This window comes from Thalassospira lucentensis (assembly GCF_050516545.1).
Classification (GTDB): Bacteria; Pseudomonadota; Alphaproteobacteria; order Rhodospirillales; family Thalassospiraceae; genus Thalassospira; species Thalassospira lucentensis_C.
In genome coordinates this window covers 2,345,001-2,402,671 of sequence record NZ_CP191544.1, presented here as the reverse complement: position 1 = coordinate 2,402,671, position 57,671 = coordinate 2,345,001, and the positions used below count along the sequence as shown (strand labels likewise).

Below are 57,671 nucleotides of genomic sequence, written 5' to 3'. Positions count from 1 at the left end.
TTGCAGTTTTCTGAGAATGCAAAGCGGGTAAATTACGGCGGGGCCAATGATGACACGCCGCTTGAATACAGTCTGAAACTTGAATTCGCCCAAGGCCGCTTTGCCAGCGGCACAAAAACGGTCAATGGCGCTGCAAGCACGCCGGATGAACATGAAATCAGCGGCGCACTATCGCAAAGCAAAGTCGCACTTAGCCGCATTGATGCAATGTTGGCACAGTTCAACACCAAGCCAACCCCGCTTGCGGGATCAAGAATATTTGTCTGTGACGATCAAAGCCGTTTTTCGGTGTCCTTTGATAAAGAGGCAGAACGCGCGATTGTCGAATTCCCCGGTCGCGAACCGCTTGCTCTTACTCGTATTTCCACCGGATCCGGATATGGATATGGCAATGAAATGTATGAATTGCGCGGCAAGGGCGAAGATGCCATCTGGCACACATCACTGGGCAAAACTCATTGCGCGGTTTCGGCAAGTCCGGTCAGTCTTGCCTTGGCCCCCGGTGACTTTCCGATTGTGACGGTAAATGACCTTAAGGCAGAAGGTAATGGCATCTGGACGCAGTATTTCGATGAAATGATGCCTGCCATCACGGCCTGTATTTCCCAGAATTCCGGTGACCTTGTGTCGGTGCTTAAAGCATGGCCGATGAACCACGGCATGGTTGGGGTTCGGACGATCAATGGCAATGGCGGGCGTTATGATTGCTTGGTGCCATCCGATGGCATGGGCACCGTCCATACAGAATTGGTTGAGGCAACCACCAATATCCTGCCGGGTGAAGAAGATGTGCGCTTTACCCCGGCAAGTGGTGCTTATCCGAACGGTAACTGTTTCAGCCATAAACGGATTGAACAGGATGGGGTGTTTGTTGGCTGGTTGTCTGAAAGCACCTGCTAATGTTGGACTGGTTAACTCCAGTCTGTCTTTAGCGTGATTCGGATCTTTTTCTCATAGCAGGCGTTAGGTGTTTGACCGCAGATTTTTTTCTGTGTCAAACCCCTTAGGGCTGAGCTCATGCTCCTTCTGTCCCTGAGTGGATCTTTGCCGGGAGGTATAAGCCGAACCTATTCTTTCTAGTCTCTTAAAATTATAGGTGATCTTACCAATCTATAACCTGAGGGTTGGTTTTCTAAATTTAACACGTTTCCCAATTGTGTGTCAGGAGGGGCGGCTAATGCCAAACAGTACGAACAGCGAAAAAGACATTCTGTTGGGAATAGTTATTGCTGTGACATTGGTTGGCCTAGGTGCCCAGATTTCCGGGTTCTCGGTTGCTGATAGCATTCTCACCGGGTGTATTATTGCGCTGGCAGTGCTGGCTTTCTATGCGGCATTTCGTATGAATTCACATCGTTCTGCGGACAGTAGCCAAGAGAAATCACATTTTTCCAATGGTGAGTTAGAAGAGTACGTTAATGGTATTCCGGCACCTGCTTTTGTTTTGGGTGGAAACCGAAAAATATTAGCCAGTAATGGACCCGCCCGGACAGTGTTTGGTTTGCCAATCGATGCTCTCGTCGGTTTGGAACTTGATTTTGTTGAGAATAGGAAAATTGGGCAGTTACCCAAAGCCGATGACAAAAAATTTGCCAGATCAGAAGGCATTTTATCCAAAGACCAGATAATATTGTTGAATGGCGAAGACAAAATCACGGGAAGTATTATGCTTGTTCCCATCGATAATGTGTCAACAGAAGCAAAACTTATTTTAGCGGTCATTACCCCCGAGCCCGTTGAAATTCCGGCATCTTTTGAGCCGCTTTCGGCGGATGTGCGTGAGAACGTTCTTTTACATGATGATGATAGAGTTCTTCTACGCGAATTGAATTATGATCTACGCACGCGGTTTCAGAATGCGTCAGGGATTATCGATATCTTGGATGTTCGCGGCAGTAATGCTGAAGGGAAGCCCTATATCACCAGTCTGCAAAAAGTCTGCCACGAGGCTGTCGACCGTCTGGACTCACTGGTTTCATTTTTGGATCTTGATGAGGTGGATCCAGCGAAAAAGATGAAAAGTTTTGGTCTGGATGAGCTTTTGAATGATGTCTCATTTTCGCTGGGCCGACGTTTGGACATCGAAGAGAACGAGATTCTTTTTGATACGGATCACAGTGTTGCCAAGTCAGTTCAGTGCAATAGAGAACTGATGACAAAAATTGTTTCTCACCTTGTTTTACATGTTCTGGCAGGCCAGGTCGGCAAGACGGTTTTGATTCGGGTTCGGTTGATAGAAAATGACGTCTCGCAACCGGAACTGAGCATTGAAGTAATGTCCAACGGGATGGTTGAGGTTGAAACAAATGGTGGGATCAATCTTGATCTGGAAATTGCGCGACGTATTGCGTCTCAGACGGGTGGGCAGTTGTTCCTGGGGCACCGACATCTTGATTTTTCTGGTGTGCTGTTTCGCGCGCCAGTAACTGAAGTTCATACTTTTAATTCTGGTTTGGTTGTTCCGTCTCATTTGAAGAACTTGCGGGCTTTGATTGTTGATGACAACGAAGCTTCTCGCGCTGTTTTTGAACAATTGACGTCTGTTTTGGGGTGGGATGTCGATGTTGCTGCATCTGGAGAGTCTGCGTTACATATGATCAAACTGAAGCAGGGATTCGGGGAAACATATGACGTTATCCTGATTGACTGGCGGATGCCCGGATTGGATGGATGGGAAACGAGCAAGCAAGTGCGCGAGCTACAACATAGCGGTAAGATTCCAATCATTGTTATGATTTCCTCCCACAATCGGTCGTTCCTTTCAAAAAACATCGAAGATCGTGGTCGTGTCTTGAACGGATTTTTGACCAAACCTGTGACACTGAGCATGTTGCTTGACGCGGTGGCTGATGCAACGGCACATATTCAAGTTCCGGCTGATCGTGTCGGCATACCCCATGATGGTGTGGAAACTTTGACGGGCAATACCGTTCTTGTTGTTGATGACAACCAGATGCACCGGGAAGTCGCCAAAGAATTCATGGTGCGCAACGGCGCAAAGGTTCTGACGGCATCGGGGGGCTATGAAGCAATCAGCAAAGTTCAAAACAACCGTGACAATATCGATGTTGTCTTGATGGATGTGCAGATGCCTGATCTTAACGGGTTTGACGCAGTCCGCCGTATTCGGGAGCTTGGATATGGGGATATCCCGATCTTGATGATGACGGCAAACAGTACTTCGGAACTACACCATCATAGTCTTCAGGCAGGGGCAAATGACGTCATCATAAAGCCATTCGTAATGCGCGAGATCGTTGGTGCATTGTCCGAGCATGTTAGTCGGGCAAAGCAGCGTAAACGTTCTCGGGGTGAACGTTCTGTGTCGGTTGAATTCGCAGAAGCGGCAGATGTTCTGGGCTTTGATACTGACGTTATAGATCAACACTTCAAAGGCAGAGTATCGACATATATCAAGTCTTTAGAGACGTTTGTCGATGACTCAAGCAGGTTGTTGCAACAATTGGAAAAGCAGCCAGATCAAGAAAACTGGAAAGACATCGTGCGCGAGGCACATGCGGTTGGCGGGATGTTATCGGTGATTGGTGCTGCAGCGGATGCGCATAGGTTCAAACATTATGAGGGTAACTTGCAGGCTATCCTCGACGGTAGCGCAGACAATTCTGTCGACGCGGCAAAAGCGATTAAAGACCTTGACCTTCAGCTGTCGGAGCTTATCAGTGCGCGTCTTGCAGCTTCAGAAAAATTGTTGCTTCGTCTTGAAAAACTGAACACAGAAACATCGCAATAGCCGAGATGTCCGGCACCCGACAGGCAAACGCTTAACCATCATTCGTGGACGCCAAGATGTTCTCCAGACGTTCAAGGGTTTCAGTCAGGATGTTGTTAAATTCAGGGATTGTTGCTTCCACCATATCAAGCTGGCCGCTGAGAGCAAGCTGTTCGAGATTTGCAGACATTTCGGCAATACGCATTGCCGCAATCTGGGCGGATGAGCCTTTCATGATATGCAGTTGCTCGGCCAATGCTTTGCCGTCTCTTTCGTTCAAAGCAGACCGGATGTGTTTCTGACAATCTTGGGCTTGTGGCGTGAAAAGACCGCATAAACGACGGTAAAGTTCAACATTGCCTGCGGTAAGCGCTATGCCACGGCTTTCATCCACAATTGGCAAGTCGTCCTTGCTTTGAGAATTTGAAAGTTCCGTATCGGACACTTCGTCTGCTTGTGAGGGCTGAGGAGAACTTTTTTTCTGTGACGTATGTTTGAGAATTTTTGAAATAATCATTTCAAAATCAAACGGTTTACCGACAAAATCGTTCATTCCGGCTTCACGACATTTCTGTTGTTCATTTTCCAGAACACCAGCGGTTAGCGCGATGATTGGCAAATCCAAATCCGGGTACGATGCGCGGATATGCTGGGTGGCTTCGAGCCCGGTCATCTCAGGCATTTGAATATCCATCAGAACGATGTCGAAGTTGTGTTTTTCCACAGCGTCAATGGCTTCGATGCCATTTTCCGCAATATATACTTCCGCCCCCAGCGACGTCAAAAGGCCCATCGCAACCTGTTGGTTGACGGCATTATCCTCGGCGACCAAGACATGATATCCGTCTAGGGTATTCTCCGACATGTTGCTTTGTGAGGCACTGCCTGGGCGCATTGTGGCATCGGGGTTGCTGACTGCGATAATCGCGTTGAAGAAAGAAGACCCGGTAACAGGTTTGGTCAGAAGTTCATATTTTGCAGTGTTTTTGATTTGTGCCAGTAACTCGCGTTCATGTGCGGTGACCATGATCACGGCGGGCATTTTCTTCAATCGATCGCCGGGGATGCTGTCAATCGTTGCCAGGCCGTCCAGTCCGGGCATTTGCCAGTCAATCATCAGAATGTCATACGGTTTCGCCGAATTGACAAGCATATCAATTGCGGTTTTGCCATCCGCTGCTGTGTCGGCATCGACATACAATGACTGGGCGATGGTTTTAAGGGCATCACGAGTTTGTATTTGGTCATCGACAATCAGGACCCGAAGGTTTTCTTTCCTGTTAAACACAGGAGCAGGGGCAATGTCAGACGGCCCGATTTTCAAGGGTACTTTAAGGGTGAATGTCGAACCTTCACCCGGCTGACTGGTCAGCATGATGTGCCCGCCCATGCCTTTCGCAAGGCGGTGAGAAATGGCAAGCCCCAAGCCTGTACCACCAAATTTCCGTGTGGTCGATGCATCTGCTTGGGTAAAGGGGTCAAAAATATGTTTCTGGGTCTCTTCGGGAATGCCGATACCAGTATCAGAAATTACAAAGCATAGCTGCGCGGACGGGTCTGCGCTGTTTTCGGTGTGAACCTCTAATTTGACATGTCCTGCTTCTGTGAATTTGATGGCATTGCTGATCAGGTTAACCAAAACCTGTTGAAGTCTGTGGCTATCGCCGATAATTGACCTTGGCACGTCAGCCGCGACATCAATTACCGCTTCAATTGGTTTATCATTAACCGACATCGACATGATTGAACCGACATTATCAATGACATCTGGCAGGATAAACGGTTCATTATCGATAACAAGTTCGTTGGCCTGTATCTTGGAGAAAGTCAGGATTTCATCGATAACACCAAGAAGAAATTTCCCTGACAAACCGATCTGACGGACATATTCATGTTGTTGCTGTTGCAAAGATGTGCGTTTCAACAATTGTGTCAGGCCGAAAATCGCATTCATTGGCGTCCTTATTTCGTGGCTCATATTGGCCAAAAAATCTTCTTTGATATTGGCGAGCTTTTCGGCATTGGCCCGGGATGTTTCGAGTTCGTTATTCACCAGTTGCAGCTTTTCATTGTATCGCTGCGTTGCAATTGTACGCAGTTGAATGAACCACAAAATGGCAATCATAAAGACCAGCAGGACCGCAGAGGAGACCGAAATTCCGGTCGAGAATACTGTCCAGTTCTGCATGGCAGTTTCATAGGGTCTTGAGGTGGATATAACCAAAGAATTGTCAAACACACGCTGAGCTACGCCGAAGCGGACTTGATCCGTAAAGACATTGGCATAGATATCGGCAACAAATCCATCCGGGGCATTGGCGACATCTGTATAAATCTCTGCATTGGCCATTGACTTGCCAATCATGTCGTCTTTTGCAGGCTTTCGGGCGACAAGATCGAAATTCCGGTCAAGAAGCGTGATATAATCAACATCAATTGATGACTTGGCAATGCGGTCAATCATTGTACCGGGGTCAACAACGGTTGAAATAATCCCAACCAGTTCACCGGACGGTCCATTAATGGCCCGTGCAAGGGATATCTGCCATCTTCCGTCAACAAGGTTTTTGACAGGCCCGGACAGAAACCGCTGGTTTGTGCCACCGTCGAGGAAATATTGAACGTAATCGCGGTGTGAAAGATCGACGTCAGGTGCCGGGAATGTGCGAGATGAATGTACTATACGTCCATAGACGTCGGTAATGCCAAACACACGCACGATATCCAATGCGTCGGCCGCCTGTTTCAAAAGAAGGTGCTTTTCACGCGCAGAATAACGCTGGTCATTTGCAATGCTGCCCAAGGCCGTCAGGGTGGTTTCCACCCCGATCATTTGTTCTTCGACCTGGCTTGCATATCCGGCAAGCAGCGTCGACAGGGATCTTATTTCCCGTTGCTCGGCGTTTTGTGCCAACGGAAAATGAACATAATAATTAAAACCCAGAACCAGAAGCGCAACTGTCATAGCAGCCAAAGTGACGGGCATGCTGGTGCGACGAAAAACGGCTTGTTTCAGTTCATGCAGCATTCTGGTATCCAAAAAATCAAGGTTTACATACGGCTTCGGAAGATTGATTTAGGATCAATGTATTACAGGTTGTGCGTGGGGCATATACTTGCAATGCGACCTTAAGAATTCTTCGCACCAGCGCAGTTTTTATTGCGACTAAAGCGCGAAGATAACATTCACTACAATCTTACTTTGAGGTGTGGTTTGCAACACTGTCTTGAGAAAAACAGTCAATGAAGAGGGTGTGCGAATAGGCAGCACACCGGAGCTGTAAAGCAAAAATAACCGTATTGGCCGAGTGATGCGACTGCATGCAGACCGTGTGTATACGGCAATATAAAAATCCCGGCACAGGGTTAACCGTGCCGGGATTGGTCCGGGATTGATAAGGTGTGTTTGCTGTTGGCGTTCTTAGTGGGCCATCGTACCGGTTGCGCAAAGCAACCCTTGTGACCCGCTTAGAACGTCTTCATTGCCCAGATTGATCGCCTGGAACCGATGACGATCAAAATGGCCGGGCATCAAAAGCCCGTTTGCCGGTTGGGCATGGAAGCCAAAGCGGGCGTAATAGTCCGGATCGCCAACCAGAAGAACCGAACGGTGGCCGCTTGATTGCGCAGCGTTGAGGGCGGCATAGACCAGACCCGCCCCGACACCAGACCCGTTATAGGCCTTTTCAACCGCCAACGGTCCCAGCAACAGGGCAGGGCCACTGTTCCCGGCATTAACATTCCACAACCGAACGGTGCCGATCATGTGTTTGCCGTCAAAGGCAACAAACGCAAGACCGTCCGCCGGAAGCCGATTGCGGCGCAGGATTTCTGACGATTTCCCGAACCGCGCCTGACCCATCACGCGATCAAGCAGCTTTTCGCGTTCAATATGCGAATGCGTGCCTTCGCGATCAATAATGATCATTGGCCTGATCTTTCCCGAACGGGGTCAGATGATATAGGACGCCAGCGGCGAAAAGCCGTTGAACGCCACAGATGCATAAGTGGTGGTATAGGCACCGGTTGCTTCGATCAGAACCTCGTCCCCGATCGTCAATGCGAGCGGAAGGTCATAAGGTTTCTTTTCATACAGCACGTCTGCACTGTCACAGGTCGGGCCGGCCAGAACGCACGGGGCAACATCACCACCATCATGAAGGGTCGTGATCGGATAGCGAATGGCTTCGTCCATGGTTTCGGCAAGGCCACCGAATTTACCGATATCAAGGTAAACCCAACGCACCGGATCATCGGCATGTTTGCGCGAAATCAGAACCACTTCAGCTTTGATCACGCCCGCATCGCCAACCATGCCGCGGCCCGGTTCAATGATGGTTTCTGGCATATGATTGCCAAAATGGGTGTGAAGCGCGTCAACAATCGCGGTGCCATAGGCTTCGGTTTTCGGTACATCGCGGAGATAACGGGTCGGGAAGCCCCCACCCATATTGACCATGCGAAGATTGATGCCTTTATCGGCCAGGGTACGGAAGATCATGGATGCTTCGCCAAGGGCGGTATCCCACGCATCAAGATTGCACTGCTGCGATCCGACATGGAACGACACGCCATAGGCATCAAGGCCCATGTGGTGCGCATGCTCAAGAACTTCGAGCGCCATCGAAGGCGCGCACCCAAACTTGCGCGACAGCGGCCATTCAGCACCTTCGCCATCGGTCAGGATACGGCAAAATACGCGCGATGCCGGGGCAGCACGGGCAATTTTTTCGACTTCTTCGACGCAATCAACGGCGAACAGACGAACGCCAAGGGCATAAGCACGCGCAATGTCGCGTTCTTTTTTAATCGTATTCCCAAATGAAATGCGTTCGGACGTTGCACCAGCAGCCATCGCCATTTCAATTTCAGCGACAGAGGCAGTGTCAAAGTTGCTGCCAAGATCGGCAAGCAGGCTTAGAACTTCCGGTGCCGGGTTTGCTTTGACCGCATAGAAAATGCGCGAATCCGGCAGGGCACGGGTAAAGGTTTCGTAGTTACGCTGAACCACGTCAAGATCGACAACAAGGCACGGGCCTTCTGGTCGGTTCTGAGCAAGAAAATCAATAATACGCTGCGTTGCCATTGGGGCGTTCTCCCATTCCACGAATATGGCAGCTGCAGATACCTGATGCGTTTTGGCGCGGTGGAGGCGCGTGACGCGGACTACCTGCGAACTGAATAGTTCCGGCGCCTACCGGAACTTGCGAAGTCTGCCTCGCTATGGAAGGGAGTTCCCTGTCCGCACGTGGGCAATGATGGTGTGCCTCTTTAGTGTCGGTGGATTTGGACAACCACCTGAGACCAAAAAAGCCCTACACCGTCGTTGCTTTAAGTAAGTCCTACAGGGTTCCATAAGCAGGACCACCACAGGCACGTGCGACTTTGGGCAAGTCGGGATTTACGCCTGTTCGAATTTCGGCGCAAGTGAAATTTTCATGCGTTTTGTTATGATCTAATCGCAGGATCGTCGAAGAAGTCATGCTGCGGCGCAAAAAGTGGCTCAAAAGGCCGTTTTTTTGTTTTCGAGAAATACAACCCGGCGCATTTTGGTATGGGGCATTGCAATTTGTGCATGACCCAAGATGGTAAAAGATGGTGCCGCAAAGATAATTGACCCCCTTTAACGTCCGGTGTAGCCCTTGGTCAAAGCACGTTTTGACGATGCGAGTCACCGTGTGGATATGCGGATCGCGCCATCAATCAGGGAATAGATATGACCAAGATTAAAATCACCGCCGGACCTTTTACCTTTGACGGGGTTCTTGAAACCCAAAAGGCGCCTGAAACCTGCAAGGCATTCGTTGAACGCATGCCGTTTGAAAGCAAGGCTGTTCATGTGCGTTGGTCGGGCGAAGGTGTGTGGATGCCTTTGGGCGATTATCAGTTTGGCGTTGGCTATGAAAACCACACCAGCTATCCGGCACCGGGCCAGATCATCCTCTATCCCGGCGGGATCAGCGAAACCGAAATCCTGCTGGCCTATGGCGGGGTGCATTTTGCGTCCAAAATGGGCCAACTTGCCGGCAACCATTTCATCACCGTGACCAGCAATCTCGAAGACGTCGAGAAGCTTGGAAAGATGACCCTGTGGGAAGGCGCCCAGCCGATCCGGTTTGAGATTGCGTGAAGCTTGACCAGATAATCCCAGCGATCAGTCTGAAACAAGGTGTGATGTGACACACTGGTCAAATGAATGACCGTGCCTTAGAACGCGACACCCATTTTTCAAACAGGCGAGTATCGACGTGATAGAGACGATTAATCTGTGGATTCAGGACCATCAGGATCTGGTCTATACCCTGATCTTTACCTATTGCGTCAGTAAGGCGAGCATCCTGCCGATTTTTGTCGGCATCTTTGTGGTGTCCGAAAGTCTTCTGATCGGGCCATCGATGATCGCGATGCTGTCCGGTGCCTTTGTGGGCGACATGCTGCGCTTTTGGCTGGGGCGTAAATATGGCGATGCGATTGTCAGGAAACTTCCAGACTCGTTTTCAAAGTGGCTGGGCAAAACCATGCGCTTGTTTGAGCATTATGGTGTCGCCTATATCCTGTTGTGCCGCTATCCCAACACCATCCGCTCGATCAGTGTGTTTCCGGTGGGGATGAGTTCGATGTCATTCATGCGGTTTCTGCCACTGAGCATCGCATCAATCCTGATCTGGATCGGGTCGTTCTTTGCGATTGGATATGCCTTGGGCGAGGGGATGTCGGAATTGCTGGAACGCAATCTGACCTTGCTGAGCCCGATCTTGTTGATTGTGTTTCTGGGCCTTGGTTGGCTGGGCTTGCGCCGGATCGACAAGCTGGAGCAACAGGCCGAAAAGGCCATCAAGTAATCAAAAAAAAACGGCAGCCCCATCAGGAGGCTGCCGTTTTTAATTGGTGCGAGGGTCGGGAAGCTTATTCAGCGGCAATCGTCTTGCCGTCGCTTTCAAGCATCTCACCCTGTTTGCGTTTGGCAAGGATTTCTCGTGCCTTGGCATAGCTTGGGTCGTGCCAGAAGATCAAACACCCATTGCAACCGCGGCCACAGCACCCTTTGGTGCCAACACGCGGGGTTCTGAACGTGCGTTCTTTCTGACGATCATCAAGGGCGGTCTGAAGTGCTTCGCGTTTCGCGTCATAGCGTTCTTCATTGCCTTTGCCCATTTCGATCTTGTGGCCTTCCTGATCAAGTTTCAGGCGCTGCCATTCGTCTTCGGAAAGGGCTTTTTCCTTCCGAACGATGGTCATCGGCGGGAAGGCGGTGCGCAGATATTCCGGGTCTTCCTGTTCAAACAGGGAGAACGGAACACGGATGCGCGGATGGGTGTTGGCATGAACTGCTTCGCCGACTTTGCCGGTTTTGGCATCGATGAATTCATACATGCGGATGAAAACGGTTTGGCGCGAGCGTGGGGGCACGAATTCGATAACGTCGCCCGGCAACATGCGGTTTTTGACCGACATGATAAAGGCGTCGTCTTCGACTTCCAAAATCATCCCGGCAAATTCCCAATCAGACACATTGTTATTGGTGTCATAGCCATGGGCATAATTGGTCAGGCGGCCTTCGTGGAAGGCAAGGGTATAGCCCCGGTTCGGAATGGTCGAAAGTTCCTTCATATAGGTCTCAGCCGACCAGTTTTCCGGATCTTCGTACCAGTCATCAATCGCCATGCGATAGGCGCGTGCAACCAAGCCTGCGTAATACGGGCTTTTGCCGCGGCCTTCGACCTTAAGGCTATCAACGCCGATTTTCAGGTAATCTTCAAGTTTCGGCATGATGCAAAGATCGCGGGAATTGAGGATATAAGAGCCACGCTCGTCTTCCTGAATTTCCATCAATTCGCCCGGACGCATTTCTTCTTCAAGGAAGAAGTCAAACATCTCAAGGTTTTCTTCGGTCAGGTGAAGTTCCTTAACCGTGCCGTCCTTAAGCTTCATGTGGACTTTGTATTTCCAGCGGCATGAATTGGCACACGCACCCTGGTTTGCGCCACGTTCGGCCATGAAGTTCGACAAAAGGCAACGACCCGAATAGGTCATGCACATCGAACCATGAACAAACGCTTCGATCTTGATATCCATGCATTTCGCACGAATTTCGGTCAGTTCCTCGTAAGAAACTTCACGTCCAAGAACGACAAGTTTCGCACCGATGCTTTGCCAGAATTTTACGCTTTGCCAAGAACAGACGTTTGCTTGGGTCGAGACATGCAAATCAAGTTCCGGCGCATGTTCACGGACAAACATGAAGACGCCGGGATCAGCAACGATCAAGCCATCCGGGCGGACCTTGCGCACGGTATCGACATATTCCGGAAGTTTGTCGATGTCCTTGTTGTGGGAAAACAGGTTCAGCGTCAGATAAACGCGAACACCATGTTCATGGGCAAACTCAATACCCTCGACCACATCTTGCAGGGACATCTGGCTTTTAACCCGAAGCGATAAGTCCGGCGTGCCCATGTAAACGGCATCTGCGCCATACAGCACAGCGACTTTCAGTTTTTCGAGCGAGCCTGCGGGCATCAGCAATTCGGAACGGCGCGATTGATTACTCATCACTTGCGGGTCTTTTCTATTGGTCGTCTGCGGGAAATCTCTGTTGCCCAATTCATATGGGCTTGGCGCGCTTCATATCATGAGACGCCTTTATTGCCGATTAAAATCGCATATTTGACCCAAATTGCAAAGGGACCTGCACGATCAGCAGCCATGTCATCCACGCAAGGCACCGTGTGGACACGGATATCAAACGTAAAACACCCCCGCAGAATGTGCAGGGGTGTTTCAAATGGTGGATCAATTTCAGTTCGATCTATTTGACCTTTCTGATCTCGCCACTTTCGATTTTGGCCCAGTATTGTTTGACCTCACCACGTACGACCGGCATCAGGAAATACAGGCCGATAATGTTGGGGATCGCCATGGCAAAGATCATGGAATCCGAGAAATCAATGACCGGACCCAGGCTCATGGATGCCCCGACGATCACGCACAGGCAGAAGAACAGTTTGAAAATGATCTCCTTGCCTTTGCCTTCACCCACCAGATAGGTCCAGCCTTTAAGCCCGTAATAGGACCATGACAGCATGGTCGAAAAGGCAAACAGGACCACGGCCAATGCAAGGATCAAGGGGAACCACGTAAAGGCCGATGCGAAGGCAGCCGAGGTCAGCTCAACCCCGGTCAGACCGGAATTCAATTCACCACTGATGGTAATCACAAGGGCGGTCATGGTGCAGATCACCACCGTATCAATGAACGGTTCCAGAAGGGCGACATAGCCCTCGGTGATTGGTTCTTTGGTCCGGACAGCCGCATGGGCAATTGCGGCCGAACCAATACCGGCTTCGTTGGAAAACGCTGCACGTTTAAAGCCCTGGATCAGCGCACCAACCACACCACCGGCAACACCCGCACCGGTAAAGGCGCCGACAAAGATTTGAGCAAAGGCGTCGCCGACCATCGAGATGTTGCTGATGATAATGATCAGCCCGGCGGTGACATAAATAATCGCCATCAAAGGCACGATTTTTTCGGTCACTTTGGCGATGGATTTGATCCCGCCAATGATCACGACACCGACAATGATCGCCATGACAAGACCAAACAGCCAACCCGATCCGGCCAAAAAGCTGTTTTCACCACCGGTGACATTGACGACCTGCTGGAAGGCCTGATTGGCCTGGAACATATTGCCCCCACCAACGGCTCCGCCGATGCAGCATATCGAAAACAGAATGGCCAATCCCTTGCCCAATCCCGGTTTACCTTGTTCGGCCAGCCCCTTGGACAGGTAATACATCGGACCACCAGAGACCCGGCCATCTTCATATTCGTTACGGTATTTAACACCCAGCGTACATTCGGTGAATTTCGATGCCATGCCGAGCAAACCGGCAAGGATCATCCAGAATGTCGCGCCGGGCCCCCCGATGGAAACCGCCACGGCCACACCGGCAATATTGCCAAGCCCGACCGTGCCCGAAAGGGCGGTGGCAAGTGCCTGAAAGTGTGAGACTTCACCAGCGTCTTCAGGATGGGAATAATCCCCCTTAACCAGTGAAATGGCATGGCCGAATTTGCGGAACTGCACAAATCCGAAATACAGGGTGAAAATGGTGGCAGCCACCACCAGCCAGCCGACGATCAGCGGAAAGGCGGTGCCAGCCACCGGGATTGAATAGAATATGGTCCCGGCGATAACGTTGGAAACGGGGGCGATGGCTTGGTTGATTTTTTCATCTAGACTGACTTCCTGCGCGGCGGCGACATGTGGCAGAATAGTCGACATTACTGCAACGGCGCTGGCCATTGCTGTCTTTTTCCAGAACATGAAGTTTCTCCGGTTTATCAGTTTATGGTGATTACCTTACGGAACGACCGTGACAGGAACAGGCGATGCCTGAACCAGTGTCAGGGGCAAGCTGCCCAGCAACCGCGCACCCAAAGCGGAGCCGCCTTTGCGGCCAAGAACGATCTGTGATGCGTTTTTTTCTTTGGCAATCGAACAGATCAACTCGCCGGAATGGCCGTAACGGACCTCCGAAGTAACCGGAACTTTAAGTTTAGCGAGAGCCTCCAGCGCAGGCTTGAGGGTTTCCTCTGCCCGCGACAATTCTTCTGTGCGTCTTTGATGTCGTTCTTCCAGTTCCTTTGTTGAAAGGAAGCTGTAAGGGGACCATTCGAGAACGAATACCAGATGAACGGCACAGCCTACGGCTGCTGCGCGTTGACCGGCAAATTCAGCAGCACGCTGTGCTGCATCAGTTCCGTCATAGCCCACGAGTATCGGCTGATCGGTCATGTGCTTCTCCTGATCAGAGACTGGGTTGTCAGATGATTCTCCCACGGCACGTGATGCAATGATTTCACTTGCACCTGATCGCGATGGTCAATGACGGCGGTACGACGGTTTCCCCGATATGCATTCCCCGCCGCCAGTTGAGGCGACACAGATAAAGGATACATAAAAATGAAATATTTTCGCTAAAAAGTTGAATGTAGTAGGTTTTACTTATCTGTTTGATATGCGTTTTCCGCCGCAAAACAAAATAAATCCCGCTGAAAGGCATGTCTGTGTTGGGGGAAATTTTGTAATTACATCGAAAAAAAGTACATACAACCGGCTGTGTAGCCTTCTCGCTCTGTTGGATTGACCGGCATTTTATGAGGACTGGTTAATCAATGGGCACTGTTTGGTTAATGGCATCATTTGCCTATATTCAAATCAGGCTGGTTGATCAAAACAGATCATTCTTTTGCGAAAAATATCCTCGGCCGAGTAATTCTTGGACCGAAGACGATAAAGGTTCACCCTTTTCAAGGGCAGTTTTCTGCGGTTTATAAAACGAAACTCCAGGGAATGCGATTTTCAATTCAGTGGCGAATTTTTAATCTTGACCAAATGATCAGGATTGGACATGCTGTTTACGTCAGAGAGAGGCATCTGCACGTGTAATCAACCGGGGATAACCCCGAAACTATAAATGCACGGCAGATTAAATACTGGGAACCGGCATAAGCCGGACGGATACGCCAAGAATGTCGATACGAGAAGACCCATGGTTGGTCGGGCCCGCGCCCGTCCACGTAACGCCATAAATCCATTCTGATCCCGCCGTGGGGTCAAATGCAGGCCGTTGGTCGATCCGTATTTGCATTCTTGTTTTGTCTCTCGATGACGTCAGGAGAGGACGCCTTTTTGGCAGGGAGACAAAAGCAATGACCAACTTGCAGGCCAAGCAAGCTCAGAAGTCCGGTGCCGCCCATGGTGCTATCGGCCATAATGACGCAGATGACGGGTTTTCCGATCTGCATCCGGCTTATTCCACGCTACAGGCAATGGCAGAAAGCAATCGCTGCCTGTATTGCTATGATGCGCCGTGTGTCACCGCGTGCCCAACATCGATTGATATTCCAAGCTTCATCCGCAAGATCAGCACAAGTAACCCGGATGGCGCGGCAAAAACCATTTTGTCAGCCAACATCATGGGGGGCACCTGTGCGCGTGCATGCCCGACCGAAGTTTTGTGCGAACAGGCCTGTGTGCGCAATGTCGCCGAAGACACCGCCGTTGAAATTGGCAGCTTGCAGCGTTTCGCCGTCGATCATTTGATGGCCCGCGAAGATTTGCCCCATCCGTTCAAACGTGCTGCTGAAACCGGCAAAAACATTGCCGTGATTGGTGCCGGACCCGCCGGGCTATCATGCGCGCACCGTGCGGCGATGCTCGGTCACAATGTGACGGTGTTTGAAGCCAAGGCAAAGCCGGGCGGCTTAAACGAATATGGTTTGGCCGCGTATAAGATGACCAACGATTTCGCCCAGCGCGAAGTTGAATTCCTGTTGGGAATTGGCGGTATTCGCATCGAATATAACAAGGCCCTTGGCAAAGACATCTCCATTGCGGCATTGCAGGATTCCTATGATGCGGTGTTTGTCGGTGTTGGTCTTGGATCGACCAACAATCTTGGCCTTAAAGGCGAAGAATTCCCCGGTGTTGATGACGCAATCAAATTCATCGAACAACTGCGTCAGACAGAACCGAAATCCGATATGCCGGTTGGCAATAACGTGATCGTCATTGGCGGTGGCAATACCGCAATTGATGCCGCGGTTCAGGCCAAGCGTCTGGGGGCAGAAGAAGTCACCCTTGTCTATCGCCGTGGGGCTGAAAACATGTCCGCGACCGAGTTCGAACAGGATCTGGCCAAAACCAATGGTGTTGTTGTGCGTTACTGGGCCAAACCGGTTGCGATCAAGGCCAATGGCAAGCTGATCGGCATGGAGTTCGAAAAAACCGAACTTGATGCCAGCGGCAAACTGGTTGGAACCGGTGAGACCTTTGAAGTGCGTGCCGATCAGATTTTGAAGGCCATCGGACAAAAAATCAAAACCGATGACCTTGCCGGGATGGAGATCACCGGCGGCAAAATCGTTGTCGATAAAACCTATCAAACGACTGCGGCCGGTGTGTTTGCCGGTGGTGACTGCATCAAAAGTGGTGAAGATTTGACCGTGCAATCGGTTGAAGACGGCAAACAGGCCGCCATCGCCATTGATGCATTCCTTAAATCCACCAGCGCCTAAGCACCAGTCAGAGGGAGAGAGAAAATGGCTGATCTAAGCTGCAAAATTGCCGGGATCGATTCACTAAACCCGTTCTGGCTGGCATCCGCACCGCCGACGGACAAAAAATACAATGTCGTGCGTGCCTTCGAGGCAGGCTGGGGCGGGGTTGTCTGGAAAACCCTTGGCATTGATCCGCCCGTGATCAACGTGTCATCACGTTACGGCGCGCACCATGATCAGAATCGCCGTCTTTTGGGCATCAACAACATTGAACTGATTTCTGATCGGCCATTGGCGGTCAATCTTCAGGAAATCCGCGAATGCCGAAAAGAATATCCTGATCACGTCATCATCGGGTCTATGATGGCCCCGATCGAAGAAAAAATCTGGAAAGACCTTGCCCAGCAGATCGCCGAAAGCGGTGTGCACGGGATCGAGCTTAACCTTGGCTGCCCGCACGGCATGTGCGAACGCGGCATGGGATCGGCCATCGGGCAGGTCCCGGAAATGGTCGAACAGGTCACTCGCTGGGTCAAGGAAGCGGTCGATATTCCGGTCTTTACCAAACTGACGCCAAACATCACCAACATCCTGTGGTCGGCCGAGGCCGCCTATAAGGGCGGGGCGGATGCGGTGTCGTTGATTAACACTGTTAACTCGATCATTTCGGTCGATATCGACAACATGATCCCCGAACCTGTTGTTGATGGCAAAGGCACCCATGGCGGGTATTGCGGATCGGCGGTTAAACCGATTGCCCTGAACATGGTGGCCGAAATCGCCCGGACGCCAGAAACCCGTAACCTTGATATTTCCGGTATTGGTGGCATCACCACATGGAAAGACGCGGTCGAGTTCATGGCGCTGGGATCAAATGCGGTTCAGGTCTGTACTGCTGCGATGATTTATGGTTTCCGCGTGGTGGACGATCTGATTGATGGCATGAGCCAGTGGATGGATGACAAAGGCTATACCAGTGTCGATCAATTCACCCGTGCGGCGGTTCCACAGGTTGCTGACTGGAACGAGCTGAACATGAATTACGACACCAAGGCAGTGATCAACCCTGATAACTGCATTGAGTGCGGCCGGTGCCATATTGCTTGTGAAGATACATCCCATCAGGCCATCACCATGACCAACAAGCCCGAAGGCGGGCGTGTGTTTGAAGTGGTCGATGAGGAATGCGTTGGCTGTAACCTTTGCTATCACATTTGCCCGGTGCCTGATTGTATCACCATGGAGCCGGTCAAAACCGATAAGCCACCGATGACATGGCCGGAACATCCGCTCAACCCGATGAGTCAGGCTGCAGAATAAGCCATCAGCGCCACCAAGGAAGAAGGACGAATTTATGACTGTTCAACCCAGTGTACGTAATCTGTCGATTGACGGGGATCGCCTTTGGGATAGCCTGATGGAAATGGCCAAAATCGGTAAAACGCCAAAGGACGGCGTTTGCCGTTTGGCCCTGACCGATCTTGACCGTGAAAGCCGCGATCTGTTCATCAAATGGTGCGAGGCCGAAGGCTGTTCGATCCGTATTGACAAGATGGGCAATATCTTTGCCCGTCGCGAAGGCAAGAACCCCGACCTGCCGCCGATTGTTATCGGCAGCCACCTTGATAGCCAGCCGACCGGCGGTAAATATGATGGTGTGTATGGCGTGTTGTCCGGGCTTGAAGTGATCCGCACCCTGAATGAAGCCAAATACGACACCGAAGCCCCGATCGAGGTGGTGTCATGGACCAATGAAGAAGGATCGCGCTTTGCCCCGGCGATGGTGTCATCTGGCGTTTTTGCCAAGGTCTTTGATCTGGAATACGGTCATGGGCGCGCCGATATCGACGGCAAAACCATGGGCGAAGAACTGAAGCGCATTGGCTATATGGGGCCGGATGAACCAACCATCGATGCCCATCCGATGGGGGCCTATTTCGAAGCCCATATCGAACAGGGCCCGATCCTTGAAGACGAAGGCAAGGACGTTGGTATTGTCACCGATGCTCAAGGCCAGCGGTGGTATGAAATCAAATTCAGAGGGGTCGAAGCCCATGCCGGACCGACCCCGATGAAAACCCGCAAGGATGCGCTGCTGGGGGCTGCACGTGTTGTCGATCTGGTCAACAAGATTGGTCTGGATCGATCGCCTCTGGCCTGTGCCACGGTTGGTATGATGCAAATCCATCCCAATTCACGCAACGTGATCCCCGGCGAAGTGTTCTTTACGGTCGATTTCCGCCATCCTGATGATGCGGTGCTGGCCGATATGGACAAGGCATTGCGCGAAGGTGTCGAAAAAATTGCCAGCGATATCGGCCTTGAAACCGAGTTCGAACAGATTTTCTATTACGCCCCGGTCCCGTTTGATGCGTCTTGCGTGGATGCGGTGCGTAAGGGTGCCGAACTTGGCGGGTTCTCGTCACGTGAAATCGTATCGGGTGCCGGTCATGATGCCTGTTATCTGGCGCAAGTTTGCCCAACGGCCATGATCTTTATCCCGTGTGTCGATGGCATTTCGCACAATGAAATCGAAGAAGTTCACAAACACTGGTCCGATGCCGGTGGCCAGGTTCTTCTAAGTGCTGTTTTGGCCAAGGCCGATGAAACGGTCATGGCAAAGTCCGATTGATCGCAGCTAAATGGACCTCCCGTGGCTGACCATGCAGCCACCCGGGCGGGGCGGGTTTATCCCGCCCCGCTTTTCATTGTCCGGCTGGTGGGCGCGGGGGCGTGGGGCGTCGTCTGTCGTCAGGTCAACTGCCGCTGTCAGCATCACTCAGATGGCTTTGGGTCCATCTTTGCAGCGTGCCATCTTCATCAAGTGTTTCGATCAGAATATTGATGTTTTCGACATGGCGGGCACAGGGGCTGTTGCGCGAAAACAGAAAACGGACTTCGTTTCGGACAATCGGTGGTTCGACCGGCTTGATTTCATTTGCCAGTTTGTCGCGGGAAATATTGGCCATGCCGTCATATCGGCCCAGCATGACATAGTCGGCCCGCCCGCTAAGCAGCACATTGAAAATGCGGTCGCCGGTCGGTGAAAACATCATATCCAGACGGTGTTCGGCATATTTGTCGATGTAATCGCCATAGCTTCCACCTTGCGGACGGGCACCGCGATAGCCGATCAGGTCATGCATTCCGGTGACTTCAAACTGATTTTCGCGATGCTGGAAAATCATGACATCGTCGGAGATGTAGGGTTCGCTATAGGTGTAAATCCTGTCCCGCTCTGCGGTGAAATACGCACCTGAAATGACGTCAATTTCGCCCTTGTCCAGCATCTGGATCGACCGTGACCAGGGAATGTCCAAAAGCAGATCAAGCCGGATGCCGTGATCCATGCTGTATTGTTTCAGGATATCAATCGCAACGCCACCTTGCCGACCTTCCTGATCAATGTAGGAAATCGGCTCCCAACCACTGGCACCACCGACAGACATGGCACGACAGCCGGTGTTGGCCGTTGTGTTTTCAGTCAATTGGATAACAGGGGACTCTGCGCGTGCCGTGGGGGCAAGCGCGGCAATCAGGCCGCCAGAGATTAAAACAGCAAAACACATTCCGGCGGCGCACTTGGAAAAGGTCGGGCGCGCCATTCTGGACCTCGGACAATGGACGGTAAGGCTGCCATTAAAGATTTGTCCGTGCGCATGATTGCACAACTATCCGGAAGTGGTGGGTGTGCTATCTTTTAGAGAAGGCTTGGTTGGTTTTTCAGCTAAGCCCAACGCCTTTAAGGATAATTCTAACGACGTTTTCTTTTGCTTCGGCGAATTGTTCTTCGCTTAGTGGCTGGTCATCGTTGAAGATTTCAATCTGACGTCCGAAATCGGCGTAGTGCTGGGTGGTGGCAAAGATCATATACATCAATGAATAAGGTTCGATGTCATCCATCTTGCCTTCGGCAATCCAGCCCTTGATCACGACAACGCGGCTATCAAGCCAGTTCTTGACCGTGGTCGAAATGTAATCAGACGAGAATTTCGCCCCACGGATGATTTCATGGGCCCAAAGACGCGATCCATAGGGCCGGGCACGCGATAAATCCATTTTGGCTTCGATATATCCGCGCAGGATGACGGCCGGGTCGGCACTGTTATCAAACGTCATCGCAGCCTGGAGCCAGTGATCACAGACATCTTCCATGATCCGGCGATAGATCACTTCCTTGGTGCTGAAATAATAATGCACATTGGCCTTGGGAACTTTGGCCATTTCGGCGATGCGGGCAGTGGTCGCACCCTTGAAGCCATAATCGGCAAAAACCTGTTCGGCAGCGGCAAGAATTTGCTCTTCGTTTTCTTGACGAATTGCAGCCTTATGCGCGCCGTTTACTGCGGGTTTTCCGCCAGGTTGATGGTCCTGTTTAGCGCCGGTTTTAAATGAGGTCATCCATGCTCTCTGATTTGCGTCATTTATCTTGACCGTTTGGTCAGGTTAAAATAACCTCTACCGTAAATATGCAAAAGAAACTTTTTTATGCGCGTCGTTCTTGACCAAGGTCAAGAGTCGGTTTTGTCCAAAATATCGAACAGCACCGATGAAAGATAAACAGAAAATAGACGCCGTAAACAAAAAACAGGGTCGCTGAAATGGTGTTTGACGGTCGAATATTCGAAACAATTCTCCGGTCGTGTTAAAGCTCTAGTGCATGGGCGTGTCTCATGCTAACGATTTTTGCCTGCCTGCTTGGCAGGCCGTCTCAGACAGTGAATGTGCGACATATTGGTCACCACACCAAATCGAACATTCAGGATCGGGACAAAATATCAGATATCGGACGTCAGATGCCCGCATCCGATCCGGTATCAGGGAAGCAATAAAAAGGTACGGGAGACCTTTTATGACAGCCACCACGAAAATCAGCCGACCGAATGACCTTTCGGCATTCTGGATGCCGTTTACGGCCAACCGCCAGTTCAAGCAGACGCCGCGTATGCTGGTCGCTGCCGATGGCATGTATTACACGACCGACGATAACCGCCAGATTCTGGACGGGACCGCAGGCCTTTGGTGCTGTAATGCCGGTCACAAACGTCCAAAAATCGTCGAAGCCGTCAAAGCACAGATGGACGAGCTGGACTATGCGCCTGCTTTCCAGATGGGCCACCCCAAGGCGTTCGAACTGGCCAATCGTCTGGCACAGTTGATGCCGGGTGATCTCAACCATGTTTTCTATACCAACTCTGGTTCTGAATCGGTTGAGACGGCGCTTAAGATCGCACTGGCCTATCACCGCGCACGTGGTGATGGACAGCGGACCCGCCTGATCGGGCGTGAACGCGGCTATCACGGTGTGAACTTTGGCGGCATTTCGGTTGGCGGCATTTCGGGCAACCGCAAAACCTTTGGCCAGATGCTGGGCGGTGTTGACCATATCCGTCATACCTATCTGCCCGAAGAAAACGGTGTCACACGCGGAATGCCTGAACATGGCGCATTCCTTGCCGATGATCTTGAACGCATTTGCGCGCTGCATGATCCGTCAACGATTGCGGCGGTCATTGTTGAACCGGTTGCAGGGTCGACCGGCGTTCTGATCCCGCCAAAGGGCTATCTTGAACGCCTGCGCGAGATTTGCACCAAGCACGGCATCTTGTTGATCTTTGATGAAGTCATTACCGGTTTTGGTCGCCTTGGCGCGCCGTTTGCCGTGGATTATTTCGGTGTTCAGCCGGATCTGGTCACAACCGCAAAGGGTCTTACCAACGGGACGATCCCGATGGGGGCCGTGTTTGCCACGGATGCCATTCATGATGCCTTCATGACCGGTGCTGAAAACATGATCGAGCTGTTCCACGGTTACACCTATTCGGGCAATCCTGTTGCCTGTGCGGCTGCCATGGCAACGCTTGAGACCTATGAAGAAGAAGGTCTGTATAGCAAGGGCAAGGAACTTGGCCAGTATTGGGAAGATGCGGTGCATAGCCTGATCGACCTGCCATTGGTCAAAGATGTTCGTAACCTTGGCCTGATCGGTGCGATCGAGCTTGAAGGGATCGAAGGATTCCCGACCAAGCGTGCTTTCAATGCCTTCCTCAAGGCGTTTGAAAAAGGCATCCTGATCCGGACCACCGGCGACATCATTGCGCTGTCTCCGCCGCTGATCATTGAGAAATCACATATTGATGAGCTGTTTGGAACACTGCGCGAAGTGCTTAAAGAGATCGACTAGGATCAAAGACACCGAACCCTTTGCCCCTGGATGGGCAAAGGGTGCTTGCTTGCAGTTCCGATAAAAACCAAACGGTTCTGCAACGCTGCTGAGGAAACATCTGTTTCGCGATTTTCTGATCGCGTCCCATCTGGGAAATGACCCAAAAAAAACAAAGGGTCTTTGGGGCGCGTTCGGGCATAAGTCCGTCAGACCGCATAAGCGGCAAGGGCATAAAATATCAGATCAAGGAGGTATCTCGGATGTCAAAGCTGAGAGGGGGCCTGATTCAAATGAGCCTGAAAGGCTCAACAGATCAGACGCCCGAAGAAATCCGCAAGGCCATGATTGAAGCACACCTGCCTTATATCGAAGAGGCGGGTAAAAAAGGTGTGCAGGTCCTGTGTTTTCAGGAAGTTTTCACGCAACCGTATTTCTGTCCCAGTCAGGACAAGAAATGGTATGCCGCAGCCGAAAAAATCCCCGATGGCCCAACCACGCAACTGATGTGCGAACTGGCGGCCAAATACAAAATGGTCATTGTCGTTCCGATCTATGAGGAAGACATTACCGGGGTTTATTACAACACCGCTGCCGTGATTGACGCCGATGGGACTTATCTTGGGAAATACCGCAAAACCCATATCCCCCATGTTGCCGGTTTCTGGGAGAAGTTCTTCTTCAAACCCGGTGCATCGAACTGGCCGGTGTTTGAAACCCAGTATTGCAAGCTTGGTGTTTACATTTGCTATGACCGCCACTTCCCGGAAGGTTGGCGTGCGCTAGCACTCAATGGTGCGGAATATATCGTCAATCCGTCGGCGACCGTTGCCGGGGTTTCGGAATATATCTGGAAACTTGAACAGCCCGCATCGGCGGTGGCCAATGGGTGCTTTATCGGTGCGATCAACCGGGTCGGGCGCGAAGCCCCATGGGATATCGGCGAGTTTTATGGCCAAAGCTATTTCGTCAATCCACGCGGCGAGATCGAAGCACAGGCATCGCGTGATCAGGATGAATTGCTGGTCCATGACATGGATATGTCGATGGTGCGCGAAATTCGCAATAACTGGCAGTTCTTCCGCGACCGCAGGCCTTCGACCTATACGCGCCTGACGGACGGGGATTGATTTCAGAATGCCGGCAAGCGGGCAAATCCGCTTGCCGTTTTGCTTTGACCGACACGCGGGTTTATTCCGCAATTCCGGCAACGACCGGGTAAATGTCGGCAAGGTTCAGGGCAACGTCCCTGAGGGAAGCTTCCATTGAGTGCGCCAAAAGAGACACTTTTGGTTCCGAGAGAGACATACGATCAGGGGATACCCCATGACGCTAAAAGAAGTCGTCAATAATGTTGCTGCGATGCCCGCATCAAAGAAAGCAGTTGTTGATATTAAAAACCTGTCGCTGACCTTTCAGACGGCTGACGGACCTGTTTATGCGCTTTCCGAAGTTGATCTGACGATTGACGAAGGCGATTTTGTTTCCTTTATCGGCCCGTCGGGTTGTGGGAAAACCACGCTGTTGCGTGTGATTGCCGATCTGGAAAAGGCAACGGGTGGCGATATTTCGATCAATGGCGTTTCGCCCGAAGCCGCACGTGAAAACCGTGCTTATGGCTATGTGTTTCAGGCACCCGCCCTGTTGCCCTGGCGCTCCATTGAACGCAATGTGACCTTGCCGCTTGAAATCATGGAGCTTTCCAAGGAAGAGCGCATCAAACGTGCCCATGATGCCCTGAAGCTTGTTGAGCTGAACGGGTTTGAAAAGAAATTCCCATGGCAGCTGTCAGGCGGCATGCAGCAACGGGCCTCCATTGCGCGTGCGCTGTCATTCGATGCCGATTTGTTGTTGATGGATGAGCCGTTCGGCGCCCTTGATGAAATTGTCCGTGATCATTTGAATGAACAGCTGTTGAAGCTGTGGGCGCGGACCAACAAGACGGTTGCCTTTGTCACCCACTCGATCCCCGAGGCGGTGTATCTTTCGAGCAAAATCGTCGTGATGTCACCGCGTCCGGGCCGGATCATTGATGTGATCGAAACCAACTTCCCCAAGGACCGGACTCTCGATATCCGTGAAACCCCGGAATTCCTTGAAATTGCCCATCGTGTTCGTGAAGGGCTACGCGCGGGGCATGGCAATGACGAGTAACACAGCCAGCCTGACCGGATCGATTGCCGGACCGTCGCTTTGGAACCGTATGATGTCGGGCCAGACGGGGCCGGTGTGTGTCATTGTGATTACGCTTTTGGTCATGTGGTATGTCGGGGCGATTTTCATGAATGCCCCGACCCAGATTGACCGCTATAACCGGGCTGATCAAACCTGGACAACGACGCAGCTGATCGAAGATACACTGGCACAGGAACGCCCGATCCTGCCAGCACCGCATCAAGTCGTTCAGGAAATGTATAAGACCATCTTTGCCACCAAGATCACGTCAAAGCGGTCCTTGGTCTATCATAGCTGGGTGACGCTTTCCTCGACTTTGCTTGGCTTTGCCAGCGGGACGTTGTTGGGCATTCTTTTGGCGGTCGGCATTGTCCATGTCACGACGCTTGAAAAAAGCCTGATGCCGTGGGTGATTTCATCACAAACCATCCCGATCCTTGCGATTGCGCCGATGGTGATTGTTGTTCTGGGTGCGATCGGGATCAAGGGATTGATCCCAAAAGCGGTTATTTCGACCTATCTTTGTTTCTTCCCGATCACGATCAGCATGGTCAAGGGGCTCAGGTCCCCACAGGTCATCCAGCTTGATCTGATGCGGACCTATAATGCCTCGAAATGGCAGACCTTCTGGCAGCTTCGTTTGCCATCTGCGATGCCGTATTTGTTTGCCAGCCTGAAAGTCGCAATTGCGATCAGTCTGGTCGGCGCGATCATTGGTGAACTACCAACCGGCGCACAGGCAGGCCTTGGCGCGCGGCTTCTGGCCGGGTCCTATTATGGTCAAACCATTCAAATCTGGTCGGCCCTGTTTACCGCGGCCTTTGTCGCGGCAATGATGGTAATGATTGTCGGTTGGTGCGAACGGCGTGTTCTGGCCCGCATGGGGGGTGGCGCATGACACAGATAAAGCTTGATCGATTTTGTCTGGTCGCGGCAATTGCAGCCCTTCTGGCCCTGATCTTCCCGCTGGCGGGCGTTGATCTTGATACCGGCAAACAGGTTGCCTTTGTGGGTGATATTACCGGTCTTGCCAGTGCGATGGCACTTTGCGTGATCACCGGGGCGGCATTCACATGGATTGGTGTGCGCACGGTCTGGCATGCGGTAATCGTTCTGGCGGTTGCGGTCTTTGGATCATGGCAGGCGATTGACGCACTTTATGAATACGGTGTGGCTGGCTATGCCAGCACCGGGTTCTGGTTGTTTATCATCTCGCTTTGGGCCTTTGTCTGGCGCGGGATTGATGTGATTGCCAATTACCGCAGTCTTGAAACTGCCAAACAGCAATCAGCCAATATCTTTGTGCCCGTCGCATTCGGCGTCTGGTTGCTGTTTGTCTGGGAAGTCGTCGTTGCCGGATTTGGCGTGCCACAGGTTCTGTTGCCGCCACCCAGCATGATCGGCGTTCGGTTTGTGACATCGACCGACATCATGGCGGCTGATTTCTATCAGACCTTTGTGAAGGCGGTTCTCAGTGGCTATGTCATGGGCTGCGGATCGGCCTTTATCGTCGCGATTGCGGTTGACCGTGTGCCATTCCTGAAACGCGGTCTTTTGCCACTTGGCAATATGGTCTCGGCCTTGCCGATCATTGGCGTGGCCCCGATCATGGTGATGTGGTTTGGCTTTGACTGGCAATCAAAGGCCGCAGTTATCGTGATCATGACTTTCTTCCCGATGCTGGTGAATACCGTGACCGGTTTGAATGCAGCAGGGAAACTGGAAAAGGACCTGATGGCGACTTATGCGTCGGGCTATTGGTCGACGCTGTTTCGTTTGCGGTTGCCAGCGGCGATGCCATTTGTGTTCAACGCACTTAAAATCAATTCCACGCTTGCGCTGATTGGTGCAATCGTCGCCGAATTTTTCGGCACCCCGATTGTTGGTATGGGCTTCCGCATCTCGACCGAGGTGGGCAGGATGAATATCGACATGGTGTGGGCGGAAATCGCATTGGCAGCCCTTGCGGGGACTGCCTTCTACGGAGCCGTGGCTTATATCGAGAGAAAAGCAACGTCATGGCATCCGTCTTTTAGGGTACGTCGCCATTAAAGGCACAATCAAAGACGGCCCACCGGGAGGACTTGACTACAACCTGAGGAGACATCGACGAATGAATAAATTATTTGCGACTGCATTGGGGTTGGGTTTCGGGCTTTCATCGTTTTCGGCGATGGCAGCAGATGAAGTAACCTTGCAGCTTAAATGGGTCACACAGGCCCAGTTTGCGGGCTATTATGTGGCACTCGACAAAGGCTTCTACGAAGAAGCTGATCTTGACGTAACGATCAATCCGGGTGGCCCGGATGTTGCCCCGCCACAGGTTATTGCCGGTGGTGGTGCAGATGTGGTTGTTGACTGGATGCCGTCTGCTTTGGCATCGCGCGAAAAAGGCGTTCCGTTGGTCAATATCGCACAGCCATTTGCCAAATCCGGCATGATGCTGACCTGCTTGAAGGAAACCGGTGTTGAAAGCCCGGATGACTTCCCGGGCCGGACGCTTGGCGTCTGGTTCTTTGGCAACGAATATCCTTTCTTAAGCTGGATGTCGAAACTTGGCATTCCGACCGATGGCGGGGACAAAGGCGTTACCGTCCTGAAACAGGGCTTTAACGTTGATCCGTTGATCCAGAAACAGGCCGATTGCATTTCGACCATGACCTATAACGAATACTGGCAGGTGATTGATGCCGGTATTTTGGCCGACGATCTTAAGGTCTTCAAATATGAAGATCAGGGTGTCGCAACCCTTGAAGACGGCCTTTATGTTCTTGAAGACAAGCTGAAAGATCCGGCTTTCGTTGACAAGATGGCACGCTTTGTCGATGCCAGCATGAAGGGCTGGATGTGGGCAAAAGAAAACCCGGAAGACGCGGCAATGATCGTTCTTGATAACGATGCCACCGGTGCCCAGACCGAAAAGCATCAGGTTCGCATGATGCAGGAAATCGCCAAGCTGCTGGGTGACAGCGGCAAACTGGACGAAGCAGCCTATCAGCGTACCGTTGACAGCCTGCTGTCTGGTGGTTCCGATCCGGTGATCTCCAAGGAGCCGGAAGGTGCCTGGACCCATGCTGTAACCGACAAGAGCGCGATGTAATCCGATCTTGAACCGTCCGGCGGGCATCTGTTCGCCGGACGGATCTACCTTAAAGCCGACGTTTGAATTTAAGCCCTGACGATGTCGGGGAAATTGGCGGAATGCCGGGACTGCCCGCAACTTTTCGCCCCAAAGACAGACAAGGAGCCACCGATGTCCATGGTTATTCGTGGCGGAACCATTGTTACCGCCGATCTGACATATAAATCCGACATTTTGGTCGAAGACGGCAAGATTGCTGCGATCGGGGATAACCTGACCGGGGACAAGGTGATTGACGCCGACGGCTGCTATGTCATGCCCGGCGGGATTGATCCGCACACCCATATGGAAATGCCCTTTATGGGCACCTATTCCGAAGACGATTTTGAAAGCGGGACCAAGGCCGCGGTTGCCGGTGGCACGACCATGGTGGTTGATTTCTGCCTTCCGGCCCCGAACCAGTCGCTGCTTGAAGCATTACAGGCATGGGATAACAAATCGTCCAAGGCGGTTTGTGATTATTCCTTCCACATGGCCGTGACCTGGTGGAGCGAACAGGTCTTTGACGAAATGAAAATCGTCGTCGAAGAAAAAGGCATCAACACATTCAAGCACTTCATGGCCTATAAGGGCGCGCTTATGGTCGATGATGATGAAATGTTTGCATCCTTCTCGCGCTGTTCCGAACTCGGTGCGATGCCGCTTGTTCATGCCGAAAACGGCGATGTGGTTGCGACCTTGCAGCAGAAATTGCTTGCCGAAGGCAATAACGGGCCCGAAGCACATGCCTATTCACGGCCCGTGGATGTTGAAGGCGAGGCCTGTAACCGTGCGATCATGATTGCCGATATGGCCAATGTGCCGCTTTATATCGTCCATGTATCGTGTGAACCGGCCCACGAAGCCATCCGCCGCGCGCGTGCCAACGGTAAACGCGTATTCGGTGAACCGTTGATCCAGCATCTTGTGCTTGATGACAGCGAATATGCCAATGCGGATTGGGACCATGCCGCACGCCGGGTCATGTCTCCGCCATTCCGCAGCAAGCTGCATCAGGATGGCTTGTGGAACGGTCTGGCATCGGGCAGCCTTCAGGTTGTTGCCACCGACCATTGTGCGTTCACCACTGAACAAAAACGCATGGGTGTCGGCGATTTCACCAAAATCCCGAACGGCACCGGTGGTCTTGAAGACCGCATGCCGCTTTTGTGGACCTACGGGGTGAATACCGGCCGTCTAACGATGAATGAATTCGTCGCGGTGACCTCGACCAATATTGCCAAGATCCTGAATGTCTATCCGCGCAAAGGGGCAATCCTTGTCGGGGCAGATGCCGATCTTGTGGTCTGGGATCCGAAGGCGTCAAAAACCATCACCGCCAAACACCAGCAATCAGCAATTGATTACAACGTGTTTGAAGGCCACGAAGTCACCGGTCTTCCGCGCTATACCATCAGCCGTGGGCGCATTGCCGCGGAAGAAGGCGTTGTCATTGCCAAATGCGGTGACGGCGAATTCATCCGCCGCGAACCTTATCCAGCCGTGAACAAGGCGCTTTCCAAATGGAAGGAAATTACTTCGCCGCGTAAAGTTGAACGCAGCGGTATTCCGGCGGGCGTCTAACACGTTTGGCGGTCTGAAAATGAAAACGGGGCAGCCAGTCGCTGCCCCGTTTTGTATTTTGAAATATGTGGGTCGTTAGCCTAACTCGGACTAAACAGTTTCAACATCACGATGCCAGACAGGATCAGGCAGATCGCGACCAAGCGCCCGATATTGGCAGACTCACCCAGAACCATGATGCCGAAAATCACCGCGCCAACGGCACCAATCCCGGTCCATATGGCATAGGCCGTGCCCAACGGGATTGTGCGCATGGCAATGGCAAGCAGCCAGAAACTGCCGGCAATGGCCGTGACGGTAAAGATGCTCGGGATGGGCTTGGTGAAACCTTCGGAATATTTCAGGCCCACGGCCCAACAAATTTCGAGAAGTCCTGCAATCAGTAATGAAATCCAGGCCATATTGCGGCCTCCTTGGTAAAAGGGGCCGTCCCCGATGGTCTGATGACGAAATCCGGTCGTCCGGTTTCGGGCCAACGTTTTACGTGACGTTGCCATTGTGCTTATGAAATTTATAGGCGACAAATACCACACAGGCAATTGCCGTAAAGGCAACATGGCTGTGACTTTTCGTCATTAATCAGAACGTTTTGGATCGCAACGGCATGACGGTATCCTCCGACCTCACCCGAAAAAACAAGCGTCCGAAAACCGCCGCACTGATCCTTGCCGGTGGTGAAGGCAAGCGCATGGGCGGCAATAAACCGTTTCGCGAGGTTGGCGGCAAAACGTTACTGACGCGCGTGATCGAAGTTGCCCAAGCGCAATGCGAATATGTGATGATTTCCTCGAACGAGGATGAGGATGTTTTTAAAGCTTACGGCTTGCGGGTCGTTGCCGACAAACCACAAGCCGGGCAAGGACCGCTGGGCGGCATTTTGGGCGGGCTTGGTGCCTTGCCAGAAGATACCGACTGGCTTGTGACCTTCCCGGTTGATTGCCCGATTGTACCGGTTGATATGGTTGCGCAATTACTTAATGCTGCGCAGACTGACAACGCTAAAGCCGCCTTCGCCAGCCACGCGGATCGTGACCATTATCTGTCCAGCATCTGGCACCGGGATGCGGCCCATATGATTGGTGAAAAGCTTGCCGATGATGATCGGCGGGTGCGGGGACCGTTGCAGGCGCTTAACGCATCAAAGGTCGTATTTGACGATCTGGTTTCCGGGCTTGCGCCATTCACCAACATAAACACATCTGAAGAGCTTAAAACCGTTACCGCGGCACTTGCCAGCTTTGTAGGCGTGCCAACGCGAAAATAGCGATCACGCTAAGCTAGTTAACGCTACACGCCCGCCAAGGCGTCCAAGGCTGATAGCCTTCAAAGAACCGGGCAAGGAACTGATCAACCTTTTCGCGGTTTTCTGCACGGGCGGCGGGTTCCAGTTCCTTGTCATATGCACCGCAATTCTTTTCAACCGCATCGCCAATGGTTTTCCAGTCGACATCTTCGTTATGGCCGGGAAGTCCGGTGGCAATCGCGCACCACCCAACTGCCTCGGCCGTGTCCTTTACGGACCGGGCTTCTTCGGCGAGATAGGCCGCAGCACGCATTTCGCCGCGCTGGGCAGCAGCACGGAGATACTGATACCGTCCGGTATCGGATTTGGTGAAACGATTGGCCAGAAGGGTGGCAGCACGCGGGTCGCCAAGTTCCCATGCCTGTTCAAGCATGGATTTGGCGGCATCGTTGTTGCCCTGATCGACGGCATCAAGGGCCAACCAAAGCATGGCCTGGGTTTGGTTCTGATCGGCGGCCTGTTGATAAAGGCCGCGCACCAGATCGCGCGGGGCCTGTTCGGCTTCAAGCTTGCGGGCCATGACAACGCTGGCATCGGGGTTTTGATTGCCCGCCGCCTGTTTCATCATATCCCAACCGCCATCTTCATTGGCATCGATCCCCGCCCCATTGATCATTTGGCAGGACAGAAGATATTGCGCGGTGGCGTTGCCCTGATCGGCAAGCGAGGTAAAAACCTGTGCCGATTTTTCAAAGTCACCATGGCGATAGGCCGAAATGCCGTCATCAAGTACAGAAGAGGCATGGGCCTGACCGGTGAATGTGGCCAATGTCAGCGATGCAGCCAGCAGAAGGGCCGTAGGCTGCAAAGCCGACATTTCCGATTTGTGCAGAACAGTCTTGCACACGACGGACTTTGAAAAATGGGCGATTAAGGTTTTCATGGAATTCTGTCTAACATTTTTGCTGTGCTACGGGCGTAAAAAATGCGCCGGGGCCGATACGGCAAATGGGGGCCATTTACCGTATTTGCCCCGGCAAGTTCGCTCATGGCAGGGAGGAACTGGTTGGGCGCATGTCTCGGTTCTGGTCAGAAGCGTGATCTGCCGGTTGGTCGGAACGAATGGTGGCAAGGAAATCACGAACACGATTGCCCAGATCATCAGATTGCGTACGCAGGCGGTCCGTCGCATCGAGCAGGCCATCCACGGCATGCAGGTTATCATCTGCGGCCGTGCTAACCTGTGCGATAGTGCTGTTCATTTCACTGGCCGCGGTGGCGGACTGTTCGACATTACTGGCGATTTCGGCGACAAATTCCTGTTGCTCGCTGACAGCATCGGACATTTCGCTGACGGTTTCATTAATACCGGTGATGCTGTCACGAATACCCCCAATCGCCTTGACCGCGATGCCGGTGGTTGACTGAATTTCATTGATCCGTTCGGCAATACGATCTGTTGCAGACCCGGTCTGATTGGCAAGGTTTTTGACTTCTTGCGCAACCACGGCAAAGCCCTTTCCGGCTTCGCCCGCGCGGGCGGCTTCGATCGTTGCATTTAGTGCCAGAAGGTTGGTTTGGGCAGCGATGTCCTGAATAAGGTTAAGGATCTCGCCGATTTCCTGCGCACCGGTTTCAAGTTCATGCATCGTGGCATTGGTGCGCTGCGCGGCTTCAACTGCACTGGTCGCGGCCTCGACGGATTTCTGTGCCCGGTTGCCGGTATCCTGTACCCGTTCAGACAGTGAATGCGTGGCATCAGATACCGACGCCATATTGATCGAGATTTCCTCGGACGCGCCAGCAACACCGGTCGCATTTGAGGATGCGGCCTGTGCACGGTCCCGCACCTGATTTGAGGTTGCCTGAATGTTTTCCGCTTCGCGGGCAACCCCTTGGGCGACCTGCATGATGGAGGCCTCAAACGCATCTGCTAGATCGAGCATGGCGCGCGTGCGTTCGGTTTCGGCGTGTTCGCGTTCGCGGGCAACTTTTTCTTCAGCCTGCTGGGCGGCAAGGCTGGTTTCGCGAAACTGACCAAGGATTTCGGCCATGCGCCCGATTTCATCGCGCCCCTGATCTTTGACTTCGGTCGAAAGGTCGCCGTTGGCCACACGGCGCATGCCGTCAATCACCCGCAAAAGACGTTTGATCAGGTTGCCCCGTACATAGAAAATCAGGATCAAAAGTGAAATCACCAGAACAGCGCCACCGATAAACGCAATCACTTTTTGATCGCGCACCACCTGCGATAGCGCATCGGTCGCATTGGCATCGACCTCGACCCGTTTGCTATCGACCATCAAGGTGATGGAATGCGACAGGGCTTCGGCACTGGCGAGCGTTGCTTCAAGGGTTTGTTCGGTCTGGTAGTGATTGTCCCATTCGGTTTCGCGCAGATCAAACACACTCTTGCCACCCGCGCCATACGCCAAAAGGGCCCTGGCAAGGTCACGAATTTGAGTGCCGTCATCAGTGTCGGGCAATTCTTCGAGCGCATCGGAAATGCGCAATTCCGCCCAGCTCCATTGGTTGCGGACTTCATCCATCGCCTCCCCCTCGGGTACGGCAATAGCAGCGGTCAACATGCCAAAGGCAAGGTTCACATTGGCGCGTATTTCGGCAATCAATTGTGAAAAGGCGATGGTTTCTTCAAGTGTTGCGGCGGCATCAAGATTGCCATTCGAAACCCGGGAGATCCCACGTGATACATCGATATCAACCACCTCAACCAGCGGATTGAGGAATTCCGACAAGTCAGCATAGGCAAAAACCATATCAAGCGTCAGATCACCGCGCTTTTCCTCTATCTCAAGGCGCTGGGTGGTCAGATCATGCAGGGTTTCACGGCGGGTAACAATGTCATCAAGCTGTGCGGTCAGGGCCGGGATCGCATCGACCAGTTCGGGCTCTGAGGGCGGGGCATCTTCCGATGCTGGATCCTCGGCGGTTTCGTCACGTGGAGCGGAAACGTCTATCATCACCGGTTCGGGATTGGCCTCGGCAATTTCGGTCAGTCGCAGCCGGGCGTCAGCAATCAATGTATCAAGGCGTGCCTGTGTCGCGGCCAACTCGTCGGCATTGCGGGACGCTGCAAGAACGGGGGCCTGCGCGGCAAGGCCTACGCCATCCATAGCCAGTTCCATCTGGCGAATGATTGACGGCAGACTATCGGTAGTGATGTCGGCAACAAGGTCGCGACTGTTACCAAACGACACCCATGATACGACCGATGAAACCCCGGCCAATACCAGAATTAGGGCAAACGAAGCCATTAGCCGACCTTGAATGCCAAGGCCTGCGCGACGTTTTTGAATGGCGCTATTCACTTTTTCCTCCCTGTCTTGCCACAGTTCTTGTTGAGGCAGACATTCCCGTTTGGGACATTTCGCATCCGTTTTCGGACGTCTTGGGTTTTTGCTTTTAGGTCTTATGACTTAATGAAAAAGGTGTCTTTGAAATCGTTGATCGTGCAAATGGTGGTTTTGGGAAGGGACGGTCGGGGATGATAAATCACCCCCGACACCCCCAGTAGTGAAGCCCGAATTACTGGGCAGCACTCCATTCCGCGATCAGATCGTCATATTTAACGGTCTCACCCTGCGGTTTTTCATTGGCAAGAAGTGGTTTCGGAGCACCCGGCTGGTCGAACCAGTACTGAGCGTCACGTTCTTCGTTCAGCTTCGGTGCACATTCGCCACCGATGCCGGCACGTTCGAGACGCTGCATGACGCGGTCCATTTCGGTTGCAAGGTTATCCATTGCTTCCTGCGGGGTCCGCTCACCAGTTACAGCTTCGGCAACGTTCTGCCACCAGAGCTGAGCCAGTTTCGGGTAATCCGGAACGTTGGTACCGGTCGGCGACCACTGAACACGGGCTGGTGAGCGATAGAATTCAACCAGACCGCCCCAGTTTGGTGCGATATCGGTCATCGCCTGGGTATCAAGATCAGACTGACGGATTGGCGTCAGGCCGGTCAGGGTCTTTTTCAGCGAGATCGATTTCGAGGTCGTGAACTGCGCATAAAGCCATGCAGCTTTGCGGCGCTCAAGCGGGGTGGACTTCATCAGTGTCCAGGAACCCACATCCTGATAACCAAGCTTCATGCCTTCTTCCCAGTACGGGCCATGCGGTGACGGCGCCATACGCCATTTCGGCGTGCCATCGTCATTCACAACCGGCGTGCCTGCTTTGGCCATATCGGCGGTAAAGGCAGTGTACCAGAAGATCTGCTGCGCAATCTGGCCCTGTGCCGGAACCGGACCAGCTTCGCCAAAGGTCATGCCTGCTGCTTCTGCCGGAGCATAAGCTTTGAGCCAATCAATGTATTTGGTCAGCGCGTAAACAGCCGCCGGGCCGTTTGCTGCACCACCACGGGTGACACTTGAGCCAGCCGGGGAACACCCTTCTACACGGATACCCCATTCATCGACCGGAAGGCCGTTCGGAATGCCCTTGTCGCCAGCACCAGCCATCGACAGCCACGCATCGGTAAAGCGCCAACCAAGTGACGGGTCTTTTTTACCGTAATCCATGTGACCATAGACTTTTTTGCCGTCGATTTCCTTCACATCATTGGTGAAGAATTCAGCGATGTCTTCATAGGCAGACCAGTTAACCGGAACGCCAAGATCATAGCCGTATTTGTCCTTGAACTGCTTTTGCAGGTCTTCACGCTGGAACCAGTCATACCGGAACCAGTAAAGGTTCGCGAACTGCTGATCAGGAAGCTGATAAAGCTTGCCATCCGGACCGGTGGTGAAGGAAAGACCGATGAAATCATCGAGATCAAGGGTTGGAGAGGTAACGTCTTTACCTTCGCCAGCCATGAAGTCGGTCAGCGGCACAACCGCGTCATAACGCGAATGGGTGCCGATCAGATCCGAGTCATTGATATACGCGTCATAGATGTTGCGGTTTGACTGCATTTGAGTTTGCAGTTTTTCGATAACATCGCCTTCGCCAATCAGATCGTGGGTCAGGTTAATCCCGGTGATTTCCGAGAAAGCCTTTGCCAGAACTTTGGACTCATATTCATGCGTGGTGATGGTTTCGGACACCACATTGATGTCCATGCCCCGAAACGGTTCAGCAGCCTTGATGAACCATTCAAGTTCGGCCATCTGAGCATCTTTATCAATGCTTGATGGCTGGAACTCGCTGTCGATCCACTTCTTGGCGGCATCGGTATATTGGTCTGCCATGGCCGGGTTTGCCAGCACAGCAAGACCAAGAGCGACTGCAACGGCACTGCCTTTAACAATGCTAGAGGCGCCTTTGGCTTTAACGATCATGTCGTTTTCTCCCTGGTCGTCTTCCTTTTTTCGCATCCGGTCGATCCGGTCATGAGCAGTGGGGGAAGACGGGTACCCACTGCATATGAGTGAAGAAGGAACGGAACCGCTGTAGGACACGGCACCGTTCCTGATTTCTTAGCCCCAGCGCATGACAACAAGCAGCCATACAAGGGCAATGATGGAGCCAATCCAAAGCGCGGCATCGGTAAATGCCAGCCATCCCAGATGGATATAGGCCGCACCAAGCAAACTGATAAACAGGCGATCCCCGCGCGTTGTTTCGAGTGGCAAAAAGCCACGGCGCGGCACGGTTGGTGAAACCGCCTGCCAAATTCCCATTCCGATCAAGGTCAGGATGATGCAGCTAAAGAATGCTGCGGTAACCGGGGTCCAGGCCATCCAAGTCATGTTGATATTCCTCCTGTTTTCCGATTACACGCGACCCATCGCGAAACCTTTGGCGATGTAGTTACGAACGAACCAAATCACCAAGGCGCCGGGAACGATTGTCAAAATACCCGCTGCGGCAAGCACGCCCCAATCCAGTCCCGATGCGGAAACCGTACGGGTCATGGTGGCCACGATCGGTTTTGCATCGACCGAGGTCAGCGTTCTGGCCAAAAGAAGTTCCACCCAGCTGAACATAAAGCAGAAGAAGGCGGTAACCCCGATGCCCGAACGGATCAGCGGAATGAAGATCGTGGTAAAGAAGCGCGGGAACGAATAGCCGTCGATATAGGCGGTTTCATCGATTTCCTTTGGAATGCCCGACATAAAGCCTTCCAAAATCCAGACCGCGAGTGGCACGTTAAACAGGCAGTGTGCCAATGCCACAGCAATATGGGTGTCAAACAGCCCGACACTTGAATAGAGCTGGAAGAACGGCAGCAAGAACACAGCAGGCGGTGCCATACGGTTGGTCAGAAGCCAGAAGAACAGATGCTTGTCGCCGGTAAAGTTAAACCGCGAGAAGGCATAGGCTGCTGGAAGGGCGACAACCAATGAAATGACCACATTGATCCCGACATAAATCATCGAGTTGATATAGCCCGAATACCAGGCCGGATCGGTCAGGATCGTGGCATAGTTTGCCAATGTCGGATTGTCGGGGAACAAGGTCATTGTGCCCAGAATTTCTGTATTGGTTTTGATCGACATGTTGAACAGCCAGTAAATCGGCAGCAACAGGAACACGATATAAAGTAGAAGTCCGATATGACGTTTCTGGAACTGCATTTTATTGTTCCTCCCGCTTTCCGGCGTTCATCACGACGGTATAGAAAACCCAGCAAACCAGCAGAATGATCAGGAAGTAGATCAGCGAGAATGCAGCTGCAGGACCAAGGTCAAACTGACCAACGGCAATGGTGACCAAGAACTGGCTCAGGAATGTTGTGGCTGTTCCCGGCCCGCCGCCTGTCAGGACAAACGGTTCGGTATAGATCATGAAGCTGTCCATAAAGCGCAGCAGCACACCAATCACGAGAACCGATTGCATTTTCGGAAGCTGGATAAAGCGGAAAATGGCCCAGCGCGATGCACCGTCAATCTTGGCTGCCTGATAATAGGCGTCCGGGATGGAGCGCAAACCGGCATAGCACAGAAGAACAATCAAACTGGTCCAGTGCCAGACATCCATGATCAGAACCGTGACCCACGCATCCATCGGATTTTGGGAATAGTTGTAATCAATGCCCATCAGATTGATGATATAGCCACCAAGACCAATGTCGGCACGGCCGAAAATCTGCCAGATGGTGCCAACTACATTCCATGGGATAAGCAAGGGCAGGGCAAGCAAGACCATTGATGCCGAAACACCCCAGCCTTTGCGCGGCAAGGTCAACGCAACCGCAATGCCCAACGGAATTTCGATCAACAGCACGCTAAGTGTAAAGATGATCTGACGCAGCAGCGCATCATGCAGGCGGCTATCAGCCAGAACCTGTTCGAACCATTCGGTCCCGACAAAGAAACGGGTCTGCGGATCGAAAATGTCCTGAACCGAATAGTTCACAACGGTCATCAGCGGAATGATCGCGCTGATGGCGACGATAAAGAAGACCGGCAGGACGAGGAACCAGGCCTTGTTGTTGGTGATTTTGTTCATTTCCCCATTCCCCCCTACGCGACCAACTGACTGTCGGCGTAAAGCTTGGTCCATTCCGGCGCAAAGCGCAGAATTCCGGACTGGCCGATGATTTGCGCATCTTCGCCAAGCTTGACCTTGATTTCCGATGCGCCAAAGCGGGTGGTTGCGATCTTGTATTGGCCAAGGTCTTCGACCTTGATGATGTTGACTTCAACACCATCGCCTTTGGCAACGTCGCCGGTTTCAAGTTTCAGGAATTCCGGGCGAATACCCAGTTCGATCTTCCCGCTTAGTTTGGAAACCGCGTCAAGGTGACGATCAGAAAGACCGATACGCTGCCCGTCAATCCAGGCGGCACCATCATCAATGTTGCAATCCATGATGTTCATGCCCGGACTTCCGATGAAATAACCAACGAAAGTATGGGCCGGGTTTTCAAACAATTCCTGCGGCGTGCCCAACTGCACGACCTTGCCGCCATACATGACGACAACTTTGTCGGCGAAAGTAAGTGCTTCGACCTGATCGTGGGTGACATAGACCATGGTCGGGCGCAGCTTGTTGTGAATTTCTTTAAGCTTGCGGCGCAGAACCCATTTCAGATGCGGGTCAATCACGGTCAGCGGTTCGTCAAACAGGATGGCCGAAACATCATCTCGTACCAGACCACGGCCCAGCGAGATCGTCTGTTTTTCATCAGCACCCAGACCGCGCGCCTTTTGCTTAAGCTTACCAGTCAGATCAAGCATCCCGGCGATTTCGCGCACACGGGCATCAACGCGTTTTTCATCGACGCCGCGATTGCGCAACGGGAAGGCAAGGTTTTCATACACAGTCATTGTGTCGTAAATCACCGGGAACTGGAAAACCTGTGCGATGTTGCGTTCTTCCGGGGCCAGACCGGTGACGTCTTTGCCATCAAACAGGACCTGACCATGTGACGGGGTCAGAAGGCCGGAAATGATGTTCAAAAGGGTGGTCTTGCCACAGCCAGACGGGCCAAGCAGGGCATAGGCACCGCCATCTTCCCAAACATGTTCCATACGGCGCAGGGCATAATCCTCGTCCGTTTTCGGATCGGGGAAATAGGAATGCGCAAGGCCTTTAAGATCAATACGTGCCATTTTACTTTTCTATCCTCACGCCGCTTTGCCAGTGGAAAGTTCGACCGGCGGCGCGGCCACGAGTTGTCCGTTTGCGTCAAACGCAAACAGGCGTGTTGGATCGACATAGAATGCGGTGGCTTCACCCAGACGCGGGTTGTGAACACCTTCTTCCTGAATGACCCAGGACACATCATTGAAATGCACATGAACGAAGGTTTCCGAGCCGGTGATTTCGGCCAATTCGACCTGTCCCTGCATGGCAATGGTGTCTGTGCCGGTTGGGTCAACCGACAGATGGTTGGCGCGAATGCCAAGGGTGTATTGCCCGGATGGTAAATCCGAAAGATGCCCGGCAAGTGGTACCTGATGGCCGCTTTTCATAAAGATCATGCCATCGCGCACTTCGGCCCCGACAAGGTTGATCGGCGGATCGGAAAAGATCAGGCCGGTCTCAACCGATGCCGGGTTGTGGTACACCGACGTGGTCGGGCCAAACTGGGTCATCTGACCTTCATGCATCACTGCACATTTCCCGCCCAGAAGCAGGGCTTCCATCGGTTCGGTCGTGGCATAGACAACAATGGTGTCGCGTTTGGCCAAAAGATTGGGAATTTCTTCGCGCAATTCTTCGCGCAATTTGTAATCAAGATTGACCAGCGGTTCATCAAGCAGCAGAAGCTTGCAATCCTTGACCATCGCGCGCGCCATTGCGGTACGCTGCTGCTGCCCACCCGATAGTTCCTGTGGCAAGCGGTCAAGCAGATGTTCGATATGCATCAGTTCTGCAGTCTCGCGGACACGCTTTTCGATTTCAGCGGCATCAACGCCCTGAAGTTTCAGCGGGGATGCAATATTGTCATAGACATTCATCGACGGGTAATTGATGAACTGCTGATAGACCATGGCGACATTACGTTTCTGTACAGCCATGCCGGTAACATCAACATCATCAACAAAAATGCGGCCACGGGTTGGCGGTTCAAGCCCGGCCATGATGCGCATCAGTGTCGTTTTACCGGCCAAGGTCCGCCCCAACAGGACATTGAACGAACCTGGTTCCAGTGTCATGGACACATCATCAATGTGGGTCTCCCCGCCCACGGTCTTGGTTATGTTTTCAAGCGTAAGGGTCATTTTCCACTGTTTCCTTCGCCCGCTTTCACGGTGTTTTTTGATTTCGGTTCGGTTTTGAACCATTGGACAATGGCATTACGCGTCTTATCCGATAAATGCAGGCCGAGTTTGGATCGGCGCCACAAAACGTCTTCGGCCGATTTGGCCCATTCGGCATCTACCAGATAGCGCAATTCACATTCATATACGTCGTCGCCAAAATGCTTGCCAAGCCCTTTGAGATCAGACGCTTCACCAATTATCGTATTGGTGAGTGTGCCGTAGTTTTGCACGTAGCGGTAGATGTGTGATTGTGAAATCCACGGAAATTTATTGTGCATCGCAGTAAGGTAACGTTCGAAATCCGCATCGGGAATATCGCCACCGGGAAGCGGTTTGGACGCCGTCCAACGGGTGTCATCGTGCCCAAGCAGGGGGCACAGCTTGCTCATCGCGGATTCCGCAAGTTTGCGATAGGTGGTGATCTTGCCGCCATAGATGTTTAGAAGCGGCGCACCATTGTCGGTGCGATCACCGCGATCAATTTCAAGAACATAGTCGCGTGTGACCTGTGATGCGTCTTCGCTGCCATCGCCATAAAGCGGCCGGACACCGGAATAGGCCCAAACGACGTCATCTGTGGTGATCTTTTTTTCGAAATAGGTGTTGGCAAGCTGGCAAAGATATTCGGTTTCTTCCGAACTGATCGCCACCTTGGCCGGATCACCTTTGTAGTCGCGATCCGTGGTGCCGATCAGGGTAAAGTCTTGCTCATAGGGAATGGCAAAAACAATCCGCCCGTCCGGGTTCTGGAAGATATAGCAATATTCATGATCAAACAGTTTGGGTACCACAATGTGGCTGCCCTGAACCATGCGAATGCCTTGTTTCTTTTTGGCTTCGACCCGGTTTTCCAGAAGTTCGGCACACCATGGACCCGCCGCATTGACCAGTGATCGGGCCTTGATGGTGCGCTCCGATCCATCATCGGAATTGCGGATCGTGACGTTCCAGACATCACCACCGCGCTTTGCCGAAATGCATTCGGTACGGGTTTCAATATGTGCCCCCAAATCTCGGGCCGACATCGCGTTCAAAACCACAAGGCGGGCATCCTGAACCCAGCAATCAGAATAGACAAATGCCTTTTCCATACCACTGACCAGGGGTTGGCCTGCCGGATGGGTTTTCAGTTTGATGCCTTCGGAACCGGGAAGCTTTTCACGACCACCAAGATGATCATACAGAAACAGTCCAAGCCGGATCATCCATGCCGGGCGCAGGCCTTTGACATGGGGCAGAACGAACCGTAACGGCCAGATGATATGCGGGGCAGCGCGCAGCAGAACTTCGCGTTCAATCAGTGCTTCGCGCACCAGTCGGAATTCATAATGCTCAAGATAGCGCAGGCCGCCATGGATCAGCTTGGTGCTGGCGGATGAGGTTGCGCTGGCAAGGTCGTTCTTTTCACACAAAAAGACCTTAAGCCCACGCCCCGCCGCATCGCGTGCGATACCCGTGCCATTGATGCCACCGCCAATAATGGCGATGTCGTATGTTTCTGAAGTGAGCAACCGTATCCTCCCTGGTGCCCTTATTTGTGACAGATGTTCTCAACTGTCATTCTGTTCTTTCATAAACGTTACGAACGCCCCAGAATAATTGCAAGTGAAAATTATGGCGATTTGAAATTTTCGATAATGAACTGAAATTATAGCAATGTAACAGATTGTTATTGCTGTTTTTTTTGTAAACCTCTTGAGGAACACGGTTGGCATGAAGCCGGTGTTTCGGTTCCGATCAGTCCTGTGGAATGCTCAGAATCGCTAAAAAATGAAAAAATACGACCCGGGGTTATCAGAAGGTGGCGATGGCGCATCAACGCGATCTTTGCGCGCTCGGAACAGGTCGCGTTGGATCAGCGCACTGCACTTTCTGCTAAAACCGGCGGTTCGGCAGGGGAAAGTCGCAATCTTCTAGCAAAGCTGTGAAAGGGTGCTGTTTGCGATTGCCAAGGGAGAAATATCTCGCAAAGATGTGGCATTACGCACGGAGCAGACTAGATGTTGGGATATCCAATCTTGTCGCTCCCAATCAAGAAATCCGGAGGCACTATAATGGTTTCGCTTAAAGACCCGTCACTTTTCACCCAACAGGCCTATGTTGGCGGTGAGTGGGTCGATGCCCCAGACGGGAAAACAGAACAAGTCACCAACCCGGCAACCGGCGACGTTATCGGCACAGTGCCGGTTCTGGGCCGTGATGCGGTTGCACATGCCATTGCGGTGGCGGAAAAGGCCCAGAAGCTTTGGAAAAAGCGCACGGCCAAGGAGCGCTCGGTCATTTTGATGAAATGGTACGACCTGATGATGGAAAATCAGGACGACCTTGGCGCCCTTATGACCGCCGAACAGGGCAAACCCCTTGCCGAAGCCAAAGGCGAAATCGCCTATGCGTCCAGCTTCCTGCAATGGTTCGCCGAAGAAGGCAAACGCGTTTATGGTGACGTGATCCCGACCTTTGCCGAAGGCCGCCGTGTGATGGTTTTGAAAGAACCGGTTGGCGTTTGTGCCGCCATCACGCCGTGGAACTTCCCGACGGCCATGATCACCCGCAAAGCTGCCCCGGCGCTGGCCGTTGGCTGTGCGATGGTGGTTAAACCGGCAATGGAAACACCGTTCTCGGCCCTTGCCATGGCGGTTTTGGCCGAACGTGCCGGTTTGCCAAAAGGCTTGCTGTCGATTGTAACCGGTGATGCGGTCGAGATCGGCGCTGAAATGACGCAGAACCCGACCGTTCGCAAACTGACCTTTACCGGATCAACCCCGGTTGGGCGTTTGTTGATGCGTCAATGTGCCGACACGGTTAAGAAAATCAGTCTTGAACTTGGCGGCAATGCGCCGTTCATTGTTTGCGAAGATGCCGACATCGATGCAGCGGTTGAAGGGGCGATTGCCTCGAAATACCGCAATGCCGGTCAGACCTGTGTTTGTGCCAACCGTCTGTTCATCCATGACAAGGTGTATGACGAGTTTGCTGAAAAATACGCTGCCAAGGTTTCCGGAATGACCGTTGGTGATGGCTTTGACGAAGGCGTTGTCATTGGTCCGCTGATCAATGAAAAGGCTGTTGAAAAGGTTGAAAAGCAGATTGCTGATGCGGTTTCCAAAGGCGGGCGCATCCTGACCGGCGGTAAGCGCCATGAAAAAGGCAACTCGTTCTTCCAGCCAACCGTGATTGCCGATGCCAACCGCGACATGATTGTCTTCCGCGAAGAAACCTTTGGTCCGATGGCACCGTTGATCCGGTTCCACAGCGATGACGAAGTGTTGGAAATGGCCAATGATTCCGAGTTCGGCTTGGCATCCTATTTCTATTCACGCGATATCTCGCGCATCTGGAAACTGGCCGAAGGCCTTGAAAGCGGTCTGGTCGGTGTCAATGTCGGCGTGATGGCAACCGAAGTCGCGCCGTTTGGCGGTTTTAAACAATCGGGTGTTGGCCGCGAAGGATCTAAATACGGCATCGAGGATTACCTTGAAGTCAAATATGTCTGCATTGGCGGTGTTGACGAATAAACCGTCAGCCATCTCTCAGAACGCAACAAGGGCGCTGCAAATTGCAGCGCCCTTTGTTTTGGTTGATCTGGAAGGTCAGGCTGACTGTCGCCAGATTAGATGCCCAAAATGTTTTTGTTTTTTCGTGCACCATTGGCGTCTTTTTCATCGCCAAGAATGGACTGGGATGAACCCGAAGGAAGCTCAGATTGAAGGTCAGTGAAGACAGCAAACATGCGCGGGTTAAATGCGATCTGTGCCTGCATGCGATCCCGGCGCTCGCCGCTGGTTTCATCACCGTTCGGGGCTTTGCCCATTTCAGTATTGGCAAGCGTATTGCCGTTTAGCTTCTGCTCAATCGCGTCTGAAATGGCTTTTTCAATCGCTTGACGCTGCGGGGCATCCATTTCAGCAAGCGCATTTTCATCAAGTCCCATGCCTTGCAGGATCTTGGCGCGCATTTCTTCGATCTTGCGATCTTCGATTTCTTTCACATAGGTGGTGAAACCGTGTTCGCGGATATAGGCCAGCTCGGCATTTTCTTCCTTGTCTTTTTCAGGAAGCGGCTGGCTGTTTGATGCAATTGTCCTTGCCTGCTCTACGGCGTTTTTGGCGCTATAGGCGGTGTTGGTGACGCTCATCAATGTGTCATACAATCCCATCAAGAGCCCTCCGTGGGAAAAAGATGCCGGTTAAAATTGAAACTCCTGCGTTAAGATGCAAACCCTGTGCCGCTATTAACGGGCAGTTTTTACCCAAGCGGGACTGTCTGGATTGGCGGGCGAAACAGTCACTTTACGAGAAAAATGCAAAAAATTTTCGAAAACGAATTGTTTTTTGGGTAAATTGTTTTCTAAATAGAGCGATAAAACCATCGGTCTTGCCGCAAAGGCAGGCCGTACCGCATGACTTCATGCAGGGTCGTACGGCAGGAAAACTGCCGGCTCGGGAGGAAAATGAACATGACCGATACGCGTTACATCCTTGCCATTGATCAGGGAACGACAAGCTCACGTGCGATAGTTTTTGATGAAAACGGTCGTTCCGTTTCCGTCGCACAGCAGGAATTCCCACAGCATTTCCCCAATAGTGGCTGGGTCGAACATGATCCCGAAGATCTTTGGAGTACTGTGGTCGCCGTCTGCAAAGAGGCGCTCGCACGGGTTGATATCAAACAGGTCGCAGCCATTGGCATTACCAACCAGCGTGAAACCACCGTGGTCTGGGATCGCAAAACCGGCAAGGCGGTCTATAACGCTATTGTCTGGCAAGACCGCCGCACCGCATCGCTGTGCCATGATCTGAAAAAACGCGATCCGTCACTTGAAGATGCGGTGAATGCAAGATCGGGTCTTTTGATTGATCCGTATTTTTCCGCCACCAAGGTCGCGTGGATTTTGGATCATGTATCAGGCGCACGTGCCCGGGCAGAGCAGGGCGATCTTGCCTTTGGCACGGTGGATAGTTTCCTGTTGTGGCGTTTGACCGGCGGCAAATCGCATGCAACCGATGCCACCAATGCAGCCCGCACCAACCTTTTCAATATTCGTGAAAATGCATGGGACGACACACTGTGTGACATCTTCCGCGTACCACGCAATATGCTGCCGGAGGTCAAAGACTGTGCAGCTGATTTCGGTGTTACCGATGCGGATCTGTTTGGCGCAGAAATTCCGGTTCTTGGCATGGCGGGTGATCAGCAGGCGGCGGCATTTGGTCAGTGCTGCTTTAAACCGGGCGATATCAAAAGTACCTATGGTACGGGCTGCTTTGTGATCCTTAATACCGGTGATGAGGCCGTTACATCCCGGCATCGCTTATTAACCACCATTGGCTATCGCTTGAATGGTAAAACCAGCTACGCGATCGAAGGGGCGATTTTTGTTGCGGGTGCGGCAGTGCAATGGTTGCGTGACGGGCTTGGCATTATCAAATCGGCTGCCGAAACCGAAGGTCTGGCCAAATCATTGGATGACAATCACGGGGTTTATCTGGTTCCGGCCTTTACCGGGCTTGGCGCGCCATATTGGGATCCGGATGCCCGTGGGGCGATCTTTGGCCTGACCCGTGATACCGGGCCGCGTGAATTCGTCCGTGCCGCCCTTGAAAGTGTTTGTTATCAGACATTCGATCTGTTTGAAGCCATGGCGGCAGACGGTGTGTCACCAAAAGCCGTTCGGGTGGATGGTGGCATGGTCTCAAACGACTGGCTGTGTCAGATGCTTTCAGACGTTTTGGGCATTTCCGTTGAACGCCCGGAAGTCACCGAAACAACCGCCCTTGGTGCGGCCTATCTTGCCGGTTTGCAGGCCGGTATTTACCGCGATCTCGATCATATTTCCGAAAACTGGCACCTGGATGCCAGCTTCGAGCCCAAGATAGAAGACGGGCGTCGGGCCGGTCTTTTGGCCGGGTGGAAAAACGCTGTGAAGCGGGTTCAAACCGACCCGGGTAATTGATCTGCATAGCAGCCTTGCCCCGGATTTGGGTCGTAAGGCTGGTAAGTACCTAAATTGCTTTGTAGTATTTCAGGACAGCATCAATGGTGCTGTCCTTTCTTTTTGCACGATAATTCGGGTTTGGGCCCTTGTCGTGCCTTGCAGTGCATTATGCCGGGGGAAGCATGCTTGATCTGATCGTCGGAAAAGTTGGACCTGTCTTTTTGACGATCCTGTGTGGTTTCCTTTTAATCTATTTCAAGGTGATTTCCCGCGAAGGCATCCCGTTCCTTGCCAAAATTGCGATGAATGCCTTTATCCCGGCGATGCTGTTTCAGACCTTATCGAAATCCGATATCAGCGCGCATTTCGATTTGCGCCTGTGGGGAAGCTATTACACCGGCATTCTTTTGAACTTTGCACTGGTCTTTTTTGTTGCCCGCGCATGGCTTAAGGCCAAAACCGACGAGGCGGCAATCACCGCCATGGGCGGGGTGTTTTCCAACATTGTTTTGCTGGGCATTCCCTTGGTTCAGGCGGTGTATGGCGAAGAAGGTCTGGTGCCGCTTTTGATTGTTCTTTCCATCCATCCATTGACCCTGATGGGCCTTACGATCCTGATTGTCGAAGGAACCCGCAGTGGCGATGGTCATTGGCTGTCCAAAGTCCTGCGCAGCGTTGTGCGCGTGGTTAAAAACCCGATCATCATTGCCATTGTTCTGGGTGTTTTGGCCTCGCTTTCGGGTCTTCGTATGCCCGAAATGGTCGATGGCACGCTAGAACGCTTTAAAACCGCAGGTCCGACCATCGCGTTGTTGCTTGTCGGGGCCGGGCTTTATGGTCAGTCGGTGCGCGGTAATCTAAGTGCCAGCTTGTTGTGTACGGTTGCCAAGATGTTTGTTCAGCCGCTTCTGGTGTTTTCGGTCGGGCATTTCATCTTTGACTTGCCGCCGCTTTGGTTGACGATTGTCACATTGGTTGCAGCCCTTCCATCCGGGGCCAATGTCGCGATTTTGGCGGGCAGCTATAATATCTGCATTGATCGGTCATCAACGACCATTCTGATCACGACGATTGTCAGTATATTGACCCTGCCATTGCTGGTTTTGTATGCCGGACCACATTAATCAACGCTAGCTGTTTGCGGCCTTAAGAATACGGGCCATCAAGGTGATTTCATCGGTTAGGCTGGGTGTCAGTGGATGCGAGGAACCTGATGTGATCGCATCGGCAAAGGCATCAATTGCGGCCTTCTGACCTTTGTCTTGGCCAAACCAGTTGCGCATAACAGTACGGCCATTGATCTGAAGTTTCCGCCAGCCGGTGATCTTGGCATCAAATCCGGGTGCATTGATTTCAAGGATTTCTTTTGCGCAACGCCGATTGGTCAAAAGATAGCTTATTTCGCCGGTTGATCCATCGGCGAAACGCAGCTGCCAGATGCTGTCCCCGATCTTGCGATCCAACCAGTTGCACGTAATTTCAGTGATATCGCGTCCGATCAGGCTTTGGATCAGATCAATGAAATGACTGATCTCGCCAAGTGTTCGGCCTCCTTGTCCGGGGTGGTAAAGCCAGTGATTGGCAGGCAGTGGGGAAAACCGAACCCGATAGCGAAAATGTTTCGCGCCATCAGGCAGGCTTGCTCGCAATGCCGCGCTCATCGGGGTATAACGGCGGTTATGGCCAAGCATGAAGATGCTGTTTCCCGTTGTCCGCGCATTTTGGTCGCGAAACACCTCAAGGCCCGCGTGATCAACCGCAATCGGTTTTTCCAGCCAGATATTCTTGCCCGCCATCAATGCCATCGCAGCAAGTTCCGCGTGACTGTCATGGCGGGTGGTGATCATGATGCTATTCACATGCGGATCATTAATAACATCCTGTGCCGAAGATATGGCTTGGGCAGAAGGAACCTTCCGCGCCAATGCCATGGCCGAAATACCGTTTTGCGAGCAACAAGAAACAATGTCGATATCTTCTCGCTTGTTCAGAACGGGCAGCAAGTTGCCACCAAAGTAATTTCCGGCACCAATCAGTCCTAGTTTAATCGCTACGTTTGACGGGATTGGTGTTTTCTTGGTGGGCTTCTGTTCAGCTGGTTGGGAGCTTGCAGTATCATAGCGGACAATGCATGCCAGATGATCAGGACCGGGGCCTTTGGCGAAATGATCGGCGATGTCGGTAAATGCGATTTCGCTTGTGATCAAGGGGCTTGGATCAAGCCTGCCGTCGGCCATCAGATGAAGGGCGGCTTGCATGTTACGCTTGATCGTCCAGCGGACATGACCAATCGGGTAATCTTGCCCAAGCTCTTCATATCCCGGGTCATAGCGCCCCGGTCCATAAGATCGCACTTGCCGGATGGTAATTTCCTTGGCGTAAAGGGGGGGACGCTCGGCATTGATTGCGACATCGCCAGTGCAGACAATAAGTGCCCGATCCCGGCATAGCCGTGTCGCAGCATCAATCTGACGGTTTGCACCTTTGGCCGGGGCGCAAATATAGACAGCATCAAATGTGTTTGCCGTTGCATCGGATGACGTAGCAAAACAGGCATGTGCGCCGTTTTGTAGCGCGGAGTTACGGCGAAATGCGTCGGGTTCAATGATCTCGACATGGGCACCTGCGACCCTTGCGACTTCGCCAACCAATTGTCCGATCAATCCTGCACCGATGATTGCGATCCGATCACCAATCGCAGTCTCGCCCTGCCGCATGGCATGGAGTGCCAAGGCATACAGGGTGGTAAAAGCGGCCTTTTGGTCACTCACTGTCTCGGGTATGGGGCAGGCTAAATTGATGGGAACAGTATTCCATTCGGCGTGATTGGCATGACCCATCCCCGCAATGGCAACCCTTTGCCCGACAGAAAACCCGTCGGCGTTTTCACCGGTGGCGTGAATGACGCCAGAACCGCAATAGCCCATGGGCAAGGGCTGATTAAGGCGGTTGTTTACCCGATCAAGTGTGCGTGAAGCGCCCTCAGACCCAAGGGTGCGCAATGTTAGCGCGACAAGATCTGGGCGCTGCCATGCCTTGTGAAGCAGCGATGCGGTGGTTTGTTTGACTTGGGAAAACTCGGTGCCCGGACTGATCAGGCTATAGCTGGTGCGGACAAGAATTGCGTTTTTGGTCGGCGACGGAATAGGGCAATCGACAAGGGCGATTTTGCGTTCCCCCGGAAAGCGAAAAAGAGCTTTCATATCCGTCATAATCATCCCTTGATCAGAATAGGTTGAAGATTGTCGCGACAATTAAACCACATGCCCCGCATGCAGGTCGATCCATGATTGACGTGGGCGCAGTCCACGTTTAGCAAGATGGCAGACTTCAATTTGGAACCATAGATCATGCAACAAACTGTCCCGACACGGCATTGGCGCGACACCGTGCTTGGCCTTGCCGCCATCCTGTTTGGCATTTCTGCACCGCTGTTTTTCTTTGGGCGGACGGCTTTGGGTGTCGGGTTAGCACTTTCTTTAATTCTTGCTGTTGCCTCTGCAGACCATGGTGAAGCATGGCGTAAAATGCGATCCGACATTACTGGGCCAATCGGGCTTGTTGTCGGTTTGGCGCTTGTTGTTTTCCTTGTCTCGGCAAGTCTTTCCGTCGTTCCTGCGAAATCGCTTGGGACGTGGGCGGCACGTTTTTCAATGATTGCCGGTATCTGGTACCTGATGTGGCTCATCGCCCCGAAGGCACGATTGGCTTGGGATGCATGCATTTATGCAACCTGGGTTCTCGCGGCATATTGTGTGATTTCAATTTTGGTTTATCCGGAGCTTCTTTCTTTAGAAGCGATGCGTGAACCGGAATTTCATTTTGATATTACACGTCGCCTCAAGCCAGTCGGAAGCTTCCTGATTTTTGGCGCAATGATGCTCATTGCGGATGCCATTGATCAAAAAGGGCTGAGGAAATATGCCTCGTTGGCGGTTGTTATTTCTATCCTGCCAATACTCGAAGTTTCGCACGGACGGGCCAACGTGGCAGCAATTCTGGCAGCGGCATGTGCTGTTGGTTTTTGTGCTATCTTGCACATTAAGTCCCGTGCGCTAAAGTTTGGTGTTTTGATTGGGATATCGGGAACTGTTGGCCTCGCACTGTTTTGGTTAAGCAGTCTGACTCAGAGCACGATAGAACTACGTGATTTCGTCACTTATCTTCCAACAGTGCTTGTCGATGTTCATCGCCAAATGATCTGGCAGTTCACCTATAGCCATGTTTTTGATCATCCCTTGATTGGTTATGGCATCAACGCGGCACCTTGGGTGCCGGGTGCAAATGATCTGGCAGGCAGTTCAACTCAATCGGTTTTACCTGGGCATCCCCATAGCTGGTTCATGGAGATTTGGCTCGAAACAGGCATTATTGGGCTTGTTACAATGGTGTCATTGGTCGCGCTGTTAGCAGTGACGGCCTTCAAGGATGTGTGTCGCAATGGCATAAACGTGGCTGGCCTCACACTCGCAATGTTGGCGGCTTACTGGTTTGCCGGGTTGTTTAACTATTCGTTCTGGACGTCGTGGTGGTTTGGCGTCTTCATGCTGTCGCTTTCTTTGGCCTTCTTGCGCCGGGAAATGTTGGTCAAAGAAAACTCATTGCCGGGAAAGCTCAAAGCGCAGATGCGTCGTAAGACTATGATCGTCTGCGCGGAAGACTGGTCTTTTGTTTCTCATCGCATTGGACTTGGACGTGCAGCACTGGTGCGCGGCGATGATGTTGTTGTGGCATGCAATGTTGGTACTGCGACGGAAGGCCTTCGCAAAGAAGGTTTCCGGGTGGTCAATGTGCCAATTGCACGTGGTGGTCTCAGCCCGATCAAATCGCTAAAAACGGTGAAGGCCTTGGCGTGTTTGATCCGGCGCGAAAACCCTGATGTGATTGTTAATGTCGCCATTCAATGTGTGGTCCTATCGGTGTTTGCCGGGGTTCTGGTCGGGGCGAAACGATCGGTTAATATGGTCACCGGTCTTGGTTTCCTGTTTGTTTCCGGCGGGGCAAAGGTAAAACTGGTCCGCACGATCGTCTCGCTGATCCTGCGGGTTTATGCGCGGTTTGGCTCGGTCAATGTGATTGTGCAAAATCAGGACGATCATGCCCTGATGACCAAGCTTGGGTTCAAGCCGGATCGGCTGACGCTAATCCGGGGATCGGGGGTGGACATTTCAACATTCGCGCCAGCTCAGAAAACCATGTCAGAACCCAAAACGGCGATTTTTGTTGCCCGTATGCTGTGGTCGAAAGGATTGGCGGAGCTGATCGAAGCATCACGGATCCTGAAATCACGCGGGCGCAGTTACCGGCTGGTTTTGGTCGGGGATGCTGATCTTGCCAATCCTGACAGTGCGACTGAAGCGGACCTCATCAAATGGCAGCAGGATGGCTTGGTCGAATGGCTTGGCAAGCGAGATGATGTTGCCAAACTGTTGCGCGATGCCGATTTGGCGGTTTTGCCATCTTGGCGCGAAGGTCTGCCCAAGGCGTTGTTAGAAGCCGCCGCATCCGGGCTTGCCATGGTGGCAACCGATGTGCCGGGCTGTCGCGAAATTGTCAGGCCAAACGAAAACGGTCTTTTGGTGCCGCTTCGTGACGGGAATGCTTTGGCCGATGCCATCGAAGAATTGATGGAAGATGATGACAAGCGTGCCAGATTTGGCACAGCAGCCCGCCAACTGGTTGAACGTGAACTGTGCGACAGCGTCATCATCACCCGGACATTGGCCGTTGTGACCGGGAACAAACCGGCAAGCCGTCTTCGTACGATACCATTTCGGGCATGATGGCCTGATTTTTCGAATCACAAGCGGTGAGAGAACATCAATCAAAGGGCCCGGTTTCGGGCCCTTTTCTTTTTGTTGAAAAATCCCGTTGCACCCGCTTTTTATATTTTGTATACAATATACATGAATTGCATATGGTCCTTTGGACAAAGGGCATTTGAACATTAAAGGCGCAGTCAAATTCACTGCGCTGTATCAGGAGGTTGCTTTCCCATGCAGGTAAACTGGACTGGCGTTTTCCCCGCCGTTGCGACACAGATGAACGAAGATGGTTCTATCGATTTTGATATGACCGCCGAACAGATCGAAGCTTTGATCGCTGCGGGCGTTGATGGTTTGGTCATGCTGGGCTCGGTCGGTGAAAACACCGCACTTGAGCCTGAAGAAAAGATCGCCGTCCTGAAACTTGCTGTCGAAATCACCAAAGGCCGCATCCCGGTTCTTTCCGGCGTTGCCGAATTCTCGACACAGGCCGCCATCCGCTACGTTAAAACCTGTGAAGAACTTGGTGCGGATGGCCTGATGTTGCTGCCGGGTATGGTCTATACCGCCGATCCGCGCGAAAATATTGAACATTTCCGCACCGTTGCCGGTGCGACCAAACTTCCGATCATGATCTATAACAATCCCGGTGCGTATCGCATCGATATCAAGCCAGAAGAATTCAATCAGCTTGCTGATGTTGAAAATCTGGTCGCGATCAAGGAAAGCTCCGGCGATCCGCGCCGCATCACCGACATTTATAATGCCTGTGGTGACCGCTTTGTTCTGTTCTGTGGCATGGATGATCTTGTGATGGAAACGCAGGTTCTTGGTGCTGTTGGCTGGATTTCCGGTTTTACCGATGCCTTCCCGAAAGAATCAGTCGCCCTTTGGAAACTGCTTTCGGAAGGCAAATACAAAGAAGCCCTGACGATTTATCGCTGGTTTACGCCAATTCTGCACATGGATGTGCATGCCAAACTGGTTCAGTACATCAAGCTGGCACAAGAAATGACTGGCGTTGGCAAACCACACGTTCGCGCGCCGCGTCTGGCCCTAGTTGGTGAAGAACTTGAAACCATCAAAGCGATCATTCAGAAAGCCATCGATACGCGCCCGTCGGTCTAACGCCTGACACAAAGCCTGCAATCATCGCTCCCGCCACAAAACCATGATTGCATTGGCAGCGTATTTGATGGAACAGTGAGCTCCCCCGTGAAATATCGCGGGGGAGTTTCCTGATATCTTGCAGATCGTTACCGCCAAAAGCCAACGCAACCCCCAAAAGTTGAGGCCCCGATATGTCCCAAGCAAAACCAAAATCCAAAAGCCAGACACCAACCGCCCATAAGGTCGTTGTCATCGGTGCGGGGATTGTCGGGGTGAATGTGGCACTCGCCCTTCAGGGCAGGGGACATGACGTCACGATTCTGGATCGTGGCGAACCGGGTATGGGGGCGTCTTTTGGTAATGCTGGTGGTATTGCCGTGACGGAATGTGCGCCCATCGCAATGCCCGGAACCATCATGAATGTGCCGGGCTGGTTGATGGATCCACTTGGTCCCTTATCGGTGCGTTGGAGCTACCTGCCCAGAATGATGCCTTGGCTCTTGCGGTTTGTCGCATCAAGTTCCAAAAGCCGGGTAGAACAGATCGCAGTCGAACTGGCCGCTCTTCTTAACCGTGCTTGGGATGATTATGATCCCGTGATCGCAAAGGCCGGTCTTGCCGATGCTGTCTTTAAAAAAGAAGGTGCCATGGCGGTTTACCGCTCGGACGCATCGCGGCGTGGTGCGGATTATGAAATCGATCTTCGCCGTCGCAACGGCATAAAAATCCGTGATCTGAGCCGCGATGAAGTCCGCGATCTTGAGCCTGACCTTGCACCGATCTTTGCCTGCGGTGTGATGGAAGAAGATTGGGGCCGTGTTCTTGATCCCTATAAGATCGTCATGGGGCTTTATAAATGCTTCCTTGATCAGGGTGGTAGGTTTGAGGCAGCCGACGTTACCGATTTCGTGTATCGGGACGGAAAACCCCGTGCCGCAATGACGACATCCGGCGACCAGATCACGTTTGACAGTGTTGTTGTTGCTTGCGGCGCATGGTCAAAAACGCTGGCCAAGCGCCTTGGCTCGCCTGTACCACTTGATACGGAGCGCGGCTATAACACGACCGTACCCTATCATGATGCCAAACTTTCGCGCATGGTGATCTGTGCCGATGACAGCTTTGTCATGACCCCGATGGAAATGGGCATTCGTGTTGGCGGTGCGGTGGAACTTGGCGGTTTGATCGCCCCGCCCAACTATGACCGCGCCAAGGCCCTGTTTGCCAAGGGCAAGGAAGCATTACCAAAGCTTAACGCCGAAGGCGGCACGGAATGGATGGGCTTTCGGCCGTCAATGCCGGATTCAAAACCGGTCATTTCCAAAAGCCCGAAACATCAAAATGTCTTCTTCTCATTTGGTCACGGGCATCTTGGCCTGACCATGGCAGCGACAACAGGGCGGTTGATTTCTGATCTTGTCGCAGGATCAGAAACACCGATCAATATGACGCCTTACCGTATCAATCGTTTCTAAGTTCAGGTTCCCTATGGCGAAAAACAGTTTCTTTTGTGTAGATGGACATACATGCGGCAACCCGGTGCGTCTGGTTGCCGGTGGCGGGCCAAAGCTTAAAGGTGCCACCATGCTGCAAAAGCGGGCGCACTTTTTGGCGGAATTTGACTGGATCAGAACCGGTCTGATGTTTGAACCACGCGGTCATGACATCATGTCGGGCTCAATCCTGTATGATCCGACATCCGATGATTATGATGTCGCCGTGCTGTTCATCGAAACGTCCGGCTGCCTACCGATGTGTGGTCATGGCACGATTGGCACGGTTACCATGGCGATTGAAGAAGGTCTGGTAACCCCCAAAGTCCCGGGCAGGTTGCGTCTTGAAACCCCGGCGGGTCTGGTCATTGCGGAATATAAACAGGTCGGGGATTATGTTGAATCGGTCAAGCTGACCAACGTCCCATCGTTCCTGTATAAAACCGACATCGAAGTCGATTGCCCGGACCTTGGCCCGATCAAGGTTGATGTTGCCTATGGTGGCAATTTCTATGCGATTGTCGATCCACAGGAAAACTTCACGGATATGGCAGATTTCACTGCCGGTGATCTGCAACGCATCAGCCCGGAACTCCGCCGTCGTCTGAATGCACAAAGCGATTTTGTCCATCCGCTGCATCCTGATATCAAAGGACTGTCGCATATTCAATGGACAGGCAAACCGACCCAACCCAACAGCACCCATCGCAATGCGGTGTTTTATGGCGATAAGGGGATTGATCGATCCCCATGTGGGACGGGTTCCTCAGCCCGATTGGCACAGCTTGTCGCCAAAGGTCTTTGGGACCCGGCGGATGAGCTGGTTCATGAAAGCATCATCGGATCTCAATTCCGCGTTTCCGTGGTCGAAAAAACCAAAGTCGGTGACTATGACGCGGTGGTACCGGGGATTGAAGGATGGGCGCGCAAGCACGGCTATAACACCATCTTTATTGATGACCGCGATCCCTATGCGCATGGCTTCATTGTGACCTGATGCGCATATGATCAGAGAAATGCAAAAGGGGGCTTTATGCCCCCTTTGTCGTATATCGGTTCTGCTGCCAAGATTATACTATATGCAATTGTATTGCGACTTGGCTGATGCGCGGTTATGACTATTTCCAGACCGATGTTTCGGTTTGAACGAATAGTTTTCCCGGCTGCAATAAGACCGGGTAACACAATAAAAGAGCTGAAATGACTGCATCACCGCGATTTACCCGCCGCACAATCACCGATCAGGTGACCGAAGACCTTCGGGCACGCATTCTATCTGGCGATTTCCCCGCAGGTTTTCAGTTGCGTCAGGATGCGATTGCCGGTGAATATAATGTGTCCCGTATTCCGGTGCGCGAGGCCCTGCAACGTCTGGACGCCGAAGGACTTGTTTCCTTTGAGCCCCATAAGGGCGCGATTGTTTCGCATCTTTCGATTGATGAAATCGAAGAATTATTTGAGGTTCGCAAACTGCTTGAATGTGAATTGCTGCGTTATGCCGTCCCGCGTTTAACCCCCGCAGACCTCAAATCGGTCGAAGATATCCTGCTGGTCTATGATGAAGCATTCCGGTCAGGCGATGTCTCGAAATGGGGGGAGCTTAACCGCGAATTTCATGATCGATTGTACCGTGCATCGAACCGTCCTAAGACGCTCGAAATTGTTCGCATGATTGGCAATAACACGGTGCGCTTCACCCAGGCACAGCTTGCCCTGTCAGGGGCGACAGATCGGGCCGAACGCGAACATCATGAGATTTTCGAAGCCTGCAAGGCTGGCAATGTCGATGAGGCAGTCGAACTTCTTGCCGATCACATTCAAAGCTCTGCCGACAGCTTGATGGGCTGCTTACGCAAGGCCCGCGAAGAAGCCGCGTCCTGAACCGCACAACACATTTGATCAGAAGTCATGATCAGAGATAAAGGGATGCACAGGATGGCATCCCTTTTTGGTTTCTAATCTGTAGTCGGATGGTCGGGGTAATATGCGCTACCCAACAATAAAGCCGCGCCCGACTTCATCGCCATCTTCATGCCAGAACCGGGCCGTGCCACTGTAATGGGCCTGCCCCTTGACCGATGCAATGATGGCCTGATGCGGTCCGCACGTTGTGGTGCTGGCGACCGATCCTTCAAAGCTTGATTCGATGATACTGTCAAACTGTCGGGTTTGGTTTGGTGCTATCAGTCCCTTGGCGTGTTGAATGGCAAGTCTTGCACTGACTCCGGACCCGGTCGGACTGCGATCAACCTGGTTTTTGGCAAACACACATATATTGCGTGTCGGGGTGTTGTCGTATGCATCCTTGCCATCGGTCAGGATCGCGCCATACAAAAAGGCCAGATCATTGTGATCAGGGTGGGAAAGCAGGGTGCTGGCATTGACCGCCGCACAAACATCCTCGGCAAGGGTCTTAAGCTTTCCAACATTTTCTGGTGTAATCGCAAGCCCGAACTGCCCAGCATCAAGGATGGCATAAAATGCCCCGCCATATCCGATATCGGTTTTGAAATGCCGCCCGTCCGAAAGCTGCAATTCAAGATCGGCGGCAAACATAAAGGATGGCACCGAGGCAAAGCGTACTTTTCCCGTCTTGCCATCTTTAACGTCAA

General features: G+C 52.4%; 44 protein-coding genes (2 of these 44 cut by a window edge). 23 read left to right on the top strand and 21 right to left on the bottom strand.

What is annotated here, in order from left to right:
• On the top strand, positions 1 to 900 hold the 3' portion of the coding sequence (locus ACQ0MK_RS11110; protein WP_430472639.1) for a YbaY family lipoprotein. It extends 666 nt beyond the left edge of the window; 900 of the gene's 1,566 nt are visible here — the last part of the coding sequence; its start codon lies beyond the left edge, outside the window; it ends in the stop codon at positions 898 to 900.
• A gap of 277 nt (positions 901 to 1,177) precedes the next feature.
• Positions 1,178 to 3,751 carry a response regulator gene (locus ACQ0MK_RS11105; RefSeq protein ID WP_430472638.1) on the top strand — a complete coding sequence of 858 codons (2,574 nt, stop codon included), beginning with the start codon at positions 1,178 to 1,180 and terminating at the stop codon, positions 3,749 to 3,751.
• A gap of 31 nt (positions 3,752 to 3,782) precedes the next feature.
• On the opposite strand, the gene ACQ0MK_RS11100 is transcribed toward ACQ0MK_RS11105, so the two are convergent.
• The 3 genes from ACQ0MK_RS11100 to ACQ0MK_RS11090 all read right to left on the bottom strand — a co-directional run bounded on the left by ACQ0MK_RS11100 (position 3,783) and on the right by ACQ0MK_RS11090 (position 8,816).
• Positions 3,783 to 6,758 carry a response regulator gene (locus ACQ0MK_RS11100; RefSeq protein ID WP_430472637.1) on the bottom strand — a complete coding sequence of 992 codons (2,976 nt, stop codon included), beginning with the start codon at positions 6,756 to 6,758 and terminating at the stop codon, positions 3,783 to 3,785.
• A 393-nt stretch (positions 6,759 to 7,151) separates the two neighbouring features.
• A complete protein-coding gene (locus tag ACQ0MK_RS11095; RefSeq protein ID WP_430472636.1) occupies positions 7,152 to 7,658 on the bottom strand; it encodes a GNAT family N-acetyltransferase in 507 nt (168 codons plus the stop codon).
• A gap of 24 nt (positions 7,659 to 7,682) precedes the next feature.
• Entirely contained in the window at positions 7,683 to 8,816 is a 1,134-nt protein-coding gene (locus ACQ0MK_RS11090; RefSeq protein ID WP_430472635.1) for a type III PLP-dependent enzyme, read from the bottom strand.
• A 630-nt stretch (positions 8,817 to 9,446) separates the two neighbouring features.
• On the opposite strand from ACQ0MK_RS11090, the gene ACQ0MK_RS11085 reads away from it, so the two are divergent.
• Both ACQ0MK_RS11085 and ACQ0MK_RS11080 read left to right on the top strand, forming a co-directional pair.
• A complete protein-coding gene (locus ACQ0MK_RS11085; RefSeq protein WP_430472634.1) occupies positions 9,447 to 9,860 on the top strand; it encodes a DUF3830 family protein in 414 nt (137 codons plus the stop codon).
• A gap of 118 nt (positions 9,861 to 9,978) precedes the next feature.
• On the top strand, positions 9,979 to 10,572 hold the full coding sequence (locus ACQ0MK_RS11080; protein ID WP_430472633.1) for a DedA family protein: 594 nt from the start codon (positions 9,979 to 9,981) through the stop codon (positions 10,570 to 10,572).
• A 64-nt stretch (positions 10,573 to 10,636) separates the two neighbouring features.
• On the opposite strand, the gene ACQ0MK_RS11075 is transcribed toward ACQ0MK_RS11080, so the two are convergent.
• The 3 genes from ACQ0MK_RS11075 to ACQ0MK_RS11065 form a co-directional block, all read right to left on the bottom strand.
• On the bottom strand, positions 10,637 to 12,283 hold the full coding sequence (locus tag ACQ0MK_RS11075) for a U32 family peptidase (protein ID WP_430472632.1): 1,647 nt from the start codon (positions 12,281 to 12,283) through the stop codon (positions 10,637 to 10,639).
• A gap of 256 nt (positions 12,284 to 12,539) precedes the next feature.
• A complete protein-coding gene (locus ACQ0MK_RS11070; RefSeq protein WP_430472631.1) occupies positions 12,540 to 14,060 on the bottom strand; it encodes an alanine/glycine:cation symporter family protein in 1,521 nt (506 codons plus the stop codon).
• Positions 14,061 to 14,096: 36 nt separating this feature from the next.
• Positions 14,097 to 14,531: a universal stress protein gene (locus ACQ0MK_RS11065; RefSeq protein WP_430472630.1), complete on the bottom strand. Its 435-nt coding sequence runs from the start codon at positions 14,529 to 14,531 to the stop codon at positions 14,097 to 14,099.
• Between the two features lie 917 nt (positions 14,532 to 15,448).
• Here ACQ0MK_RS11065 and ACQ0MK_RS11060 point away from each other — a divergent pair.
• The 3 genes from ACQ0MK_RS11060 to ACQ0MK_RS11050 are packed head-to-tail and all read left to right on the top strand — an operon-like array spanning position 15,449 to position 19,430.
• A complete protein-coding gene (locus ACQ0MK_RS11060) occupies positions 15,449 to 16,816 on the top strand; it encodes an NAD(P)-dependent oxidoreductase (RefSeq protein ID WP_430472629.1) in 1,368 nt (455 codons plus the stop codon).
• Positions 16,817 to 16,840: 24 nt separating this feature from the next.
• Positions 16,841 to 18,118: an NAD-dependent dihydropyrimidine dehydrogenase subunit PreA gene (gene preA, locus ACQ0MK_RS11055; protein WP_350046600.1), complete on the top strand. Its 1,278-nt coding sequence runs from the start codon at positions 16,841 to 16,843 to the stop codon at positions 18,116 to 18,118.
• Positions 18,119 to 18,152: 34 nt separating this feature from the next.
• Complete coding sequence (locus ACQ0MK_RS11050; protein WP_430472628.1) at positions 18,153 to 19,430, top strand: Zn-dependent hydrolase; 1,278 nt, start codon at positions 18,153 to 18,155, stop codon at positions 19,428 to 19,430.
• A 124-nt stretch (positions 19,431 to 19,554) separates the two neighbouring features.
• Here the strand turns inward: ACQ0MK_RS11050 and ACQ0MK_RS11045 are convergent, their stop codons facing one another.
• Both ACQ0MK_RS11045 and ACQ0MK_RS11040 read right to left on the bottom strand, forming a co-directional pair.
• The gene (locus ACQ0MK_RS11045) at positions 19,555 to 20,403 is read right to left on the bottom strand and encodes a substrate-binding periplasmic protein (RefSeq protein WP_430472627.1); all 849 of its coding nucleotides are present in this window, start codon (positions 20,401 to 20,403) and stop codon (positions 19,555 to 19,557) included.
• A 118-nt stretch (positions 20,404 to 20,521) separates the two neighbouring features.
• Positions 20,522 to 21,199, bottom strand: coding sequence for a TetR/AcrR family transcriptional regulator (locus ACQ0MK_RS11040; protein ID WP_430472626.1), 678 nt, complete (start codon positions 21,197 to 21,199; stop codon positions 20,522 to 20,524).
• Between the two features lie 451 nt (positions 21,200 to 21,650).
• On the opposite strand from ACQ0MK_RS11040, the gene ACQ0MK_RS11035 reads away from it, so the two are divergent.
• The 7 genes from ACQ0MK_RS11035 (at position 21,651) to hydA (ending at position 29,841) form a co-directional block, all read left to right on the top strand.
• Complete coding sequence (locus ACQ0MK_RS11035) at positions 21,651 to 22,982, top strand: aspartate aminotransferase family protein (protein ID WP_350041776.1); 1,332 nt, start codon at positions 21,651 to 21,653, stop codon at positions 22,980 to 22,982.
• A gap of 272 nt (positions 22,983 to 23,254) precedes the next feature.
• Complete coding sequence (locus ACQ0MK_RS11030) at positions 23,255 to 24,091, top strand: nitrilase-related carbon-nitrogen hydrolase (RefSeq protein ID WP_430472625.1); 837 nt, start codon at positions 23,255 to 23,257, stop codon at positions 24,089 to 24,091.
• Positions 24,092 to 24,323: 232 nt separating this feature from the next.
• Positions 24,324 to 25,115 carry an ABC transporter ATP-binding protein gene (locus ACQ0MK_RS11025; protein WP_430476023.1) on the top strand — a complete coding sequence of 264 codons (792 nt, stop codon included), beginning with the start codon at positions 24,324 to 24,326 and terminating at the stop codon, positions 25,113 to 25,115.
• The gene (locus tag ACQ0MK_RS11020) at positions 25,105 to 26,034 is read left to right on the top strand and encodes an ABC transporter permease (RefSeq protein ID WP_430472624.1); all 930 of its coding nucleotides are present in this window, start codon (positions 25,105 to 25,107) and stop codon (positions 26,032 to 26,034) included. Before ACQ0MK_RS11025 ends, ACQ0MK_RS11020 begins: the two co-directional genes overlap by 11 nt.
• Entirely contained in the window at positions 26,031 to 27,188 is a 1,158-nt protein-coding gene (locus ACQ0MK_RS11015; protein WP_430472623.1) for an ABC transporter permease, read from the top strand. The genes ACQ0MK_RS11020 and ACQ0MK_RS11015 overlap by 4 nt, the downstream gene beginning before the upstream one ends.
• A gap of 61 nt (positions 27,189 to 27,249) precedes the next feature.
• Positions 27,250 to 28,236 (top strand): ABC transporter substrate-binding protein, encoded by a 987-nt coding sequence (locus tag ACQ0MK_RS11010; protein ID WP_430472622.1) that lies wholly within the window; start codon positions 27,250 to 27,252, stop codon positions 28,234 to 28,236.
• Between the two features lie 153 nt (positions 28,237 to 28,389).
• Positions 28,390 to 29,841 (top strand): dihydropyrimidinase, encoded by a 1,452-nt coding sequence (gene hydA, locus ACQ0MK_RS11005; protein WP_430472621.1) that lies wholly within the window; start codon positions 28,390 to 28,392, stop codon positions 29,839 to 29,841.
• An 80-nt stretch (positions 29,842 to 29,921) separates the two neighbouring features.
• On the opposite strand, the gene sugE is transcribed toward hydA, so the two are convergent.
• Complete coding sequence (gene sugE / locus ACQ0MK_RS11000) at positions 29,922 to 30,242, bottom strand: quaternary ammonium compound efflux SMR transporter SugE (RefSeq protein ID WP_430472620.1); 321 nt, start codon at positions 30,240 to 30,242, stop codon at positions 29,922 to 29,924.
• 203 nt (positions 30,243 to 30,445) lie between these two features.
• On the opposite strand from sugE, the gene mobA reads away from it, so the two are divergent.
• Positions 30,446 to 31,105 carry a molybdenum cofactor guanylyltransferase MobA gene (mobA, locus tag ACQ0MK_RS10995; RefSeq protein ID WP_430472619.1) on the top strand — a complete coding sequence of 220 codons (660 nt, stop codon included), beginning with the start codon at positions 30,446 to 30,448 and terminating at the stop codon, positions 31,103 to 31,105.
• A 13-nt stretch (positions 31,106 to 31,118) separates the two neighbouring features.
• On the opposite strand, the gene ACQ0MK_RS10990 is transcribed toward mobA, so the two are convergent.
• From ACQ0MK_RS10990 to glpD, 9 genes are all read right to left on the bottom strand, one after another.
• On the bottom strand, positions 31,119 to 32,027 hold the full coding sequence (locus ACQ0MK_RS10990) for a tetratricopeptide repeat protein (RefSeq protein ID WP_430472618.1): 909 nt from the start codon (positions 32,025 to 32,027) through the stop codon (positions 31,119 to 31,121).
• Between the two features lie 103 nt (positions 32,028 to 32,130).
• A complete protein-coding gene (locus ACQ0MK_RS10985; RefSeq protein ID WP_430472617.1) occupies positions 32,131 to 34,413 on the bottom strand; it encodes a methyl-accepting chemotaxis protein in 2,283 nt (760 codons plus the stop codon).
• Between the two features lie 217 nt (positions 34,414 to 34,630).
• Positions 34,631 to 36,379: an ABC transporter substrate-binding protein gene (locus ACQ0MK_RS10980; protein WP_430472616.1), complete on the bottom strand. Its 1,749-nt coding sequence runs from the start codon at positions 36,377 to 36,379 to the stop codon at positions 34,631 to 34,633.
• A gap of 138 nt (positions 36,380 to 36,517) precedes the next feature.
• Positions 36,518 to 36,790, bottom strand: coding sequence for a DUF2160 domain-containing protein (locus ACQ0MK_RS10975; RefSeq protein ID WP_430472615.1), 273 nt, complete (start codon positions 36,788 to 36,790; stop codon positions 36,518 to 36,520).
• Positions 36,791 to 36,814: 24 nt separating this feature from the next.
• The gene (locus ACQ0MK_RS10970; protein WP_430472614.1) at positions 36,815 to 37,618 is read right to left on the bottom strand and encodes a carbohydrate ABC transporter permease; all 804 of its coding nucleotides are present in this window, start codon (positions 37,616 to 37,618) and stop codon (positions 36,815 to 36,817) included.
• Position 37,619: 1 nt separating this feature from the next.
• The gene (locus ACQ0MK_RS10965) at positions 37,620 to 38,492 is read right to left on the bottom strand and encodes a carbohydrate ABC transporter permease (RefSeq protein ID WP_430472613.1); all 873 of its coding nucleotides are present in this window, start codon (positions 38,490 to 38,492) and stop codon (positions 37,620 to 37,622) included.
• A gap of 14 nt (positions 38,493 to 38,506) precedes the next feature.
• Entirely contained in the window at positions 38,507 to 39,598 is a 1,092-nt protein-coding gene (locus ACQ0MK_RS10960; protein WP_430472612.1) for an ABC transporter ATP-binding protein, read from the bottom strand.
• A 15-nt stretch (positions 39,599 to 39,613) separates the two neighbouring features.
• Positions 39,614 to 40,714: an ABC transporter ATP-binding protein gene (locus ACQ0MK_RS10955; RefSeq protein ID WP_350160276.1), complete on the bottom strand. Its 1,101-nt coding sequence runs from the start codon at positions 40,712 to 40,714 to the stop codon at positions 39,614 to 39,616.
• Complete coding sequence (glpD, locus tag ACQ0MK_RS10950) at positions 40,711 to 42,267, bottom strand: glycerol-3-phosphate dehydrogenase (RefSeq protein ID WP_430472611.1); 1,557 nt, start codon at positions 42,265 to 42,267, stop codon at positions 40,711 to 40,713. The genes ACQ0MK_RS10955 and glpD overlap by 4 nt, the downstream gene beginning before the upstream one ends.
• Before the next feature lie 543 nt (positions 42,268 to 42,810).
• On the opposite strand from glpD, the gene ACQ0MK_RS10945 reads away from it, so the two are divergent.
• On the top strand, positions 42,811 to 44,271 hold the full coding sequence (locus ACQ0MK_RS10945) for an NAD-dependent succinate-semialdehyde dehydrogenase (protein WP_430472610.1): 1,461 nt from the start codon (positions 42,811 to 42,813) through the stop codon (positions 44,269 to 44,271).
• A gap of 95 nt (positions 44,272 to 44,366) precedes the next feature.
• On the opposite strand, the gene ACQ0MK_RS10940 is transcribed toward ACQ0MK_RS10945, so the two are convergent.
• A complete protein-coding gene (locus tag ACQ0MK_RS10940) occupies positions 44,367 to 44,912 on the bottom strand; it encodes a hypothetical protein (protein WP_430472609.1) in 546 nt (181 codons plus the stop codon).
• Positions 44,913 to 45,212: 300 nt separating this feature from the next.
• On the opposite strand from ACQ0MK_RS10940, the gene glpK reads away from it, so the two are divergent.
• Complete coding sequence (gene glpK, locus ACQ0MK_RS10935; RefSeq protein ID WP_430472608.1) at positions 45,213 to 46,709, top strand: glycerol kinase GlpK; 1,497 nt, start codon at positions 45,213 to 45,215, stop codon at positions 46,707 to 46,709.
• Positions 46,710 to 46,873: 164 nt separating this feature from the next.
• A complete protein-coding gene (locus ACQ0MK_RS10930; protein WP_430472607.1) occupies positions 46,874 to 47,815 on the top strand; it encodes an AEC family transporter in 942 nt (313 codons plus the stop codon).
• A 6-nt stretch (positions 47,816 to 47,821) separates the two neighbouring features.
• Here ACQ0MK_RS10930 and ACQ0MK_RS10925 read toward each other — a convergent pair whose 3' ends face one another.
• Positions 47,822 to 49,903: a bi-domain-containing oxidoreductase gene (locus ACQ0MK_RS10925; RefSeq protein WP_430472606.1), complete on the bottom strand. Its 2,082-nt coding sequence runs from the start codon at positions 49,901 to 49,903 to the stop codon at positions 47,822 to 47,824.
• 138 nt (positions 49,904 to 50,041) lie between these two features.
• Between ACQ0MK_RS10925 and ACQ0MK_RS10920 the strand changes: the two genes are divergently transcribed.
• The 5 genes from ACQ0MK_RS10920 to ACQ0MK_RS10900 all read left to right on the top strand — a co-directional run bounded on the left by ACQ0MK_RS10920 (position 50,042) and on the right by ACQ0MK_RS10900 (position 56,940).
• Positions 50,042 to 52,474: a glycosyltransferase gene (locus tag ACQ0MK_RS10920; RefSeq protein ID WP_430472605.1), complete on the top strand. Its 2,433-nt coding sequence runs from the start codon at positions 50,042 to 50,044 to the stop codon at positions 52,472 to 52,474.
• Between the two features lie 213 nt (positions 52,475 to 52,687).
• Complete coding sequence (locus tag ACQ0MK_RS10915; RefSeq protein ID WP_430472604.1) at positions 52,688 to 53,584, top strand: dihydrodipicolinate synthase family protein; 897 nt, start codon at positions 52,688 to 52,690, stop codon at positions 53,582 to 53,584.
• Between the two features lie 173 nt (positions 53,585 to 53,757).
• Positions 53,758 to 55,041 carry an NAD(P)/FAD-dependent oxidoreductase gene (locus tag ACQ0MK_RS10910; RefSeq protein ID WP_430472603.1) on the top strand — a complete coding sequence of 428 codons (1,284 nt, stop codon included), beginning with the start codon at positions 53,758 to 53,760 and terminating at the stop codon, positions 55,039 to 55,041.
• Between the two features lie 13 nt (positions 55,042 to 55,054).
• Entirely contained in the window at positions 55,055 to 56,056 is a 1,002-nt protein-coding gene (locus ACQ0MK_RS10905) for a 4-hydroxyproline epimerase (protein ID WP_430472602.1), read from the top strand.
• 203 nt (positions 56,057 to 56,259) lie between these two features.
• Positions 56,260 to 56,940, top strand: a complete 681-nt coding sequence (locus tag ACQ0MK_RS10900; protein ID WP_430472601.1) for a GntR family transcriptional regulator — start codon at positions 56,260 to 56,262, stop codon at positions 56,938 to 56,940.
• 108 nt (positions 56,941 to 57,048) lie between these two features.
• Here the strand turns inward: ACQ0MK_RS10900 and ACQ0MK_RS10895 are convergent, their stop codons facing one another.
• A protein-coding gene (locus ACQ0MK_RS10895) for a proline racemase family protein (protein WP_430472600.1) crosses the window boundary here: on the bottom strand, positions 57,049 to 57,671 show its 3' portion. 457 nt of this gene lie beyond the right edge of the window; 623 of the gene's 1,080 nt are visible here — the last part of the coding sequence; the start codon falls outside the window, past its right edge; the stop codon is at positions 57,049 to 57,051.

Coding starts and splice junctions, on each gene's coding strand:
- ACQ0MK_RS10900 (WP_430472601.1), top strand. CDS start 56,260: ATGACTGCATCACCGCGATTTACCCGCCGCACAATCACCGATCAGGTG.
- ACQ0MK_RS11065 (WP_430472630.1), bottom strand. CDS start 14,531: ATGACCGATCAGCCGATACTCGTGGGCTATGACGGAACTGATGCAGCA.
- hydA (WP_430472621.1), top strand. CDS start 28,390: ATGTCCATGGTTATTCGTGGCGGAACCATTGTTACCGCCGATCTGACA.
- ACQ0MK_RS11010 (WP_430472622.1), top strand. CDS start 27,250: ATGAATAAATTATTTGCGACTGCATTGGGGTTGGGTTTCGGGCTTTCA.
- ACQ0MK_RS10980 (WP_430472616.1), bottom strand. CDS start 36,379: ATGATCGTTAAAGCCAAAGGCGCCTCTAGCATTGTTAAAGGCAGTGCC.
- ACQ0MK_RS10910 (WP_430472603.1), top strand. CDS start 53,758: ATGTCCCAAGCAAAACCAAAATCCAAAAGCCAGACACCAACCGCCCAT.
- ACQ0MK_RS11085 (WP_430472634.1), top strand. CDS start 9,447: ATGACCAAGATTAAAATCACCGCCGGACCTTTTACCTTTGACGGGGTT.
- sugE (WP_430472620.1), bottom strand. CDS start 30,242: ATGGCCTGGATTTCATTACTGATTGCAGGACTTCTCGAAATTTGTTGG.
- glpK (WP_430472608.1), top strand. CDS start 45,213: ATGACCGATACGCGTTACATCCTTGCCATTGATCAGGGAACGACAAGC.
- ACQ0MK_RS10925 (WP_430472606.1), bottom strand. CDS start 49,903: ATGACGGATATGAAAGCTCTTTTTCGCTTTCCGGGGGAACGCAAAATC.
- ACQ0MK_RS10920 (WP_430472605.1), top strand. CDS start 50,042: ATGCAACAAACTGTCCCGACACGGCATTGGCGCGACACCGTGCTTGGC.
- ACQ0MK_RS11015 (WP_430472623.1), top strand. CDS start 26,031: ATGACACAGATAAAGCTTGATCGATTTTGTCTGGTCGCGGCAATTGCA.
- ACQ0MK_RS11050 (WP_430472628.1), top strand. CDS start 18,153: ATGACTGTTCAACCCAGTGTACGTAATCTGTCGATTGACGGGGATCGC.
- ACQ0MK_RS11070 (WP_430472631.1), bottom strand. CDS start 14,060: ATGTTCTGGAAAAAGACAGCAATGGCCAGCGCCGTTGCAGTAATGTCG.
- ACQ0MK_RS11025 (WP_430476023.1), top strand. CDS start 24,324: ATGCCCGCATCAAAGAAAGCAGTTGTTGATATTAAAAACCTGTCGCTG.
- ACQ0MK_RS11040 (WP_430472626.1), bottom strand. CDS start 21,199: ATGACCTCATTTAAAACCGGCGCTAAACAGGACCATCAACCTGGCGGA.
- ACQ0MK_RS11095 (WP_430472636.1), bottom strand. CDS start 7,658: ATGATCATTATTGATCGCGAAGGCACGCATTCGCATATTGAACGCGAA.
- ACQ0MK_RS10965 (WP_430472613.1), bottom strand. CDS start 38,492: ATGAACAAAATCACCAACAACAAGGCCTGGTTCCTCGTCCTGCCGGTC.
- ACQ0MK_RS10930 (WP_430472607.1), top strand. CDS start 46,874: ATGCTTGATCTGATCGTCGGAAAAGTTGGACCTGTCTTTTTGACGATC.
- ACQ0MK_RS10990 (WP_430472618.1), bottom strand. CDS start 32,027: ATGAAAACCTTAATCGCCCATTTTTCAAAGTCCGTCGTGTGCAAGACT.
- ACQ0MK_RS10945 (WP_430472610.1), top strand. CDS start 42,811: ATGGTTTCGCTTAAAGACCCGTCACTTTTCACCCAACAGGCCTATGTT.
- preA (WP_350046600.1), top strand. CDS start 16,841: ATGGCTGATCTAAGCTGCAAAATTGCCGGGATCGATTCACTAAACCCG.
- ACQ0MK_RS10970 (WP_430472614.1), bottom strand. CDS start 37,618: ATGCAGTTCCAGAAACGTCATATCGGACTTCTACTTTATATCGTGTTC.
- ACQ0MK_RS10940 (WP_430472609.1), bottom strand. CDS start 44,912: ATGGGATTGTATGACACATTGATGAGCGTCACCAACACCGCCTATAGC.
- ACQ0MK_RS11035 (WP_350041776.1), top strand. CDS start 21,651: ATGACAGCCACCACGAAAATCAGCCGACCGAATGACCTTTCGGCATTC.
- ACQ0MK_RS10915 (WP_430472604.1), top strand. CDS start 52,688: ATGCAGGTAAACTGGACTGGCGTTTTCCCCGCCGTTGCGACACAGATG.
- ACQ0MK_RS11045 (WP_430472627.1), bottom strand. CDS start 20,403: ATGGCGCGCCCGACCTTTTCCAAGTGCGCCGCCGGAATGTGTTTTGCT.
- ACQ0MK_RS11060 (WP_430472629.1), top strand. CDS start 15,449: ATGACCAACTTGCAGGCCAAGCAAGCTCAGAAGTCCGGTGCCGCCCAT.
- ACQ0MK_RS10960 (WP_430472612.1), bottom strand. CDS start 39,598: ATGGCACGTATTGATCTTAAAGGCCTTGCGCATTCCTATTTCCCCGAT.
- ACQ0MK_RS10905 (WP_430472602.1), top strand. CDS start 55,055: ATGGCGAAAAACAGTTTCTTTTGTGTAGATGGACATACATGCGGCAAC.
- ACQ0MK_RS10975 (WP_430472615.1), bottom strand. CDS start 36,790: ATGACTTGGATGGCCTGGACCCCGGTTACCGCAGCATTCTTTAGCTGC.
- mobA (WP_430472619.1), top strand. CDS start 30,446: ATGACGGTATCCTCCGACCTCACCCGAAAAAACAAGCGTCCGAAAACC.
- ACQ0MK_RS11020 (WP_430472624.1), top strand. CDS start 25,105: ATGACGAGTAACACAGCCAGCCTGACCGGATCGATTGCCGGACCGTCG.
- ACQ0MK_RS11030 (WP_430472625.1), top strand. CDS start 23,255: ATGAGCCTGAAAGGCTCAACAGATCAGACGCCCGAAGAAATCCGCAAG.
- ACQ0MK_RS11105 (WP_430472638.1), top strand. CDS start 1,178: ATGCCAAACAGTACGAACAGCGAAAAAGACATTCTGTTGGGAATAGTT.
- ACQ0MK_RS11090 (WP_430472635.1), bottom strand. CDS start 8,816: ATGGCAACGCAGCGTATTATTGATTTTCTTGCTCAGAACCGACCAGAA.
- ACQ0MK_RS11100 (WP_430472637.1), bottom strand. CDS start 6,758: ATGCTGCATGAACTGAAACAAGCCGTTTTTCGTCGCACCAGCATGCCC.
- ACQ0MK_RS11075 (WP_430472632.1), bottom strand. CDS start 12,283: ATGAGTAATCAATCGCGCCGTTCCGAATTGCTGATGCCCGCAGGCTCG.
- ACQ0MK_RS10955 (WP_350160276.1), bottom strand. CDS start 40,714: ATGACCCTTACGCTTGAAAACATAACCAAGACCGTGGGCGGGGAGACC.